Origin of the sequence: Phenylobacterium sp. (genome assembly GCF_004299445.1) — a bacterium.
In the GTDB taxonomy this organism is placed as follows: domain Bacteria; phylum Pseudomonadota; class Alphaproteobacteria; order Caulobacterales; family Caulobacteraceae; genus Phenylobacterium.
The window spans coordinates 112,754-162,709 of record NZ_SCTC01000080.1 but is presented as its reverse complement, the minus strand read 5'-3'; the positions used below and the strand labels follow the sequence as shown (position 1 = coordinate 162,709).

General features: G+C 69.1%; 40 protein-coding genes, 3 tRNA genes and 1 pseudogene (1 of these 44 running past the window's edge). 16 read left to right on the top strand and 28 right to left on the bottom strand.

Annotated elements, in window-relative coordinates:
• Window positions 1–22: 22 nt before the first annotated feature.
• The 3 genes from tuf to EPN98_RS22815 form a co-directional block, all read right to left on the bottom strand.
• Complete coding sequence (tuf, locus tag EPN98_RS22825; protein ID WP_293365235.1) at window positions 23–1,213, bottom strand: elongation factor Tu; 1,191 nt, start codon at window positions 1,211–1,213, stop codon at window positions 23–25.
• Window positions 1,214–1,256: 43 nt separating this feature from the next.
• Window positions 1,257–1,330 (bottom strand) — tRNA-Gly (locus EPN98_RS22820).
• A gap of 49 nt (window positions 1,331–1,379) precedes the next feature.
• Window positions 1,380–1,466: transfer RNA gene (locus EPN98_RS22815), tRNA-Tyr, on the bottom strand.
• Between the two features lie 224 nt (window positions 1,467–1,690).
• Here EPN98_RS22815 and rlmB point away from each other — a divergent pair.
• From rlmB to EPN98_RS22795, 4 genes are all read left to right on the top strand, one after another.
• The gene (rlmB, locus tag EPN98_RS22810; protein ID WP_293365234.1) at window positions 1,691–2,533 is read left to right on the top strand and encodes a 23S rRNA (guanosine(2251)-2'-O)-methyltransferase RlmB; all 843 of its coding nucleotides are present in this window, start codon (window positions 1,691–1,693) and stop codon (window positions 2,531–2,533) included.
• Between the two features lie 66 nt (window positions 2,534–2,599).
• The gene (locus EPN98_RS22805) at window positions 2,600–3,478 is read left to right on the top strand and encodes a helix-turn-helix transcriptional regulator (RefSeq protein WP_293365233.1); all 879 of its coding nucleotides are present in this window, start codon (window positions 2,600–2,602) and stop codon (window positions 3,476–3,478) included.
• Window positions 3,479–3,622: 144 nt separating this feature from the next.
• Window positions 3,623–4,342 (top strand): PEPxxWA-CTERM sorting domain-containing protein, encoded by a 720-nt coding sequence (locus tag EPN98_RS22800; protein WP_293365232.1) that lies wholly within the window; start codon window positions 3,623–3,625, stop codon window positions 4,340–4,342.
• 101 nt (window positions 4,343–4,443) lie between these two features.
• Window positions 4,444–5,157 carry a TerC family protein gene (locus EPN98_RS22795; RefSeq protein ID WP_293365231.1) on the top strand — a complete coding sequence of 238 codons (714 nt, stop codon included), beginning with the start codon at window positions 4,444–4,446 and terminating at the stop codon, window positions 5,155–5,157.
• 89 nt (window positions 5,158–5,246) lie between these two features.
• Here the strand turns inward: EPN98_RS22795 and metG are convergent, their stop codons facing one another.
• The gene (metG, locus tag EPN98_RS22790) at window positions 5,247–7,052 is read right to left on the bottom strand and encodes a methionine--tRNA ligase (protein ID WP_293365230.1); all 1,806 of its coding nucleotides are present in this window, start codon (window positions 7,050–7,052) and stop codon (window positions 5,247–5,249) included.
• A gap of 189 nt (window positions 7,053–7,241) precedes the next feature.
• Here metG and EPN98_RS22785 point away from each other — a divergent pair, with 189 nt between their 5' ends.
• Entirely contained in the window at window positions 7,242–7,706 is a 465-nt protein-coding gene (locus EPN98_RS22785; RefSeq protein ID WP_293365229.1) for a hypothetical protein, read from the top strand.
• 3 nt (window positions 7,707–7,709) lie between these two features.
• Here EPN98_RS22785 and EPN98_RS22780 read toward each other — a convergent pair whose 3' ends face one another.
• Window positions 7,710–8,486, bottom strand: a complete 777-nt coding sequence (locus EPN98_RS22780) for a DeoR/GlpR family DNA-binding transcription regulator (protein WP_293365228.1) — start codon at window positions 8,484–8,486, stop codon at window positions 7,710–7,712.
• A gap of 193 nt (window positions 8,487–8,679) precedes the next feature.
• Between EPN98_RS22780 and EPN98_RS22775 the strand changes: the two genes are divergently transcribed.
• A complete protein-coding gene (locus EPN98_RS22775) occupies window positions 8,680–10,998 on the top strand; it encodes a TonB-dependent receptor (RefSeq protein ID WP_293365227.1) in 2,319 nt (772 codons plus the stop codon).
• Window positions 10,999–11,020: 22 nt separating this feature from the next.
• A complete protein-coding gene (locus EPN98_RS22770; RefSeq protein ID WP_293365226.1) occupies window positions 11,021–12,109 on the top strand; it encodes an alkaline phosphatase family protein in 1,089 nt (362 codons plus the stop codon).
• Window position 12,110: 1 nt separating this feature from the next.
• On the opposite strand, the gene EPN98_RS22765 is transcribed toward EPN98_RS22770, so the two are convergent.
• Window positions 12,111–12,716 (bottom strand): hypothetical protein, encoded by a 606-nt coding sequence (locus EPN98_RS22765; protein WP_293365225.1) that lies wholly within the window; start codon window positions 12,714–12,716, stop codon window positions 12,111–12,113.
• Window positions 12,717–12,741: 25 nt separating this feature from the next.
• A complete protein-coding gene (locus tag EPN98_RS22760) occupies window positions 12,742–13,095 on the bottom strand; it encodes a DMT family protein (RefSeq protein ID WP_293365224.1) in 354 nt (117 codons plus the stop codon).
• A gap of 71 nt (window positions 13,096–13,166) precedes the next feature.
• Between EPN98_RS22760 and EPN98_RS22755 the strand changes: the two genes are divergently transcribed.
• Genes EPN98_RS22755 through EPN98_RS22740 form a run of 4 tightly spaced genes read left to right on the top strand, consistent with a single transcriptional unit; the run spans window position 13,167 to window position 17,099 of the window.
• Complete coding sequence (locus tag EPN98_RS22755; protein WP_293365223.1) at window positions 13,167–14,276, top strand: polyamine ABC transporter substrate-binding protein; 1,110 nt, start codon at window positions 13,167–13,169, stop codon at window positions 14,274–14,276.
• Window positions 14,273–15,427: an ABC transporter ATP-binding protein gene (locus tag EPN98_RS22750; RefSeq protein WP_366558518.1), complete on the top strand. Its 1,155-nt coding sequence runs from the start codon at window positions 14,273–14,275 to the stop codon at window positions 15,425–15,427. Before EPN98_RS22755 ends, EPN98_RS22750 begins: the two co-directional genes overlap by 4 nt.
• Entirely contained in the window at window positions 15,424–16,308 is an 885-nt protein-coding gene (locus EPN98_RS22745; protein ID WP_293365222.1) for an ABC transporter permease subunit, read from the top strand. The genes EPN98_RS22750 and EPN98_RS22745 overlap by 4 nt, the downstream gene beginning before the upstream one ends.
• Entirely contained in the window at window positions 16,305–17,099 is a 795-nt protein-coding gene (locus tag EPN98_RS22740) for an ABC transporter permease subunit (protein WP_293365221.1), read from the top strand. The genes EPN98_RS22745 and EPN98_RS22740 overlap by 4 nt, the downstream gene beginning before the upstream one ends.
• 301 nt (window positions 17,100–17,400) lie before the next feature.
• Here EPN98_RS22740 and cobA read toward each other — a convergent pair whose 3' ends face one another.
• The 13 genes and pseudogenes from cobA to EPN98_RS22675 all read right to left on the bottom strand — a co-directional run bounded on the left by cobA (window position 17,401) and on the right by EPN98_RS22675 (window position 32,434).
• Window positions 17,401–18,204 (bottom strand): uroporphyrinogen-III C-methyltransferase, encoded by an 804-nt coding sequence (gene cobA / locus EPN98_RS22735; RefSeq protein WP_293365220.1) that lies wholly within the window; start codon window positions 18,202–18,204, stop codon window positions 17,401–17,403.
• Entirely contained in the window at window positions 18,194–20,842 is a 2,649-nt protein-coding gene (locus EPN98_RS22730) for a nitrate reductase (RefSeq protein WP_293365219.1), read from the bottom strand. Before EPN98_RS22730 ends, cobA begins: the two co-directional genes overlap by 11 nt.
• A gap of 4 nt (window positions 20,843–20,846) precedes the next feature.
• Window positions 20,847–21,185 carry a nitrite reductase small subunit NirD gene (nirD, locus tag EPN98_RS22725; protein WP_293365218.1) on the bottom strand — a complete coding sequence of 113 codons (339 nt, stop codon included), beginning with the start codon at window positions 21,183–21,185 and terminating at the stop codon, window positions 20,847–20,849.
• On the bottom strand, window positions 21,182–23,638 hold the full coding sequence (nirB, locus tag EPN98_RS22720) for a nitrite reductase large subunit NirB (protein ID WP_293365217.1): 2,457 nt from the start codon (window positions 23,636–23,638) through the stop codon (window positions 21,182–21,184). The genes nirD and nirB overlap by 4 nt, the downstream gene beginning before the upstream one ends.
• Before the next feature lie 10 nt (window positions 23,639–23,648).
• Window positions 23,649–24,863, bottom strand: a complete 1,215-nt coding sequence (locus tag EPN98_RS22715) for a nitrate/nitrite transporter (RefSeq protein ID WP_293365243.1) — start codon at window positions 24,861–24,863, stop codon at window positions 23,649–23,651.
• A 227-nt stretch (window positions 24,864–25,090) separates the two neighbouring features.
• Entirely contained in the window at window positions 25,091–25,894 is an 804-nt protein-coding gene (locus EPN98_RS22710) for an ABC transporter ATP-binding protein (protein ID WP_293365216.1), read from the bottom strand.
• Between the two features lie 9 nt (window positions 25,895–25,903).
• Window positions 25,904–26,659, bottom strand: a pseudogene (gene ntrB, locus EPN98_RS22705) (nitrate ABC transporter permease); the annotation flags it as partial.
• 154 nt (window positions 26,660–26,813) lie between these two features.
• Window positions 26,814–28,091: a CmpA/NrtA family ABC transporter substrate-binding protein gene (locus EPN98_RS22700; protein ID WP_293365215.1), complete on the bottom strand. Its 1,278-nt coding sequence runs from the start codon at window positions 28,089–28,091 to the stop codon at window positions 26,814–26,816.
• A gap of 14 nt (window positions 28,092–28,105) precedes the next feature.
• The gene (locus EPN98_RS22695) at window positions 28,106–29,524 is read right to left on the bottom strand and encodes an alginate export family protein (RefSeq protein WP_293365214.1); all 1,419 of its coding nucleotides are present in this window, start codon (window positions 29,522–29,524) and stop codon (window positions 28,106–28,108) included.
• A 287-nt stretch (window positions 29,525–29,811) separates the two neighbouring features.
• Window positions 29,812–30,921 carry a CmpA/NrtA family ABC transporter substrate-binding protein gene (locus EPN98_RS22690; RefSeq protein WP_293365213.1) on the bottom strand — a complete coding sequence of 370 codons (1,110 nt, stop codon included), beginning with the start codon at window positions 30,919–30,921 and terminating at the stop codon, window positions 29,812–29,814.
• On the bottom strand, window positions 30,918–31,496 hold the full coding sequence (locus EPN98_RS22685) for an ANTAR domain-containing protein (protein ID WP_293365212.1): 579 nt from the start codon (window positions 31,494–31,496) through the stop codon (window positions 30,918–30,920). The genes EPN98_RS22690 and EPN98_RS22685 overlap by 4 nt, the downstream gene beginning before the upstream one ends.
• 88 nt (window positions 31,497–31,584) lie before the next feature.
• Window positions 31,585–32,232, bottom strand: coding sequence for an NTP transferase domain-containing protein (locus EPN98_RS22680; RefSeq protein ID WP_366558517.1), 648 nt, complete (start codon window positions 32,230–32,232; stop codon window positions 31,585–31,587).
• Window positions 32,233–32,358: 126 nt separating this feature from the next.
• Window positions 32,359–32,434: transfer RNA gene (locus EPN98_RS22675), tRNA-Thr, on the bottom strand.
• A 73-nt stretch (window positions 32,435–32,507) separates the two neighbouring features.
• Here EPN98_RS22675 and EPN98_RS22670 point away from each other — a divergent pair.
• From EPN98_RS22670 to EPN98_RS22660, 3 genes are all read left to right on the top strand, one after another.
• Window positions 32,508–33,752 (top strand): FAD-dependent oxidoreductase, encoded by a 1,245-nt coding sequence (locus EPN98_RS22670; protein ID WP_293365211.1) that lies wholly within the window; start codon window positions 32,508–32,510, stop codon window positions 33,750–33,752.
• 6 nt (window positions 33,753–33,758) lie between these two features.
• Window positions 33,759–34,211 carry a YaiI/YqxD family protein gene (locus tag EPN98_RS22665; protein ID WP_293365210.1) on the top strand — a complete coding sequence of 151 codons (453 nt, stop codon included), beginning with the start codon at window positions 33,759–33,761 and terminating at the stop codon, window positions 34,209–34,211.
• A gap of 61 nt (window positions 34,212–34,272) precedes the next feature.
• Window positions 34,273–34,749: a cytochrome c family protein gene (locus tag EPN98_RS22660; RefSeq protein WP_293365209.1), complete on the top strand. Its 477-nt coding sequence runs from the start codon at window positions 34,273–34,275 to the stop codon at window positions 34,747–34,749.
• A 239-nt stretch (window positions 34,750–34,988) separates the two neighbouring features.
• Here EPN98_RS22660 and EPN98_RS22655 read toward each other — a convergent pair whose 3' ends face one another.
• From EPN98_RS22655 to mnmH, 4 genes are all read right to left on the bottom strand, one after another.
• Window positions 34,989–38,231 (bottom strand): efflux RND transporter permease subunit, encoded by a 3,243-nt coding sequence (locus tag EPN98_RS22655; RefSeq protein WP_293365241.1) that lies wholly within the window; start codon window positions 38,229–38,231, stop codon window positions 34,989–34,991.
• Window positions 38,231–39,475, bottom strand: coding sequence for an efflux RND transporter periplasmic adaptor subunit (locus EPN98_RS22650; protein ID WP_293365208.1), 1,245 nt, complete (start codon window positions 39,473–39,475; stop codon window positions 38,231–38,233). The genes EPN98_RS22655 and EPN98_RS22650 overlap by 1 nt, the downstream gene beginning before the upstream one ends.
• Window positions 39,476–39,665: 190 nt before the next feature.
• Entirely contained in the window at window positions 39,666–40,436 is a 771-nt protein-coding gene (locus tag EPN98_RS22645; protein WP_293365207.1) for a class II aldolase/adducin family protein, read from the bottom strand.
• Window positions 40,437–40,468: 32 nt separating this feature from the next.
• Window positions 40,469–41,554, bottom strand: coding sequence for a tRNA 2-selenouridine(34) synthase MnmH (gene mnmH, locus EPN98_RS22640; RefSeq protein ID WP_293365206.1), 1,086 nt, complete (start codon window positions 41,552–41,554; stop codon window positions 40,469–40,471).
• A gap of 40 nt (window positions 41,555–41,594) precedes the next feature.
• Here mnmH and selD point away from each other — a divergent pair, with 40 nt between their 5' ends.
• Window positions 41,595–42,632 carry a selenide, water dikinase SelD gene (selD, locus tag EPN98_RS22635; RefSeq protein ID WP_293365205.1) on the top strand — a complete coding sequence of 346 codons (1,038 nt, stop codon included), beginning with the start codon at window positions 41,595–41,597 and terminating at the stop codon, window positions 42,630–42,632.
• Between the two features lie 236 nt (window positions 42,633–42,868).
• Here the strand turns inward: selD and EPN98_RS22630 are convergent, their stop codons facing one another.
• From EPN98_RS22630 to glpK, 4 genes are all read right to left on the bottom strand, one after another.
• Entirely contained in the window at window positions 42,869–44,266 is a 1,398-nt protein-coding gene (locus tag EPN98_RS22630) for an FAD-binding oxidoreductase (RefSeq protein ID WP_293365204.1), read from the bottom strand.
• Between the two features lie 46 nt (window positions 44,267–44,312).
• On the bottom strand, window positions 44,313–44,675 hold the full coding sequence (locus tag EPN98_RS22625; protein ID WP_293365240.1) for a GFA family protein: 363 nt from the start codon (window positions 44,673–44,675) through the stop codon (window positions 44,313–44,315).
• 568 nt (window positions 44,676–45,243) lie between these two features.
• Window positions 45,244–48,093 (bottom strand): pitrilysin family protein, encoded by a 2,850-nt coding sequence (locus EPN98_RS22620; protein ID WP_293365203.1) that lies wholly within the window; start codon window positions 48,091–48,093, stop codon window positions 45,244–45,246.
• Between the two features lie 59 nt (window positions 48,094–48,152).
• Entirely contained in the window at window positions 48,153–49,649 is a 1,497-nt protein-coding gene (glpK, locus tag EPN98_RS22615) for a glycerol kinase GlpK (RefSeq protein ID WP_293365202.1), read from the bottom strand.
• A 108-nt stretch (window positions 49,650–49,757) separates the two neighbouring features.
• Here glpK and EPN98_RS22610 point away from each other — a divergent pair, with 108 nt between their 5' ends.
• On the top strand, window positions 49,758–49,956 hold the 5' end (the start) of the coding sequence (locus EPN98_RS22610; RefSeq protein ID WP_293365201.1) for a DUF2336 domain-containing protein. Its footprint extends 935 nt past the window's final position; the window shows 199 of its 1,134 coding nt (coding positions 1–199); its start codon is at window positions 49,758–49,760; its stop codon lies off the right edge, out of view.

Genomic DNA, 49,956 nt, shown 5'->3' with positions numbered 1-49,956 from the left:
CGTGTTGTGAGCGCGGGTGCGCTTACTTCACGATCTTGGTGACGACGCCCGAACCCACCGTGCGGCCGCCTTCGCGAATGGCGAAGCGCAGGCCCTGGTCCATGGCGATCGGCGTGATCAGCTCGATGTTCAGCTCGGCGTTGTCGCCGGGCATGATCATCTCCACGCCTTCCTTCAGCTTGATGATCCCCGTCACGTCCGTCGTGCGGAAGTAGAACTGGGGACGATAGTTCGTGAAGAACGGCGTGTGACGGCCACCCTCTTCCTTCGTCAGGATGTAGGCTTCCGCCGTGAACTCCGTGTGCGGCGTGATCGAGCCCGGCTTGCAGAGCACCTGGCCCCGCTCGACGTCCTCACGCTTCGTGCCGCGCAGCAGCACGCCCACGTTGTCGCCCGCCTGGCCCTGGTCCAGCAGCTTGCGGAACATCTCCACGCCCGTGCAGGTCGTCTTCTGCACGTCGCGGATGCCGACGATCTCGACTTCCTCGCCGACCTTCACGATGCCCTTCTCGATACGACCCGTCACCACCGTGCCGCGGCCCGAGATCGAGAACACGTCTTCCACCGGCATCAGGAACGGCTGATCCACCGGACGCTCCGGCTGCGGAATGTACGCATCCACCGAAGCCATCAGCTCCAGGATCTTCGACTCGCCGATCTCCGGGTTACGACCCTCGACCGCCGCCAGCGCCGAACCCTTCGTGATCGGGATGTCGTCGCCCGGAAACTCGTACGAGCTCAGCAGCTCGCGAACTTCCATCTCGACGAGCTCCAGCAGCTCCTCGTCGTCGACCATGTCCACCTTGTTCATGAACACGACCAGCGCCGGCACGCCAACCTGACGGGCCAGCAGGATGTGCTCGCGCGTCTGCGGCATCGGACCATCGGCCGCCGACACCACCAGGATCGCGCCGTCCATCTGCGCCGCGCCCGTGATCATGTTCTTCACGTAGTCGGCGTGGCCAGGGCAGTCCACGTGCGCATAGTGACGGTTCGCCGTCTCATACTCCACGTGCGCCGTGTTGATCGTGATCCCACGCGCCTTCTCTTCCGGCGCCGCGTCGATGTCCGCATACGACATCGCCTTCGCACCACCCGCCTTCGCCAGCGTCATCGTGATCGCCGCCGTCAGCGTCGTCTTCCCATGGTCAACGTGACCAATCGTGCCGATGTTGCAGTGCGGCTTGTTACGTTCGAACTTCTCTTTGGCCATCTGGGTCCTGCCGGCGTTCTCTAAGACTTGCGCTTCAAGGAGCTGGAGCGGGTAGCGGGAATCGAACCCGCATCCTCAGCTTGGAAGGCTGCTGCACTACCATTGTGCTATACCCGCCAAAGCTAGAGCGGGGGCCGCCGCAACTCCTCAGTGAACTTCAAGCGCGTGGTGGGGGAAGTAGGACTCGAACCTACGAAGCCATTACAGCAGGGGATTTACAGTCCCCCCCCTTTGCCACTCGGGACATTCCCCCAGCGCGCTCGGAGCCCCCACGCTTCTGCCTTCGGCAAAAGCGCAAGGTCCAACTTAGGAGCATGACGGCCGCCGAACCGGTATCCACCACTTCGGCTGTCACGCTCCGGCGGGGCCTTCTGAGAAAAGGCTTCCGCCTTGGGACGCGAGGGGCGTAATGCCCGCAACTCTCGTCCTAAAAGCGGCTGCCCACTGAGGGGGCCCCAAATCGGAGCGCGTCTTATAGTGGCCTCGCCTCGCGAACGCAACGACGCCCGAAAGGGCGCGAGTTTCCGACCCAAGTCCGGGGCGAAACCTCAAGGAAATCCGCACGACAAGCCGCATTCGCGGCCCCGCCAGGACCGCCGCGCGGGCCCGCCGGGCGATGATTGGATCTGGGGCTGGCATGCCGTCGAGGCGGCCCTGGCGAATCCCAAGCGCGACAAGCCTCAGCGCCTGGTGGTGACGCCCGACAAGGCCAGGCAGGTCGAAGCGAAGTTCGGCCGCAAGATGAATTTCGAGGTCGCCGACGCCCACCAGATCGGCCTGCTGCTGCCCCAGGGCGCGGTCCACCAGGGCGTCGCCCTGCGCCCGGCCCCGCTGGAGGACGTTGACCTGGAGGCCTTCGAGGCGCGTCCCGGCGCGGTCGTGCTGGTGCTGGACCAGGTGACCGATCCGCAGAACGTGGGGGCGATCCTGCGCTCGGCCGCGGCGTTCGGCGTCGCCGGCATGGTGCTGCAGGACCGCCACGCGCCGAAGCTGACAGGCGCGCTGGCCAAGGCCGCGGCCGGCGCCGTCGAGCGCGTGCCGGTGGCGCGGGTGGTGAACCTGTCTCGCGCGCTGGACGACCTGTCGAAGCTGGGCTGGCGCACCGTGGGCCTGGCCGGCGAGGCCGACCTTGGCCTCGCCCAGGCGCTGAACGGCGAGCCGACCGTCCTCGTCATGGGGTCGGAAGGCGAAGGCCTGCGCCGCCTCGTGGCCGAGCACTGCGACGAGTTGGCGAAGATCCCGATGCCCGGCGGCTTCGAGAGCCTGAACGTCTCGGCCGCGGCGGCGATCGCGCTCTACGAGGCGTCGCGTCCGCGCTGACACAACAGGGCGCTGACAATCGTAGCCGAACCTGCGACCAATCCGCCGTCGTCGGGGAGACGTGCGTTGTCTGGGGATGATTTTCCGTCGCGGCTGCTACTTGCGCTGAAGGCGCTGTCCATCAGCCGCGGCCGGCTCGCCTCCGAGCTGGCCGTGGACAAGTCGGTGGTCAGCCGCTGGCTCTCGGGTCGCCAGGCGCCGACCGGGCAGAACCTCGCCAACCTCACAGCCCTGGTCGCGGGCCACCGGCCCGGCTTCAGCCTGCTCGACTGGGAGAGCGACCTCGAGACGCTCTCGGCCAAGCTGGGTGTCGCCTCCGAGGGCGCGAACAATGCGTGGGGCCCGCTCGCGGCCTGGCTGCCCGAGTCGGTGCTGCGCGAGACCAAGACCCTCACCGACCTGCGCGGGGACGCCTACGAGGGTCACTGGCGCACCACCCGGCCGGCCATGGGCCAGCCGGGCCGGTTCGTCCACGACGCCTGCCTGATCCGCAAGGCCGGGAACGGCTTCCTCACGACCCGTATCGCCGTCGAAGACATGCGCTTCGAGGGCTGGACATTCATGACCCAGACCCAGCTGTTCTCGGTGCTGTCCGAGCCGCGCACGGGCATGTTCACGTTCTCGATCTTCAACGCCGTCCTGCGGCACCGGGCCGAGGTGCTGGACGGGATCTCCATGGGCCTGCAGCGCGTGGGCGGCGGCTCGCCGGCCGCCATGGGCTGCCTGATGGAGCGGGTCGGCTTCCTCAGCGGCGACCCCGCCGCCGACGATGCGGCGTTCGAGGCGGCCGCGCAGGCCGACCCGCTGGCCCCCGAAGGCTCGATCCCGCCCGAGGTCGCCGCCCGGCTCATGCCCGACGTGGGTCCGACCGCCCTGGCGGCGGGCGGCATGGCGATCCTGCACATGCCCTTCGCCACATCCCTGTCGCGTGGTCCGCATCGCTAGCGCCCCAAATTCCCGCGGCAGGCGAAGACGCAACAACTCGCAACGAATCGAAGGCTGGCGCGCCTACCGTTGCGCGAGCGAACGCCGCATCTAGCCCCTCCAACGGCGGCGGACAGGCCGCCCAAGCGAGATGGGGTGCAAACCATGCGTATCGAACTGAAGCTCGCCGCCGGGATGATGGCGGTGATGGCCCTCGCCGGCGCCACCCGCGCCCACGCGGCCTTTCCCGACCTCTACCATGACCAGGGCCAGTTCGAGGCTCAGGGAACCATCAGCCAGACCACCAACTTTGACGGCTACAGCTCGAACGTCTCCATCCTGAACACCAGCGAAGCGTTTGGCGACCTGACCCTGCACGGCGACCCGCTCGTCGTGGTCGGAACCGACACGTCCTACAATCCGGTCCGCAACCTGATCGCCAACAACGACCCGTCCGAGATCCTGGGCGGTCAGATCTTCAAGACCGGCTACAACATGCTGAGCTTCAGGCTCGCGAACCTCGCGGGCTACGGCGACCAGGTGTTCGTCGAGCTGTTCACCAACGTCACCTCATACGGCTACGGCCTCTATCCGCAAGGCGCGCCCGAGGCGTTGAGCTTCTACGGTTTCATCGTCCCTGACGGCGAGTACTTCCTGGGCTTCACGATGAACCGGACGGACTTCGGTTCGAACTTCGAACCCACGCCGGTCGACCAGATCTTCGGCGCCACCGACTTCCAGCTCGGCAAGACCGGCGAAGTCTGCGCGAACCGCGTCTGTGGCGGCGCGGTTCCCGAGCCCTCGACGTGGGCGATGCTGATCCTGGGCTTTGGGCTTTCCGGCGCGATCGTGCGGCGCCGGCGGCCGGTCTTGCGCACGGCCTGACCGGCGGTCCGGGACCGCCCCCCCAGATCTCAGGCGGTCTAGACCCGTTGGGCGGCGGTTCGGCGTTGCAGCCGGCCGCCGCCTGACGCATTGAGAACCGGATGATTGAAGAGCTGCTAAGCCCCGGCGCCCTCTCGGCCCTTTTCCAAGTCCTGATGATCGACCTGGTCCTCGCCGGCGACAACGCCGTCGCCGTGGGCTTGGCGGCTGGCGGCCTGCCGCCCGCGCTGCGGCGCAAGGCGATCTTCTGGGGCCTCGTGGCCGCGGTGATCACCCGCATCGGCTTCGCGCTGGTCACCACCCAGCTACTCGGCATCATCGGCCTGCTGTTCGCGGGCGGCGTGCTGCTGCTCTGGGTCTGCTGGAAGATGTGGCGCGAGCTGCGCGACCAGGCCTCGGCCGAGGAAGTGGCCGCCGAAGCGGCCATGGACGACGACCCCACGACCGAACCCAAGGTCAAGCCCAAGTCCTTCAGGGACGCGCTGATCCAGATCCTGGTCGCCGACGTTTCGATGTCGCTCGACAACGTGCTGGCCGTGGCCGGCGCGGCGCGCGAGCACCCGACGATCCTGATCTTCGGTCTGCTGCTGTCGATCGGGCTGATGGGCGTCGCGGCGCACGGGATCGCCCGCCTGCTGCACAAGTACCGCTGGATCGGCTACATCGGCCTTCTGATCGTGCTGTACGTCGCGCTGCACATGATGTGGCAGGGCGGCCGCGACGTGATCGACGACCTCGGCTGGACGGCGCAGTATAACGCCGCCGTCCCCGATTTCCTGGACATCCAGCCGAAGACGCCGGTTCCGGCGCACTGAGGCCGCACGGAATGATCCTGCGCGTCTGCGCCGGATTCCGTCGTGTGGTTCGTGAACGGCGCCTGCGGAGCGCCCCGAGCTGAGCCAGCTTACGCCGTCTCTGCCCCGCCAAAGCGTTCGCGCCACTCGGCGACCTGGGTGTCCTCGACCTTGCGGAACAGCACGTCCGGCGCGCGGATTGCGCGGCCCGGTTCCAGCGACGTGAGCAGGTCGCCCTCGCCGCTTGGCCAGCCGGCGACCTCGGCATCCCCCAGCGCCTCGGCGATCACCTTGGCGGTCGCCGGGATGAACGGCGCCGACAGGCGGGCGAACAACGCCACCAGGTTCAGGCCCACGCGCACCGACACGCCGGCCCGCACAGGATCGGTCTTGAACGCCGTCCACGGCGCCGCCTCGGTCAGGTACTGGTTCCCCAGCACCCAGATCTGGCGCAGCGTCGTCGCCGACTTGCGGAACTCACGCGTCTCCATGTGGCCGGTCAGCTCAGCCAGCTTGGCCGAGACATCCGCCTGCAGCTTGGTCTCAAGGTCGCCCCACTCGCCGCCGACCGGAACCTTCCCCTCGAACCGGCTCTCGGCGAACTTGCAGATGCGGTTGACGAAGTTGCCCAGTACGTCGGCCAGGTCGGCGTTCACCTGGTCGCGGAACTGCTCCCAGGCAAACGTCGAATCCGAGCTCTCGGGCGCGTTGGCGATCAGCCACCAGCGCCAGTAATCAGCCGGCAGCAGCTCCAGCGCCTGGTCCATGAAGACCCCGCGCTTCTGCGACGTTGAGAACCGCCCGCCGTAGTAGTCCAGCCAGTTGAACCCCTTGAGGTCGTCCACCAGCTTCCACGGCGCGTTGCTGCTGGGCGTCCAGCGGCCGGCGCTGTCGCGGCGCTCGTTGATCCCCATCAGCGTGCAGGGGAAGCCCACGGTGTGGAAGGGCACGTTGTCCTTGCCCATGAACTCCACATAGGTGACGTCGGCCGCGCCGGGCTGGCGCCACCAACGCTCCCAGTCCTCGTCCTTGGGCGCCCTGCCCTCGGCGGCGGCCTGCGCGTCGGCCCATTCCCAGGTCGCGCCGATGTACTCGATCGGCGCATCGAACCAGACGTAGAAGACCTTGCCCTCCAGCCCGGCCACATCTGGCTTCTGGCCGTCCGGGTTCGGCCCCCAGTCGGCGGCGTTGACCGGCACGCCCCACTGCAGGTCGCGGGTGATGCCACGGTCCTGCAGACCCTCGTCCAACCACTTCAGCGCAATGGAGGTGACCAGGTTGGGCCACGTCCCGCGCTTGGCCTCGATCCCCTCGCGCAGGCGATCGGCGAACAGGCTCTGGCGCAGGAACAGGTGCTTGGAATCGCGGATCTCGATCTCGGTCGATCCCGACAGCGCCGAACGCGGTTTGATCAGGTCGGCCGGGTCCAGGACCCGGGTGCAGTTCTCGCACTGATCCCCCCGCGCGGCCTCGTAGCCGCAGTGCGGGCACGTGCCGATCACATAACGGTCGGGCAGGAAGCGCTTGTCGGCCAGCGAATAGACCTGCTGGGTCACCCGCTCCTCGATGAAGCCGGCTTCCCAGAGCTGCTGGGCGAAGCTCTGCGTCAGCTTGCGGTTCTGCGGCGACGACGAGCGGCCGAAGTGGTCCCACGACATGCCGAAGCCGCGGCCCATCGCGTGCAGCTTGTCGTGCGCCAGCGCGCAGAACTCGGCCACCGGCAGACCAGCCTCCACCGCCGCCAGTTCGGCCGGCGTGCCGTGCTCGTCGGTGGCGCAGATGTAGAGCGTCTCGCGGCCGCGGGCCCGCTGGAAGCGCGCGTAGACGTCCGCCGGCAGCATCGAGCCCGCCAGGTTCCCCAGGTGCTTCGCGCCGGCGGCGTACGGCAGGGCCGAGGTGATGAGGATGCGGGACATGACCGACAGTACGTTTCAGAAGGACGTTTCAGGAAGAGCGGGGCTTATAGGCTGCTCAGGTGGTTCGCCAAAGTCCGCCGCGCAAGAAATGCTCGCCAAGGCCCGCAAGTGGCGCAAACCTCGGTTCCATGGGGCGGCCGCGACCGTCTGAGTCGCGCTGGAAAAGAGCCGCCCAACGGGAGGTTCGATATGCCGATACGTACAACGTCGCTGGCGGCTGTGACCGCGTGCCTGCTTCTGGCCGGGTGCAGCGAAAAGGCTGCCGCTCCTGCGCCCGAGGCCCAGGCCGAAGCGCCGAAGAAGTCGCTGGCCCGCCAGGTCCAGTTCTACCAGGGCCAGGACAACGTCCAGGCGATCACGTCGGCGACCGTGAAGGCGGTGGCAGGCGGCGGCTATGACCTGGAGGCCAAGGTCACCACCGACGGCGGCGGCTGGACCAGAGTCGGGTTCCTGCCCCGCGTCTACGCCGCGACGCCCCCCGACGGCATCTATGAGGTCGACGTCGTCGGCGACAAGCCGGCCACGCCGGGCGCCGCCGGCCCCACGCCCGTCGAGGTGAAGAGCGGCTGGGACCGCTACAAGGACGGCCGGGTGAAGGGCGTCAAGTTCATCTCCAAGACCAACGAGGTCGTGGCGATGGTGGGGGGATCCTAGAGCCTACGCCACCCTGACAGCGGTCCCCGCCCGGCCCAGCGCCGCGGCGAGGGCCGGGTCAGGCGCCTGATCGGTGAACAACGCACCCACGTCGGCAAGGGGGCAGATCACCTCCAGCATGCGGACATTGAACTTGCTATGGTCGGCCAGAAGCACCGCGCCGGACGCCCGCTCGATCATCTCCCGCTTCACCCAGGCCATGGCCGATTCCGCTTCCGTGGGCCCGTCGGCGGTCAGGCCGCTGGCGCCCAGATAGGCGCGGTCTGCATTGAAGCGCCGCAGGAAGTTTAGGGTTTCCGGCCCAACCGTCGCCCCCTGGGGCGGATTGAGGTCGCCGGGACACACCAGGACGCGAGTTCTCAATGACTTGCCGAGCGCCTCCGCGACCGGCAATCCGTTGGTGATCGCGACGATCCGCCGGTTCAGGCCCGCGAGCGCCACGGCCAGATGAAGGGTGCTGGAGCCGGCGTCGATCATGATGACTTCGCCGTCCTCCACCTCCGCCGCAGCGGCCGCCGCGATCCGGCTGCGTTCCTCGACCATGCGTCGGTGCCGTTCGCGCATCCCCGGCTCCAGCGACAGGCTGGGCACGCCGCCGCCGTAGGTGCGGTTGATCAGCCCCTTGCGGCTGAGCAGGTCCAGGTCGCGACGGATCGTTTCCGCGGACGTTCCGAACCGGCTGGCAAGGTCGGCGATCCGCACCGACGAATTGACACGAACCTCTGCCAGAATCTGCTCCTGGCGGTCGTGACGCGAAGTCTCTGTCCTGACGCGCACCATCGCGGGCTCCGTCCAGGGCCGCGGCGCGCGCCGGCCATCTGCCGTCCCTTGTGCTGGCGGGAGCTTCGGCTGTCGAGGCCAGTTGTGAAGTTCCACAAAATTTGTGGTGAATCACACAAAACTGTCAAGGACCCGGACTAGTCACCCGACCTCGCGGGGCGCCGAGTGCGATCCCCCGCCGGAGGGGTTGAGAATGAAAAACCGTATGTTCATGGGCGCCGCCGTGGCCGCCCTCACGTTGGCTCAGGCCGGGCTTGCCGTCGCCGCGGACGGCGCGACCGAAGCCGCAGACAGCACCGTCGAGGAACTGGTTGTCCTGGGACGAGGCGAGAGCCGTCAGGTGCAGACCGTGTCCGGCGAAGAGCTCTCGCTGGAAGCGCCCGGCGCCAGCCCGCTGAAGTTGGTCGAGAAGCTGCCCAACGTGAACCTGCAGTCGGCCGACCCGTTCGGCTCGTACGAGTGGTCGACCCGCATCTCGATCCGGAGCTTCAACCAGGGCCAGTTGGGCTTCACGCTCGACGACGTGCCGCTGGGCGACATGACCTATGGCAACCACAACGGCCTGCACGTCAGCCGCGCGATCTCCAGTGAGAACGTGGGCGCGGTCGAACTGGCCCAAGGCGCGGGGTCTCTCGATACCGCCTCCTCCAGCAACCTTGGCGGCGTGCTCAAGTACGTCTCGCGCGATCCCGGCCGCGAGTTCGGCGGCCTGGTCGCGGCCACGGGGGGTTCGGACCAGACGTTCCGCGGCTTCGCGCGCATCGACAGCGGCGACCTCCCGACCGGCGCCCGCGCCTACCTCAGCTACTCGTATGGCACGACCGACAAGTGGAAAGGCGAAGGCGAACAGCGCCATCAGCAGATCAACTTCAAGGCCGTCCAACCCATCGGCGAAGGCTCGCTGACCGGCTGGCTGAACTGGTCCGAGCGGCGCGAGCAGGACTATCAGGACATGTCGCTCGAGATGCTGAGCCGCTTGGGCTACGGCTGGGACAACATCAGCGACGACTGGCCGCTGGCGGTGCGCGTGGCAGAGGTCGGCAACAACCGCGGCGACACTGGCGTCAGCCCCCGCTTCCCCAGCTTCGGCACGACCTACCCCGCGCCGATCATCTCCCCCGACGACGCCTACTACGACGCTTCCGGCCTGCGCGACGACCTGATCGGCGCGGTCACGCTGCGCTTGCCCGTTGGCGAGGCGTTCGACTTCCAAGCCACCGCCTATGGCCATGACGACGAGGGCCAGGGCCTTTGGTTCACGCCCTATGTCGCCTCGCCGAACTATGGCGTGGCGGGCGCGGCGGGAGATGACGCGCCGATCTCGATCCGCACCACCGAATACGACCTGAAGCGCTACGGTGTCGTCGCCTCGGCCACCTGGCGGCTGGGCGCGCACAGCGTGAACGCCGGCCTCTGGTACGAAGACAACGACTTCGTCCAGGCTCGTCGCTTCTACGGCCTGAACCGCGCGACGCCGCAACGCGACCCGCTCAAGATGCAGCGCGGGGCGTTCCGGACTGACTGGGAGTACGACTTCAACACCACGACCTGGAAGTTCTGGGTGCAGGACGACTGGACCGTCACCGACCAGCTCAGCGTCAACTTCGGCTTCGCTTCGCTGAAGGTGGAGAACGAGGGCCGCACCGTCTTTGCCCGCACCCCTTCCCTGGTGAAGAACGGCACGATCGAGGCCGAGGAGAACTTCCTGCCTCAGGCCGGCGCCCGCTACGCGCTGAGCGACGATAGCGAGCTCTTCGCCTCGTACGCCCGAAACATGCGTGCGTTCCCCAGCTCGGGCACATCTGGACCGTTCTCGACCAACAGCGCCGGGTTCAACGCGATCAAGGACAAGCTGAAGCCCGAGATGTCCGACACCTTCGAGGCGGGCTGGCGCTTCCGGGCCGACGATTTCCAGGCGGTGATCGCCGCCTACCACGTCAAGTTCAAGGACCGACTGTTCTCGGTGCCGGTGGGCTCGGGCATCGTCGGCAACCCTTCGGCGCTGTCCAACGTCGGCGGCGTGACCGCCAAGGGCGTCGAAGCCGTTGTCACCTGGGACTTCGCCGACAACTGGTCGGCGTTCGCGTCCTACGCCTTCAACGACTCCGCCTTCGACGACGACACCTTCGACGGGAACCGCGTTCTCGTGGCCCGCACCAAAGGCAAGACCACGCCCGATACACCCGAAAACCTGTTCAAGGCCGATGTCGGCTACGACAACGGCTCGTTCTTCGCCCGCTTCTCGCTGTCGTACATGAGCAAGCGCTACTTCAACTACGAGAACGACCGCAGCGTGCCGTCTCAGACGCTGGCCGACCTGTCGGTCGGCTATCGCTTCTCCGGCTCGCCCTGGCTCGAGGGCCTGGAGGTGCAGGCCAACGTCTCCAACCTGTTCGACGAGGAGTACATCTCCACGATCAACTCGAACGGCTTCTCGCTCCGCGGCGACAATCAGACGCTGCTGGTCGGCTCGCCGCAGCAGGCGTTCGTGACGGTCCGCAAGAAGTTCTGATCTGGAATTGAGGACGACCGCCATGCTCCGTCGTGTTCTGGCGCTCGCGGGCGTCCTCTCCAGCCTGATGGTCGGGGGCGTCGCAACCGCCGCCGACCTCGACCGCCGGCTGCTGCTCGTCACCCTCGACGGGCTCAGCTGGCGGGAGGTGTTCCGCGGCGCCGACCCCGAACGCGCGGTCGATCCCCGATTCAGCCATGAGCCGGCCGACATGAAGGCCGCCTTCGTCGACCCGGCCGATCGTCCGCGGGCGCTGATGCCCTTCCTGCACAACGTCATCGCCAAGGACGGCGTGCTGCTGGGCGACCGCGACCACGGCGACTGCATGGCCGTCGCCAACGACCAATGGTTCTCGTACCCTGGCTATAATGAGCTGCTGACCGGCAGGCAGGATCCCACGATCGCGTCCAACGAGCACGGACCCAACCGCAACGTGACGTTCCTGGAATGGCTGAACCGCCAGCCCGGGTTCGCAGGCCGGGTGCAGGCGGTGACGTCCTGGGACCGCTACGACGATATCCTGAATGTGGCGCGCAGCGGCTTGCCCGTGAACGATGGGTGGAAGGATGCGCCGACGCGCACGCCGGCTGAACGAACCATCGCGCAGTTGCAGGCTGGGGCCCCCAGGATCTGGTCGACCGTACGGCTCGACGTCTTCACCCACGCCTACGCCCTCGAAACGCTGCGCCGCGAAAAGCCACGGGTGCTGTACGTGGCTTACGGCGAGACCGACGACTTCGCTCACGACGGCCGCTACGACCTGACGCTGGACGCTGCGCGGCGAGCCGACGCCTTCATCGCCGAGCTGTGGCGGACCCTGCAGGCCGACCCCGCCTATGCCGGCAAGACCACGCTCATCGTCACGACCGACCACGGCCGCGCCGAGGGAAAGCCCGACGCGTGGAAGAACCACGGCCGCCCGGATCACCCCGGTTCGGACGGCACGTGGATCGCGGTGATGGGCCCGGGCGTGACGAAACCCAAGCCGGTTTCCGGCGCGTCCTGCGGCGTGATCGGCCAGACGGCCGCCACCGCGCTGACAGCGCTGGGCCTTGACTGGAAAGCCTTCGACCCGACCGCCGCGCCGCCGCTGGACGTGCTCGGACACTAGGTCACATCGGCGGGGCTTTACCGTTCTCGCCGATCGACACCGAGCCCGCCATCAGCTGGCCGCCGGCGCCCTTCTGCACGACCATGAACACCGGGATGCCCGGCTTCACCTGGGCGCGCGTACCGCCGGTGATCTGCACGATCGGCACGTTCTTGGGCACGGTGATCGTCCGCTTGCCGTAGGTATAGTTCACCTCGAGCTGGCGGCTGCCCTTCTTGCCGGCGACCACGGTGCCGACGGTGCCGTTGGTCATCATCGAACCCGGCTTCTTGTCCCAGCCGTAGTGACCCTCGCCCATCTTCACGCCGGGCGGGAAGACGTGGACTTCCAGCGACCGGCCGGTCCCGTCCTTCTGCGGCATCTCGGCTGTGCCGATGAAGCTGCCCGGCTTGATGGCGTCCGGCTCGACCGGCTTCATCACCGCGACCGTCCAGTTGGGGGTCAGCGTCACCTTGGTGGAGCCCTTCGGCCCCTTCACGGTCAGCGAGTTGGCGTCCATCGCCGTCACGGTGCCGCGCACCGTGCTGGGCGCGGCCGGGGCCTGAGCCCACGCTGCGCCGGCCGAAAGGGTCACTACGGCCGCGGCCGCCATCGCGTTTCTGAACATGTCTTCGTCTCCCTTGCTGACGCCGTCAGAGCGGTCCCTTGAACACGAAGAAGGCCCCGAGCGCGATGAAGCCGAACCCGATCAGGTGGTTCGCCGTCAAGCGTTCCCCCAAGTAAGTCACCGAGAAAACCGCGAAGACTCCCAGGGTGATGATTTCCTGCATCGTCTTCAGCTCGGCCGGGGAATAGACCGCCCGGCCGATCCGGTTGGCGGGCACGGCCAGCCAGTATTCGAAGAACGCGATACCCCAACTGGCCAGGACGATGATCCAGAGCGGTCCCTTCTCGACCTTCAGGTGCCCGTACCAGGCGAACGTCATGAACACGTTCGAGGCGACCAGCATCAGGATCGGAAGGATCGCGGTCGAGGAGAGGCTCATCGGCAATTCATCCTTAACGCGGGTCCAAACCGACCTATAACCTGCACCGGTTCGCAGGTGGGGATTCCGGTATGGCGGGATGGTGGAAGGCCCTTGGGCTGGGCGTGGTGCTGGCGGTGGCCGCCTGCAGCCCGAAGGCGGAGAAGGCGTCGGCCGAGGGCGGCACGCTCAGGATCTACAACTGGTCCGACTACATCGACCCTGAGCTGCTTACCCAGTTCACCAAGGAGACCGGGATCAAGGTCACCTACGACACCTTCGATTCCAATGAGGTGCTCGAGACCAAGGTGCTGCAGGGCGGCACCGGCTACGACCTCGTGGTTCCGTCCAACCACAACGTGCCCCGCTACATCACGGCCGGGGCGATCCAGCCGCTGGACAAGAGCAAGCTGCCTGGGCTCGACAAGCTGTCGCCCGAGATGCGGGCGCACATGGAACCGTTCGACGCGGGCGGGAAGTACGTCGTCCCCTACATGCAGGGCACCATCGGCATCGGCTACAACGCCGACAAGGTGCGCCAGCGCCTGGGCGACATGAAGGTCGACAGTTGGGCGGTGGTGTTCGATCCCGCCGTGCTGGCCAAGCTGAAGGACTGTGGCGTGTACTTCCTCGATGCGTCCGAGGACATGTACGCCGTCGCCCTCAACTACCTGGGCAAGGACCCGAATTCGACGAAGGTCGAAGACTACAACGCCGCAACGGCGCTGATGCTGAAGGCGCGGCCGTACGTGAAGAAGTTCCACTCGTCCGAGTATATCGACGCGCTCGCCAACGGGGATATCTGCGTCGCTATCGGCTACTCGGGCGATGTGCTGCAGGCCAAGGATCGCGCCGCCGACGCGAAGAACGGCGTGAACATCGCCTACGCCGTGCCCAAGGAGGGCAGCCAGGTGTGGTTCGACGTCTTCGCGATCCCCAAGGACGCGCCGAACGCCCCCGCCGCCCACGCCTTCATGGCCTTCATGCTGCGGCCCGAGATCATCGCCAAGGCGTCGAACGCCACCCGCTATGCCAACCCCAACGCGGCGGCGACGTCGCTGGTGGACGCCGATCTGCGCAACGATCCGAACGTCTACCTGACGCCCGAGGTGTCCAAGCGCCTCTTCGTGACCACCACCAAGGGCCAGGATCTGCTGCGCGACGTGAACCGCCAGTGGACCCGGGTGCTGACGGGACGGTGAGCGGGCGCCCGCAGAGCCCCCGGCCACAGATCGGGGGCATCCGCGAGACGTTCGCGCCCTGGGCCGACCCGCAGGCGCGGCCGCTGGTGCGGTTCGACGGCGTCTCCAAGACGTTCGGCGACACGACGGCGGTCGATGACGTCAGTGTCTCGATCTACGAGCGCGAATTCTTCGCCCTCCTCGGCCCCTCGGGCTGCGGCAAGACCACCTTGATGCGGATGCTGGCCGGGTTCGAACAGCCCGACGCCGGCCGTATTCTGCTGGCCGACCGTGACATCCAGGCTGATCCGCCCCACCGGCGGCCGGTCCACATGATGTTCCAGGCCTATGCGCTCTTCCCGCACCTCTCGGTCGCCCAGAACATCGCCTTCGGCCTGAAGCAGCAGAAGATGGCCCGGGACGAGATCGCGCCGCGCGTCGAGGAGATGCTGTCTCTCGTCCGGCTCGACGGCATGGGCAAGCGCCGCATCGACCAACTCTCGGGCGGCCAGCGGCAGCGGGTGGCCCTGGCCCGCGCCCTGGCGCCGCGCCCGCGCATCCTGCTGCTGGACGAGCCCATGGCGGCGCTCGACAAGAAACTGCGGGAGGAGACCCAGTTCGAACTCATGGCCCTGCAGCAGACCCTGGGCATGACCTTCATGATCGTCACCCACGACCAGGATGAGGCGATGGTCGTCGCCGACCGGATCGCGGTGATGCGCGAGGGCCGGATCGTCCAGGTGGGTCGCCCAGCCGAGGTCTACGAGGCGCCGGCCGACCGTTACGTCGCGGGCTTCATCGGCGACATCAACCTCTTTGAAGGCCGCGTGGCGGCGTCCGAGAATGGCGTCGTGCGCCTCGTCTCCGGGGACGGAACCTTCGAGGCCGAGGGGACGGGACCGGTCGGCGAGACCGCCTGGGTCGCCGTGCGGCCCGAGAAGATCGCGGTCCACGCCGAGCCGCCGCAGCAGGGCGTCAACACGCTGGCCGGCCGCATCCTCGACTACGGCTATCTCGGCGACTGGACCACCTACCTGGTCGAGATCGCGCCCGGCCGCACCCTGCGCGCCGCGCGCGCCAACGCCACACGGGCCACCGACCGGCCGCTGGGCTGCGACGACCCCGTCTGGCTCACCTTCGCCACCTCCAGCGCCGTGGTGCTCACCCGGTGAGACGCGAGCGATCCGCCCTCGCCGCCATCCTTCCCTTTCTATGGCTGGCGATCTTCTTCGCCTTCCCGTTCCTGCTGGTGGCCAAGCTCTCGCTGTCGGACGCCGCGCTGGCGATGCCGCCCTACGCGCCGCGCATCGACTGGAGCCAGGGCCTGGCGGGCGTCCAGGCGTTCCTGGCCGGGCTCGACGGCGAGACCTACGCGCGCCTCACCCAGGATCGCCTCTACCTCGACGCCTACCTGTCCAGCCTGCGGCTGGCGGCCACCGGCACGCTGATCCTGCTGCTGATCGGCTATCCCATCGCCTACGGCATCAGCCGCTGCCCGCCGCGCCTGCGCCAGGCGCTGGTGATGGCCGTCATCCTGCCGTTCTGGACCAGCTTCCTGATCCGCATCTACGCCTGGATCGCCATCCTGAAGCCCGCCGGCCTCCTGAATGTGGTCCTCGCCAAGCTGGGCCTGCCCGCCGTCGACATTCTCAACACCGAGACCGCCGTCCTGCTGGGTCTGGTCTACGCCTACCTGCCCTTCATGGTGCTGCCGCTCTACGCGGTCCTGGACCGCCAGGACGAGACCCTGATCGAGGCGGCGCAGGATCTGGGGGCCACGCCGATCAGCGCCTTCTGGCGCGTGACGTTCCCGATCTCCCTACCGGGCGCGGCGGCCGGCGCCCTGCTCTGCTTCATTCCCATGGCCGGCGAGTTCGTGATCCCCGACCTGCTGGGGGGCTCTGACACCCTCATGCTGGGCAAGGTCATCTGGACCGAGTTCTTCGCCAACCGCGACTGGCCGGCCGCCTCGGCCGTGGCCATCGTGCTGCTGGCGACCCTCACCATCCCGATCCTGCTGTTCGAGCGGCAACAGGCCAAGGTGCTGCGATGAGAAAGGGACCGTCGGCGTTCAACATCGCCTCGGTGGTCGTGGGCCTCGCGTTCCTCTACGCCCCCATCGTCATCCTGGTGGTCTATTCGTTCAACGCGAGCCGGCTGGTCACGGTCTGGGGCGGCTTCTCCACGCGCTGGTACGTCGCCCTCTTCCAGGACGCCCAGATGCTGGACGCCATCTGGGTGACGCTGCGGGTCGGCGCGCTCTCAGCCACGCTGGCCACCGTCGTCGCCGCCTTCGCCGCCGTCGCGCTGGTCCGGGCCGGCCGCTTCCGCGGGCGCACCGTGCTGGCCGGCGGCATCTATGCGACCCTGGTGATGCCCGAGGTGATCCTGGGGCTCTCGCTGCTCCTGCTGTTCGTCTCGGTCGGCCTGCCGCGCGGGTTCTGGACCGTGACCCTCAGCCACGCGACGCTCACGCTGGCCTACGCCACCGTGGTCATCCAGGCCCGCCTCGCCAGCTTCGACCGCAGCCTGGAAGAAGCCGCCCAGGACCTCGGATGCCCGCCATGGAAGGCCTTCGCCCTGGTCACGCTCCCCGGCATCGCCCCGGCCGTGGCCGCGGCCTGGATGCTGGCCTTCACGCTCTCGCTGGACGACCTCGTGATCGCCAGCTTCGCCTCCGGCCCCGGCGCCACCACCCTGCCCATGCGGCTCTACAGCCAGGTGCGGCTGGGGGTGGATCCCAAGATCAATGCGGTGTCGACGCTGCTGATCGGCCTCGTGGCCACCGGCGTCATCGCGGCCTACCTGGCCCAGCAGCATCAGCGGCGGCGCGGCGCCCGCTGAAGACCCGCGCCTCAGGCGGTCCGGTCGGCAGCCTTGTGACCCTTACGCGCCACCGGCCGGACCGCCTGGGCCAACGCCCCCCCGAGCGTCGGACGCCTGGCTTGCACCCCCGCACCCGCCAGGCCGCCGGGAACGCGGCGTCCCGTCCCGGCACGCATCCCCGACTTGCCAGCCACCCGATGCAAAGCCGGCGCCCGCGACGGCGGCCGGGCCGCGGCGAGGCCGACCAAACAGGAATGAGAGTTCAGGGAGGCTCATTTGCGCCCCGCGGCGGGTGTGATGCAGGACTCGCGCAAAGCCCCTAGTGCGCTAGCGGGATGAGTTCGGCGAGTTTTTGCGGTTGCGCGGACGTCGCGGGCCGCGACGCGAAACTTGCTTGGGCGGTGACCTCTCCCACGATCAAGACGACAGGTCCCCTTGGCTGTGCGTCTGCGAGCGCCGGGCCCAGGTCGCCCAGCACGCCCGGGATCGCGCGGGCGTCCGGTCGACCTGCGTTCTCCACCGCCAGGGCCGGCGTCGCCGGCGAGCGACCCTGCCCGATGAGTCTCTGGGCGGCCGCCGCCAGACGGTCGCGGCCCATGTAAAGAGCGAGTGTCGTTTGCGGGTCGGCCGCGGCGGCCCAGCCGCCCTCGGTGAGGCCGCTATCCTCGGTGGTCGCCGTGGCGATCAAGAGCCGCCGTGCCGCGCCGCGATGGGTCAGCGGAAAGCCGAACTGGGCGGCAGCCGCGCTGGCCGCCGTAACCCCCGGAACCACCTCGGTCTCCACGCCGCGGCCATGCAGATAGGCCGCCTCCTCGCCCACCCGTCCGAAGACCGATGGGTCGCCACCCTTGAGCCGCACGACTTCGAGACCCCGACGAGCCAGGCGGAGCATGAGCCGGTTGATGGTGTCCTGGCTCATGCTGGTGCGGCCTGCGCGCTTGCCGGTCTGGATCTTGAGGCAGGCCGTCGGCGCGAGCGCCAACACCTCTTCCGAGACCAGGGCGTCGTAGAGCAATGCCTGGGCGCCCTCGATGGCGCGGAGCGCGCGCACCGTGAGCAGGTCGGCGGCGCCTGGCCCCGCCCCCACCAGGCGGACCCGGCCCAGCTTGACCTCATGCGGCATGACGGACCTCTCCCCTGGCCGCGCCGATCATGCGCGCGATCTCGGGGCGGCAGGAGCCGCAGTTGGCCCCCGCCCCCGTAGCTTCGGCGACAGCGTCGAGCGTGGCGCAACCCTCGCCAATGGCGGTCTCGATGCGTCTTGCGCGCACACCGCGGCAGGCGCAGACGATGGCGCTGGTGTCCGACGGCGTTCCCGGCTGGCGGCCGATCAGGAGGGCCGCACGATCGGCGGCGGCGAGGCTCTCGGCCGCGAACAGCTCGGCCAGCCAGTCGCGCGGCGGCAGGGCCCCGGCGGCGGTGAAGAAGATCACCCGGTCCAGCCGCTCGCCGGCCAGCCAGGCCTCGCGCAGGCTGCCGGCCCCGGGGTCCTCGAAGCGCAAGACATCGCCGCCCGGCTTGCCGGCCAACGCCCTGTGCAGGGCCGCCCGTTCGCGCTCGTCGCCCCGGCCGGCGAACTCGTGGAGCTGGCAGGCTGCGTGCGGGATGCGGCGCCAGACGAGGTCCAGGCCACTCGGCGCCCGCCAGGCGTCGCGGGCCAGGAAGAACCCCCGCCAGGTCTCGCGATAGGCCCGCACCCGCGCCGGGGTGTGCTTGAACTCGGGCTGGCCCGAGCGTGGATCGACCTCGGCCGCCACCAGGGGGTTCGACCGGCCGGCCGGAGCGAGAGCTTCCGTCCAGTGCATAGGCATGAAGATCGAGCCGCGCCGCTGGCGGTCGCTGATCCTGGCAAGAGCCACCGCTTCGCCCTGGGCGGTCTGTACGCGAGCAAGCGCACCGTCGGCGATGCCCAGCGGACCGGCGTCGGCTGGGTGCATCTCGACGTAGGGCTCCGGCGCGTGGCGGCAGAGCTCCGGGGCCAGGGCGGTCCGGGTCATGGTGTGCCAGTGGTCACGGACCCGGCCGGTGTTGAGCGACAGGGGGAAGGCCGCGGTGGCGGGCTGAGCTGGACCTCGCGCGGCGACTGGGACCATGCGGGCGCGGCCGTCAGCGGTCTGGAAGCGCCCGTCGGTGAAGAGGCGCGGGGTCCCGCCCGCGGCGGTCACCGGCCATTGGACCGGCTCAAGCGCCTCATAGGCCTCGGGCGACATCCCGGCCATCGGGCCCAGATTCAGGACCCGGCCCGTGTTCTCGTAGGCCGAAAGGCGGGCCCACTCGCGGAACACCTGGCCCGGGTTGCGCCAACCGAAGCCGTCGCCGAAGCCCATGGCCGTGGCGACATCGGCGATGATCCGCCAGTCGGCGCGGGCTTCGCCCGGCGGTGCGAACAGCGGCCGTTGGCGGCTGATCCTTCGCTCGGAATTGGTGACCGTGCCGTCCTTCTCGCCCCAGGCCAGAGCCGGCAGCTTCACATGAGCGAAGGCCAGGGTGTCCGTGTCGGCCACGCAGTCGGACACCACCACGAAAGGACAGGCCTCCAGGGCCGCGCGCACCCGCGAGGCGTCGGGCAGGCTCACCGCCGGGTTGGTGGCCATGATCCAGATCGCCTTGATCCGCCCGTCGGCCACGGCGTCGAACATGTCGACCGCCTTCAGGCCCGGTGCTGGAGCCACACGCGGCGCGCCCCAGAAGCGGCCGACCCGGGCCCGGGCCGCTTCGTCGAAATCCATGTGGCCGGCGAGGGTCGTCGCCATGCCGCCGGTCTCGCGCCCGCCCATAGCGTTGGGCTGGCCGGTGATCGAGAACGGGCAGGCGCCGGGCTTGCCGATCCGGCCGGTGGCGAGGTGGACGTTGAGGATCGCCGAGCCCTTGGCCACGCCCTGGGCCGACTGGTTCGCGCCCATTGAGAACAGGCTGACCGTCCGGGGCGTCTCGGCGAACATGCGGAAGAAGGTTTCCAGGTCGGCCAGAGGCACGCCGCAGTCGGCGGCGACGGCCTGGGGCGACTGGTCGGCGCGGGCCAGTTCGGCCTCCACGTCCGCGAAGCCCGCCACGTGGGCGGCGATGTAGGCGCGATCAACGGCGCCTCGGCGCATCAGGTCCGCCAGCAGGCCGTTCCAGAGCCGCAGGTCGGTCTGCGGCGCCAGCGCCAGATGCAGGTCCGCGGCCTCGGCGGTGTCGGTGCGCCGGGGATCGATCACCACGTGACGCTGGCCACGGGCGCGGGCCGCCTCCATCCGCCGGAACAGCACGGGATGGGTCCAGGCGGCGTTGTGGCCCGAAAAGACCACCAGGTCTGCGAGTTCCAGGTCCTCGTAACAGCCGGGCACCAGGTCGGCGCCGAAGGCCAGCTTGTGAGCGATTACCGCCGAGGCCATGCAGAGCCGCGAATTGGTGTCGATGTTCCCCGAGCCGATGAAGCCTTTCATCAGCTTGTTGGCCGCGTAGTAGTCCTCGGTCAGCAGCTGGCCCGAGACGTAGAACGCGACCGAGTCCGGGCCGTGGCGCGCGATGGTCTCGGAGAACCGGCCCGCGACCCGGGCGATGGCCTCGTTCCATGACGCCCGCCGTGCGCCGATCATCGGGTGCAGCAGCCGGCCTTCTAGCCCCACCGTAGACCCCAGGGCGCTGCCCTTGGAACAGAGTCGGCCGAGGTTGGCGGGGTGGTCGGCGTCGCCCTCGACCGTCAGCGACCGGCCATCGGGCGTGGCCCGCACGCCGCAACCCACGCCGCAGTACGGGCATGCGGTGCGGATGCTCATCGGCTCAGATCCGCCCGAGGAACAAGCGGCCCTCGCGGACCTCTAGCGGCACGACCGGCGCACAGCCCTTTCCCCGATCGGCGCCCATGGCCTCCCCGGTTGCCAGCTCGATCGACCAGTTGTGCAGCGGACAAGTCACGGCGTGGCCGTGGACGATACCCTCGCTGAGCGGTCCGCCCTTGTGCGGGCAGCGGTCGCGCAGCGCGAAGACCTTGCCATCGCCGGTGCGGAAGATCGCGATGTCGCCGTCCGCCGTCGGCACGCGCCGCGACCCGCGCAGCGGCACGTCGGTGACCGCCCCCACGTCGGTCCAGAGGATGGGATCCTTCACCAGCGCGTTCATGCGGGTTCGAACTCCATGCGACGGCTGAGCGGGTTGAATTCGTGGGAGTCGCGGCCGGCCACACGCTCGGCCCACGGGTCGATGCGGAAGAAGCGCTGCGAATAGGAGAAGCGGTCGTAGAGCGCGCGGCGGGCCTCGGGATCCTCCACCTGGGCCTTGATGGCGGCCAGGCCGACGCGGTCCATCCACTTGTAGATCCGCTCGAGGTACCAGGCGTTCTCGCGGTAGAACTGCATGACCGCGCAGATCGTCCAGACCGCCTCGTCCTCGGTGGCGACCTTGGTGAGAATCTCGGTCCCCTTGATGTGCAGGCCGGCGGCGCCGCCCACGTGGATCTCGTAGCCGCTGTCGACGCAGATCACGCCGATGTCCTTGCAGGTGGCCTCGGCGCAGTTGCGGGGACAGCCGGACACCGCCAGCTTCACCTTGGCCGGCGCCCATGAGCCCCACATGAACTTCTCGAGCCGGACGCCGAGCCCCGTCGAGTCCTGGGTCCCGAACCGGCACCAGTCCGTACCGACGCAGGTCTTCACCGTGCGCAGGCCCTTGGCGTAGGCGTGGCCCGAGACCATGCCGGCCTTGTTGAGGTCGGCCCACACGGCGGGCAGGTCGTCCTTCTTCACACCCAGCAGGTCGATGCGCTGGCCGCCGGTCACCTTCACGGTCGGGATGTCGAACTTGTCCACGACGTCGGCGATGGCGCGCAGTTCGTCGGAAGAGGTCAGCCCGCCCCACATGCGCGGGACGACGGAATAGGTGCCGTCCTTCTGGATGTTGGCGTGCACCCGCTCGTTGATGAACCGTGACTGCTTGTCGTCGCGATAGTCGCCGGGCCAGGCGCAGACCAGATAGTAGTTCAGCGCCGGGCGGCAGGCGGAGCAGCCGTCGGGGGTGGTCCATTCCAGGGCCTGCATGATCGCCGGGATCGACTTCAGCTCCTCGGAGACGATCCGGCGCCGCACCTCGTCGTGCCCCCGGTGGGTGCAGCCGCAGACCGGCTTCGGCCCCGTCTGCGCCTGGAAGGCGTCGCCCAGGCTCAGCTTCAGCAGCTTCTCCACCAGGGGCGTGCAGGTCCCGCACGATGCGGAGGCCTTGGTGACCGCTCGGACAGCCTCCAGCGTGTCGAGGCCCTCGTCTGTGATGGCCCGGACGATCTCGCCCTTGCAGACGCCGTTGCAGCCGCACACCTCGGTGGTGTCCGTCATCGCCGCAACGGCCGCGCTAGGGTCCAGCCCCCGAAGGCCCTCCGTGGCGGCCTGGCCGAACACAAGGGTTTCGCGGAAGGCGCCGACGTCCTCGCCGGATTTCATCAGGTCGAAGTACCAACCACCGTCCGAGGCGTCGCCAAACAGCACCGCGCCGGCGACCTTGCCGCCCTCCAGCACGATGCGCTTGTAGACCCCGCGGCCCGCGTCCCGGAACACGATGTCCTCGCACCCCTCCCCGCCGCCGAACTTGCCCGCCGAGAAGACGTCCACGCCGGACACCTTGAGACGCGTCGACAGCACTGAGCCCTGGTAGGTTCCCGAGCCGGCTGTGAGGGTCTCGCCCAAGGTGCGGCACATATCCCAGATCGGCGCGACCAGACCGTAGCACTGGCCCCGATGCTCCACGCACTCGCCGACCGCGAAGATGTGAGGGTCGGAGGTGCGCATCTGGTCGTCAACGACTACGCCCCGCTCGACAGCGAGGCCAGCAGCCTTGGCGAGCGCCGTGCTCGGCCGAATGCCGACCGACATGACCAGTAGGTCGCAGGGCAGCACCCGACCATCCTTCAACCTCAGACCGGTGACGCGACCGTCTTTGCCAAGGATCTCATCGGACTGTGCTTCCAGCACGGTTTCGACGCCGCGCGCGCGCATCGCTTCGGTCAGCAAGAAGCCGGCCGAGGCGTCGAGCTGGCGCTCCATCAGCACATCCATCAGATGGACAACCGTGGCGGCCATGCCGCGGCGGGCGAGCCCGTAGGCCGCCTCGATCCCGAGGAGCCCGCCGCCGATCACCACAGCCCGTCGGCCGGGTTGCGCCGACGCCGCCATCATGGCCTCGACGTCGTCCAGGTCGCGGAAGGTGACCACGCCAGCCAGATCCAAGCCCGGGAGCGGCAGGCGGATGGGATCCGAGCCCGTGGCCAGGATCAGCCGGTCGTAGGGGACGTCGCGGCCGTCATCCACACGGACGACCTGCGCGATCCGATCGATCGCCTCGACCTTGCAGCCGGCGTTGAGGGCGATGCCGTTGTCGGCGTACCAGGCCTCGTCGTTGATGACGATGTCGGCGAAGGACTTCTCGCCCGCCAGCACCGGCGACAGCATGATCCGGTCGTAGTTCACCCGCGGCTCGGCGCCGAAGATGGTGATCTCGTAGCGGCCCGGGTCGCGCTTCAGCACTTCCTGCACCGCCCGACAGCCGGCCATGCCGTTGCCGATGACGACAAGTCTTTCCCTGGTCATGGCGTCCCCCTCAGAGCCGAAGGGCCGCGCCGGCCAACTCGGGCCAGGTTCTCCGCCACCGCGCCTTGACCCCGGCGAGGCCCGCGAGCGCCAACAGGGCCAGGGCGGCGAAGGCCAGCAAGCCGATCTGGTACGAACCGGTGACCTGCTTGGCCCAGCCGAGACTGGAGGCCAGATAGAAGCCGCCGATGCCGCCGGTCATGCCCACCAAACCGGTGACCACGCCGATCTCCTTGCCGAACCGCTGGGGCGCCAGCTGGAACACCGCCCCGTTCCCGGCTCCGAGGGCCATCATGGCGAACATGATCAGGGCCAGGGCCAGCCAAGGGCTGGACTGCTGGAAGCTGGCCAGCGCCAGGCCCAGGGCGGCCAGGACATAGACCACCGAGAGGGTGCGCACGCCGCCGAAGCGGTCGGCCAGCCCGCCGCCCACCGGCCGCAGGAACGAGCCGGCGAAGACGCAGGCGGCGGTGAAGAAGCCCGCCTGCACCGCGGGCATGCCGTACTCGGAATTGAAGTAGATGGTCAGCGAGGACGAGAGGCCGACGAAGCCGCCGAACGTCACGCTGTAGAGGCCCATCAGCCACCAGGCGTCGCGGGTCTTGAGCACGCTCATGTACTCGGCGAACGACTTAGGCGGCGGCCGGTTCGGCGCGTCCTTCGCGAACACGAGATAGACGACGAAGGCGATGGCCAGCGGCAGGGCGGCCAGGCCGATCACGTTCTGCCAGCCGAAGACCTGCGCCAGGCCCGGCGCGAACAGGGCGGCCAGCGCCGTCCCCGAGTTGCCCGCGCCTGCGATGCCCAGCGCCAGGCCCTGGTGCTCGGGCGGATACCAGCGCGAGGCCAGTGGCAGGGCGACGGCGAAGGAGGCGCCGGCCACGCCCAACACCACGCCCAGCGCCAGCACCTGATGATAGCTGTGCACGCCCAGGAACCAGGCCACCGCCAGCCCCAGCAATACGATGAGCTGACCGATCAGGCCGGTCTTCTTGGGCCCGATGTGGTCGACCAGGAGGCCCGCGCCAAGCCGCAGGATGGCGCCCGACAGGACGGGCACCGCGACCATGAAGCCCTTCTGCGCCGGCGTCAGGCCGAAGTCCTTGGCGATCGCCACGCCCAATGGGCCGAGGAGCACCCAGGTCATGAAGCTGAGGTCGAAATAGAGGAACGCCGACAACAGCGTGGGCGTGTGCCCGGACTTGAAGAATGAACGGCTGACCATCGGGAATGGGCCCTGGATATGGATTGGACAGGCGGCGTCGCCGGGACGGGTGGGAAGGCTCGTCATCGAGCCGATCCGGTAGCCGCGAACGCCGTTGTCCTGGGCCTTGGGAACATCTGGGGGCGCCCGCCCCCGGGCGTCACGCTCCCACAGCTCGGGTGGGTGACGCATTTCGCGGCAGTGCAAAATCCAGGCGCCTGCGATGGGGCCGGCGCCTGGAAATTAGGCTAGGCCGCCGCCCGCAGGCTGGCGTGACGGGCGTATAGGAACTCGATCACGGCGTGGCGGGCGGCGATGTAGGCGGGCGAAGTGTCCACCTCGATCCGCCGCCGTGGGCGTGACAGGCCCACCTGGGCGATTTCCCCGATCTCTGCCGAAGGTCCGTTGGTCATCATCACGATCCGATCGGACAGCAGCACGGCCTCGTCCACGTCGTGGGTGATCATCAGCACCGTGTTGCCCAGCTTGGCGTGGATCTCCATGACGCTGTCCTGCAAGTTGGCGCGGGTCAGCGCGTCCAGGGCCCCGAACGGCTCGTCCAGGAGCAGCACCTTTGGCTCCATGGCCAGGGCCCGGGCCAGACCTACACGCTGCTTCATGCCGCCCGAAATCTCATGGGGCTTCTTGTCCTTGGCGTGGATCATCTGAACCAGGGCCAGATTGTGCAGGGTCAAGTCGTGGCGCTCGGCGCGGGTGCGCTTGCCGCGGAACACCTTGTCGACGGCCAGGCGGACGTTCTCGTAGACCGTCAGCCACGGCAGCAGGGAATGGTTCTGGAACACCACCGCCCGGTCGGGGCCCGGGCCATCCACCGCCTGCTTGTCCAGGATCACCGCCCCGCGCGTGACCGGCAGCAGGCCGGCCACCACGTTCAGGAGCGTAGACTTGCCGCAGCCGGAGTGGCCGATGATCGAGATGAACTCGCCCTGGTCGACGGCGAGGTCCACCCCCTTCAGCACTTCGGTCTCGCGCTCGCCGGCGTTGAAGGTCACGCCGACATTCTCGATGGAGAGATAGGCTCTGCTGCTCATGACGGACCCCTAGCTCGCGGACGCGCCGCGGGAGACGATGCGGCCCGCCAGCGCGACCAGCCGGTCCAGGCCGAAGCCCACCAGGCCGAGCCACACCAGGGCCACGACGATGTCGGAGATGCGGGACGCGTTGTACTGGTCCCAGATGAAGAAGCCGACGCCCACCCCGCCCAGGAGCATCTCCGAGGCGACGATGGCCAGCCAGCTCATCCCCACCCCGATGCGCAGGCCGGTGAAGATGTAGGGCGTGGCCGCTGGCAGCAGGATGGTGAGGAAGTACTCCGGCGGCGACAGGCGGAGCACCCGGCCCACATTGACGTAGTCCTGCGGGATATTGCGCACGCCCACCGCCGTGTTGATCACGATCGGCCAGATGGCGGTGATGAAGATCACGAAAAGCGCCGACGGATTGGCCTCGTGCAGGGCCGCCAGCGAGATCGGCAACCAGGCCAGCGGCGGCACCGTCCGGAGCACCTGGAAGATGGGGTCCAGGCTGCGATGCGCGAGACGGCTGGAGCCAACCAGCACGCCCAGCGCGACGCCCACGATCGCCGAGAGACTGAACCCGACGGCGACCCGCTGCAGGCTGGTGAGGGCGTGCCAGAACAGCCCCTTGTCCACTCCGCCGCGGTCGAAGAACGGATCGACGATCAGCTCACGCGACTCCAGCCAGATCGTCGCCGGCGCCGGCAGCCCACCCGCCGCGTCGCCGGACAGGCCCTGCCAGAGCAGCAGGATCACCGCCAGGGTGACGACGGGCGGCAGCACCTGGCCGGCGACGCCGCGCAGGAGGGCAAGCGACCGGGTCGCAAACCGGCCCGGTCTCCGAGGCATGGGCAGCACCTCGGCGGGCTTCGGAACCGGCGCGGACGCCGGACCGGCGTCTTCGGAAAAGGCGGGCAGGCTCACGGGCGTCCTCCTAGGCGAGCTTCTTGATGGGCTGGCTGGCGAGGTAGGCGGCGGGATTGGCCGGATCGAACACCTTGCCGTCGAAGAACCGTTCCGGGCCGCGGCTGTCGGAAGCCGGCGCGGCGACGCCCAGCGCCTTGGCCGACGCGCGCCAGATGTCCGACCGGTTCACCTTGTTCACCAGGGCCATCTTGTTGGTCGACTGGGGCAGCACCCCCCACCGGACGTTCTCGGTGACGAACCAGAGGTCATGGGACTTGAACGGGAAGGAGGCGTTGTCCGCCCAGAACTTCATGATATGCGGCGAGCCCTTCACGGCGCGGCCGTCGCCGAAGTCCACCGTGCCCTGCAGCCGGGGCAGGATGTCGCCCATGGGCACGTTGATGTACTGCCGGCCCGACACCACCGAGCACATGGCCGGACGGTTGGCCTGCTTGTCGCACCACATCTGGGCTTCCATGACCGCCATGGTCAGGGCCTGGGCCGCACGCGGATACTTCGCCACCCAGTCGGCGCGGACGCCGAGGCACTTCTCGGGGTGGTTCATCCAGATCTCGGAGGTGAGGCACGCCGTGTAGCCGACCTTCTGGTTGATCAGCTGGGCGTTCCACGGCTCCCCGACGCAGAACGCGTCCTGGGTCCCGGCCTTCATGTTGGCCACCATCTGGGGCGGCGGGATTACGATGGTGGAGACGTCCGTATCCGGGTTGATGCCCCCCGCCGCCAGCCAGTAGCGGACCCACAGGTCGTGCGTGCCGCCCCGGAAGGTCATCGCGACCTTCGCGGTGTTCCCCGCCGCCTTCAGCTGGGCGAACTTCGCCTTCGCCCCGGCGCTGTTCAGCCCGACTTTCACGGCCTTGAGGTCGTTGCCGACGCTGATCCCCTGACCGTTGGTGTTGAGCCGCGCCAGGATGTTCATCGGCACCAGCTTGCCGCCGGTGTTGACCCCTGCGGTGAACTGGTAGGGCATCGGCGACAGGATGTGGGCGCCGTCGATACCGCCTCCGCCCGACCCCAGCACCAGGTTGTCGCGCGTTCCGCCCCAGGAGGCCTGCTTCAGCACCTCGACGTCGGGCATGCCGTATTTGGCGAAGAACCCGCGCTCCTTGGCGATGATGAGCGGCGAGGCGTCGGTGAGCGCGATGAAGCCCAGCCGCGCCTTGGCGACCTCCGGGCCTGGCCCCGCGGCAAAGGCGCCCGAAGGCAAGAGGGCCTTGGCGGCCGCGAGGGTGGCCGCCGCGCCTGCAAGCGCCTGGCGACGGGTCGGAGAGAGAGTCTTGGAGGTCATGGAGAGGCCTTCCGTCAGAGCTTGTATTCGAGGGTGAACCAGACCTTGGTCCGGGACGGCGGCGGCGGGGCGACGCCTATCGGCACGCGCGCTTTGCGTTCGAAGTCGGCGTACTTGATCGCCGCTGAGAGCTTGGGATTGATCGTCGCCTGGACCTGGGCGTTCCACTCGCGGCCGAGGTCCGCTCCGGTTCGCTCGCTATCGAAGTCGTGGTAGCGGACCAGGACGTCGACGTTGAACAAATAGGTCCACTTCCAGCGGGGCTTCACGTTCAGCGCGAAGTTCAGGTCACGCAGGCCATCGACGAAGCCCTTGTTGCCGCCCAGCGGCTGGACAAAGGCGTCCGACCACCCCTGGAAGGCGTGGACTGTGGCGAGAGGGGTCGTGAAGCCACGGGTTCCGTCGCCCTCCAGAGACTCGTACGAGACCTTCGCTGTGTAGATGTCGAAGGTTCCGGCGAGGTCCGCGCCCCAGTAGTCGAGGCTGTAGTCGGGCGTGTTGCCGTTGTAGTCCGCCTGGTGGGCGTAGGTGGCGTTGTAGGCCAGCTGGTAGAGGCCAACCCAGGTCTTCCCGGACGCCTTCACCCCCTTGGTGATCGAAGAGTTCGCCGCCGAATTTCCGAAGTCCAGCGCATAGACGAAGCCCTGCAACCGGAGTTGCTCGGCCGGCGACCAGGTAAGCTGGGCCAGGTGGCTGTCGCTGTCCCAGTCGCGCAGCTCGCCCAGGATGCGGTTCACGTGGCTGACGTAGGCATAGAAGAGCTTGAAGCGCCCCTGCGTCAGATCCAGGCGGACCGCGTCGAAAGTCTGCTCGTCCTGCCGCCAGCCCACGTTGCCGATGAAGCGCTGGTCATCCACCAGGATGCGCTGCCGGCCCACGGTCGCGGACACCGCCGCATTGGGCGTCCAGGAGAGTTGCAGTCGGTTGAGCTCGGTGACGTCAGGATCGTTGATGATCGGGTAGCGGGTCTTGGCCGCGCCGTTCAGGGGCGGCGTCGCTGCGCCAGGGACCTGGACCTGGAAATGCTCCGGCCCGACCTGGCGGACGTCCTCGAACTCGACGAGACCACGCAGGCCATGCCAATCGCCGGTCTCCCACCCGAGGTTGGTCCGCACGGTCGCCGACCTGCCTGTCTCGGTAAGCACCCCAGTGCGCTTCTGGTCCACGAACTCGTAGCGTCCTCGGACCCCGAACAGCAGTTTGCCGGCGGCGATCGTGTCGCTGATCGTGGCGGGCGGGGTCGGCGGCGCAGGCGGCTCGACAGCTTCGGGCTCGGGCACGGCCGCTTCAGCGGCCGGCGTGTCACCCAGGCCATCGTCCGCCGGCGCCGTGACCTGTGGCGCCTCCAGCGGCGCCTGAGCGGCCGCCCCCGTCGTCCAGGCCAACGCCGCGCTCGCCGCGCCGGCCGCCAGCGCCCGTCTAATTGTCGTCATGGCTCATCCCCCGAGGCCAAAAAAAAAAGCGCCCGCCGGGGCTGTGAGCCCCAGGCGGACGCCGGTGTCCGTGCAAGTCGGCGCAGTCGCTGCGCCGTCGGCCTGTCAGTGGCCGTCGCGGAACTTCGTTGTCCCGCGATGTCGTCCCCAGGTCGACACGGCCCGCGCCGCGCCGCAACACGCCAAGTGCGGGAAAGGACTGGAAAGCATTGCTAGCTTGGCGAAATGCTCAGCGCCTGGGCGCCCAAACGTGCTGCAACGCACAATATGTGGACGATCTGGAGCGCTCAGCCCTCGGGATTCCGGCTCAACCGGGCGTTCACCGCGTGGTCCTGCGCGGTCGGCAGCCGGAACGAAGCCTTCTCGGCAAAGCCTTCGAGCACCTCCAGCAGAGGTGTCGTCGGCAGCCCGAGGGCCTCGGCCGCAATCGCGTGCAGGTCCGGCCGGTAGACGCGACGCGCCACCGCCTCGATATCCACTTCGGCGGGGATGTGGGCCCAGCGCATCATCTGGCTGAGCAACCAGCCCGCATGTGTAGGCTGCGGGGCGCTGGCGCCATCGGCGTGAAAGACCATGTCCTCCAGCGAGGTCTCGATCACCGCGGCGTCGGCCCCGACATAGTGCGGCTGCGCCAAGAGGGCCGCCAGTTCGGCGCGGTTCGCCGCCTCGTCGGCCCACGCGCCCGCCCGCAGCATCGCGCGCAGCAGGGCCTGCAACTCGTCGGGGCGCTTCGCGGCCCAGCTCTCGGTGACTGCGAACACCTTGTCGGGCGTCCGGGGCCAGAACTGCGAGCCACGGACGGCGATCACCCCCGCTCCGGCCGCCACGGCGGCGGTGTCCCATGGCTCGGTGACGCAGAAGCCCTCGACGATCCCGCCCACCAACAACTCGGTCATGCGCGACGGCGGGGCGATCGTCAGGCGCACGTCGCGATCGGGATCGATGCCGGCCCGGGCCAGCCAGTCGCGCAGCAGATAGTTGTGGACCGAAAACGGGAAGACCACGGCCAGTGTGATCGGGCTGGCCCCCTCCTCGCGACGCCGCGCCACCAGCCGGGCGAGGCCATCGGCGGTGCTCCCGGGCCCGATCGCCGCGGCGATGCGCGAGGCCACGGTGATGGCGGGACCGTTGAGATTGAGGGCAAGAGGCGCCACCAGCGGCGTCGGCTCGGCGCCCGCCGCGCCCAGGCTGATCGCCAGCGCTGTCGGGGCCAGCATGTGGGCGCCGTCCAGCGCGCCGACGCTCATCTTGTCGCGCACGGTCGCCCAGGAGACCTGGCGGCTAAGCTCTACGTCCAGCCCTTCGTCGGCAAAGAAACCCTTCTCCTTCGCCGCGATCACGACGGCGGCGTCGTTCAGCGCGATGAAGCCCAGGCGCAGAGGCCGTTCGCCGCTCATGACGCGTTCCCTTTCAACACGCCAGCGAAGGCGACGAGGTCGGCGGCCACCGCCCCCAGCGGCCGGCCGGTGTCCATAGAAAGCTTCCGGAGCACGCGATACGCCGCCTCCTCCTCCAGCCCGCGCTCCTTCATCAGGAGCGCCTTCGCCCGCTCGATGGTCTTGCGCGACGCCAGGTCCGCCTTGGCTTTCTCCAGATCCTGGCGCAGCCCGTTCATAAGCTGAAAGCGGCTCATGGCCACCTCCAGCACCGAGCGGACCCGAGCCTTGGAGAGCCCGTCCACCACATAGGCCGAGACGCCCGCCAGCACCGCCTGCTCGGCGAGGCCCGGCTCCGAGCGGTCGACGAACATCACCACCGGGCGGGGATTGGCGGCGGTGGCCTCCCGCAGGCTCTCGATGGTGTCGCGATCCGGGCTGTCGGAGGCGACGACGATGACATCAGGCGCGAAAAGGGCGGCCTCGTCCTCGCGGAACAGAAGCGCATGGCGGACTTCGAGCGGCTCGACTCCCGAGAGTCCCTCCGCGACCAAGGCCGCCCGGGCCGGGTCAGGATCCACGACAAGGACGCGCATCCCCGCTGCCCTACGGGAGAACTTCCCTGCGGACGCCCATCATTCAGGCGCCGTACCCCGCCTCACCCGTCCATCGCCGCAAAATCGATCACGCCCTGCCGCCTTCTTCATCAGACTCGGACTCGATCAGCGCGGCCAGCAACCCGTCGCGCTCTTCGGGTGTGTTCGCGCCTCGCAGGCGGGCTGCGGCGTCCGGCGGACAGACAAGGCGCGACAGCCCCGCGGCCTGGATGAACCGGGCGACGGCCCAGCCCGGGCCCGCGTCCTGCGGCGCCGAGGCGACGTCGATGACGAGGGGCAAGTTCAGGTCTTCATACGCCGCGCCCGGGCTCGACGATGCGACCAGCGGCCGAAGATCTTCCGCGCTCGCTGTCGGCGCGTCGACGGCCAGGATGAGCACACGGTCGCTCCCCAGGGCCCGCGCCGCGGCGACCCCCGCGACGATCCCCGCCACGGGCCCGCCGTCCGGCCCTGGATCGTCGATCCGGCCGAAACCGTAGTCACCGGCCCCAGCCGTCAGCACCCGCTCCGCGCCGGCCCGCCGGGCAACCTCGGCGATCCGGTCCACGGCGCGCCTCCCGTTCCAGACCAGCGCGGCCTTGTCGGCGCCCATGCGCGTCGAGCCCCCGCCCACAAGAATGATCGCCGTCAGATGCATCAGGTCTCGTCGGGCGCCCGAAGCGCCGACGCAAGAGGCATCGCACGGCGCTTCCGGCGAACGCAGGATCGCGGCCACCACGTTCGCGAGGCTGTCCGCTTGCGAGATCCCGCGAGGCGCGCCCCGCCTTCATGGAACACCGCTCCAGACCGCCGCTCCGCGAGCGCGCCGAGCGCCGCTGACGCACGTTGGCGAACGGGGCGATGGTGCCGGATGCAGGACTCGAACCCGCGACCTTCGGTTTACAAAACCGCTGCTCTACCAGCTGAGCTAATCCGGCGCGCCTTCTGGCCCCTCCTTAGACGGTGGACGCGGCGCGCCGCAACAGGCCATCGTGCTTGCGGGAGGACGTCATGGTGACACGGCGCGGGGCGCTGACAGGGATGGCGGGCGCGGGTCTGGCGCAGGCGGGCGCGGCCTCGGCGGCCGGGCCGCAGGCGCGGCGGCGGGGCGCGGGGACGGCGGGCATCTACGACGTCGCGGTGATCGGGGCGGGCGTTTTCGGGGTCTGGACGGCCTGGCATCTGGCGAAGCGCGGGGCCGCGGTCGCCATCGTGGACGCCTACGGCGCGGGGCACGCGCGGGCCTCGTCGGGCGGCGAGAGCCGGGTGATCCGGCTGAGCTATGGCGCCGATCCGATCTACTCGCCGATGGCGCGGGACTCGCTGACCGCCTGGGCCCAGCTGTCGGCGCGCGGACGCGAGCCGATCCTGCACCGCACCGGCGTCCTGTGGTTCTCGCCGGCCACCGACGACTACATGGCCAAGAGCGTGGACTGGCTGACGATCAACAAGGTCCAGCACACCCGGTTCGACCTGGCCGGCCTGCACGCCGCTTATCCGCAGGTGGTCTTCCGCGACGGCGAGTCCGGCTTTCTGGAGGCGCAATCGGGCGCGCTGATCGCCGGGCGCGGGGTGCGCGCGGTGCTGGCGGACGCGGGCCTCGAGGCGCGCGTGCTGAAGGCCAGCCCGCCCGAGCGGGACGCCGGCGGGGCCTATGCCGTCGGGCCGGGCCTGAGGGCCAACGCCCTCGTCTACGCGTGCGGCCCCTGGCTGCCCAAGCTGTTCCCGCAGGTGCTGGGCGGACGCATCACGCCCACGCGGCAGGAGGTCTATCACTTCGGCGCCCAGCCGGGGGACACGCGCTTTGCGCCCCCCGCCCTGCCCGTCTGGGCCGACTTCAATGGCGGCGAGTTGGTCTACGGGATGCCCGACCTGGAGGGCCAGGGTTTCAAGCTCGCCTTCGACCCGCATGGTCCCGTCGTCGATCCCGACACCCAGTCGCGACAGGTGACGGCCTCTGGCGTCGAGCGGGCGCAGGCCTACCTGGCGCGCCGGTTCCCGGGGCTGGCGGATGCGCCGCTGATCCACGCGCGGGTCTGCCAGTATGAAAACAGCTCGAACGGCGACTTCCTGCTGGACCGCCTGCCCGGCCACGACCGCGTCTGGCTGGTGGGCGCCGGCTCCGGACACGGCTTCAAGCACGGCCCGGCGGTCGGCCTGCGCGTGGCCGCTCATGTGCTGGAGCCGAAGACGCCCATCGAACCGCGCTTCAGCCTGGCGACGAAGGCGACGCGGGCCGAGCGGTCGGTGTACTAGGCGCGCATGCGAATCTTCATCGACGCCGACGCCTGCCCGGTGAAGGACGAGACCTACAAGGTGGCGGGCCGCTACGGCCTGAAGGTGTTCGTGGTCTCGAACAGCTTCATCCAGATCCCGACCTCTCCGCTGATCGAACGCCGTATCGTCGACGCCGGCCCTGACGTGGCCGACGACTGGATCGCCGAACAGACCGAGCCCGGCGACATTTGCGTGACCAACGACATCCCCCTGGCCGACCGGGTGCTGAAGGCCGGCGGCGCCGCCATCGCGCCCAACGGGAGGCCGTTCACCGCCGACAGCATCGGCTCGGCCCTGGCCCAGCGCTCGATCATGGAGCACATCCGCTCGACCGGCGAGATCACCGGCGGGCCTAAGCCGTTCGCCGGCGCCGACCGTTCGCGCTTCCTGCAGGCCCTGGACGAAGCGGTGCAGCGGGAACGACGGCGCAAACGCTAGAGCCGGCTTGCATCGACGAAGCTTCCGGCTAGCTTGCGGCCGACTTCAGCCGGAGACGACTATGCGCCTGGGACCGATCCTCGCCGCCACTGCCCTCGCCACCCTGGTCGCCGCCTGCGGCCAGCCCGCGGACAAGGGCGCCGCCTCTGGCGCGGCCCCCGCCAGCGACGCGGAAAAGGCCGCCTTGCTCGCCACCTACCCGGCGCCCTACAACACCGCCGACCTCGCCAACGGCAAGGCCAAGTTCGCCCTCTGCCAGTCGTGCCACACCATCACGCCCGGCGGCGCCAACATGACCGGCCCCAACCTGCACGGGGTGTTCGGCAAGAAGGCCGCGGCCAACAGCGAGTTCAACTATTCGGATGCGCTGAAGAACGCCGGCATCGTCTGGGACGCCGATCATCTCAGCCAGTGGCTCGAGAAGCCCCAGACGTACCTGCCCGGCACCAAGATGTCGTTCGCCGGCCTGAAGGACGCCAAGGATCGCACCGATCTGATCGCGTTCCTGATGGTCGAGACCGGGCACAAGGGCAAGTAGGCGGCTCGCGCAAGAGGCGCAACAGATTGTCGCGCGACAACCTTGACGCGCACCCCGACTGAGCCCATTGTCGGGATGTCGACGAAGAGCATCTGTCTGGATCGGCACCCTAATCCGAAGGGCGGCGCCCCCCGCCGCCTGCCGGGCCCAGGGACCTGACACCCCCCTTTACTCCAGGCTCCCTGGCGCCCGTCGGATGGGGCGCCTTCGCGTCACAATGGCCCCGGCGAAGCGGCGCGCTATTCGGCGGCGTTGGCGACGCGAGCCTTCTCGGCGTCCTCGAACGCCTCGATGCGGCGCGCCGTGGCCATCGGCGATTTCGTGAACTTCGCCAGCATGTTGTAGAACACTGGCACCACGAACAGCGTCACCAGCGTCGCGAAGATCGCCCCGAAGAAGATGGTCACGCCGATCGTCTTGCGGGACTCGCCGCCGGCGCCGCCCCACACGATCAGCGGGATCGCGCCCGCGGCCGCCGAGATCGACGTCATGATGATGGGACGCAGGCGCAGGCTCGCGCTCTCGATCACGGCCTCGCGGATGCTGAGCCCTTCGTCGCGAAGCTGATTCGCGAATTCCACGATCAGGATGCCGTTCTTGGCCGCGATACCGATCAGGATGATCAGGCCGATCTGGCTATAGGTGTTGATCGAGGAGTCGGCGATCAGCAGGCCGAACAGCCCGCCGACGGCGGCCACCGGCACGGTCAGCATGATCACGGCCGGGTGGATCCAGCTCTCGAACTGCGCGGCCAGGACCAGGAACACCAGCAGCAGCGCCATAGCGAAGGCCAGCCCGATCGAGCCGGACGCCTCGAGATAGTCGCGCGCGCCCCCGCCCCACTTGAGCTGGATGGCCCCGGGCTGCTTGGCCGCCTCGTCGCGGAAGAACTGGATCGCCTCGCCCATGGAGTAGCCGGGGTTGAGCTGCGCGTTCAGCGAGATCGACCGCAGTCGGTCCACCCGCGCCCGGTCGGGCGTGTCGCCGCGGATCTGCGTGGTCACCACCGACGAGAGCGGGACGGTCTCGCCCGATGACGTCCGGACGTAGAGCCGCGACAGGTCGGCCTCGGTCTGGCGATTGTCGCGGTCGGTCTGCAGAAGCACGTCGTACTCCTGGCCGTTCTTGATGTAGGTCGTGGCCCGCCGTGAGCCGAACATGGTCTCGAGCGCCCGGCCCACCTGCTGCGAGGAGACGCCGAGCGAGGCGGCCTTCTCGCGGTCGATATTGACCACCACCCGCGGGCTGGTCGGCTCGTAGTCCAGGCGGGGACGCGCCAGGCCCGGATTGCGGCCGGCGGCCTCCAGGATCGGCGCCATGAACCGGGCGATCTCGGGATAGTCGGTGCCGGTGGCGATGACCGACAGGCTGGTGCCGCCGCCCCCGCCCCCGCCGCCGCCCGGGCCGCCGCGCTGCAGGCCGCCCTCGGCCGCGACGATCGCGCGCACAGAGGTGATCGACGAGAGTTCACGGTTCAGACGGGCCGCGACCTCCGGGGCCGTGGTCTTGGCCTCGTCCGAGAGGATGGCGTTGCCGCCGCCGCTGTTGAACGAGTTGTTCCCGAACCGCGGCATCGAGAATACGTAGCGCTCGAGCGTGCCCTCCTTCACATAGCGGTTCAGCACGGCCTCGACCTGCTTGGCGGCCGACAGCGTGTAGTCGAAGCCCGCGCCCTCCGGCCCCATGATCATCACCATGGCGCGACGGCGATCTTCCTCGGGCGTGAGTTCGCGCGGCAGCACGCTGAACACGCCGAAGGCGGCGACCGCCAGGAGCGCCACGAGAGCCGAGGCGCCGATCGAGACCCCGCGCCGACCCAGCAGGGCCTCGAGCGAGGCGTGGTACGACGCCTTGAGCTTGTGCATCGCCGCGTCGACGTTTCGCGCGACGAAGCCCTCGCCCTTCGCGGGCCGCAGCAGCTTCGACGCCAGCATCGGCGACAGCGACAGGGCCAGCAGCGCCGAGAACGCCACCGCCGCGGCCACGGCGACCGCCAGCTCCACGAACAGCCGGCCGATGAAGCCGGGCAGGAACATCAGCGGGGCGAAGACCGACAGCAGAACGATGGTCGTCGCCACCACCGCGAAGAACACCTGCCGCGCCCCGCGTTGGGCCGCCACGATGGGCGGTTCGCCCTCGTCGATGCGTCGCTGGATATTCTCGACCACCACGATGGCGTCGTCGACGACCAGGCCGATCGCGAGCACCAGCGCCAGCAGGGTCAGCAGGTTGATGGAGAATCCGAGCGGCGCCAGGACGATGAAGGTCGACAGGATGCAGATCGGCGCGACGATTGTGGGAATGATCGCGGCCCGCGCCGTGCCCAGGAATACGAAGTTCACCAGGGCCACCAGGGCCAGCGAGATGCCCATGGTGATCCACACCTCGTCGATCGCGTGGCGCGTGAACTCGGTATAGTCCACCGAGACGTCCAGCTTCGTGCCCTTGGGCAGGGTCGTGTTGATCTCCGTGATCGCCGCGCGGATCCCTTCTGAAATCTCCAGATCGTTGGCCAGGCTCTGCCGGAAGACCGCAATGCCCACCATGTCGCGGCCGTTCATGCGGAACAGCCGGCGCAGCTCGTCGGGTCCCTCCTCCACCCGGGCGATGTCGCCCAGGCGGGTGATGTAGCCTTGCGCCGCGGTCGCGCCGGTCACGTCGCGGGTCACGCCCTGCGCCGCGCCGGCCCCGGCCGCCGCGCCGCCAAGGGCGGCTGAGCCCTGCGCCTGGCTTGCCGAGCGCGCCGGCACGATGGGCATGCGGGCGAACTGCTCGGGCGTCGCGTAGCTCCGGGCCACACGGATCGTGAAGTCCTTCGCGGGCGCCTCCAGAGAGCCGGCGGGCAGCTCGGCGTTCTGGCTGTTGAGGGCCGTCTCGACATCCTCGACGGTGATCCCGCGCGCCGCCATGGCGTCGGGATTGAGCCAGATGCGCATCGAATAGTACTGGGCGCCGCCCACGCCGACATTGGCCACGCCGGGAACCGTCGACAGCCGCTCGACGAGGTAGCGCTGCGCGTAGTCCGACAGCGCCAGACGGTCCATCGTCGCCGACGTCAGGTTCAGGAACATGATCGGCGACGAGTCCGCCGTCGCCTTTTGGATCTGTGGCGGATCGGCCTGTTCGGGAAGCTGGGCCGAGACGCGGCTGACCGCGTCGCGCACGTCGTTGGCGGCGGCGTCCAGGTTGCGGTCCAGCTTGAACGAGATGCTGATGCGTGACGAGCCGTCGCGCGACGCGGAGTTGATCCGGTCGATGCCTTCGATGCCGGCGATCTGGCGCTCGATCACCTCGGTGATCCGCTCCTCGATCACTTCGGCCGAGGCGCCGCGATAGCTGGTCGAAATGCTGACGACCGGCGGGTCGACGCTGGGCAGCTCGCGCACCGTCAGCGACGTAAACGAGGCGAAACCCACGACGCACAGGATGATCGCCGCGACCGCGGCGAAGACCGGCCGCCGGACCGAGATGTCGGAGAGCATCATGCGGCGGGCCTCGCGGCCGGACGCGGTCCCTGCGGCGCGGCGCCGGGGGCGGCGCCCGCTGGCCTCGGTCCGGCCTTGCCGGGCACGGCGTCCATTCCGGGGCCCCGCGCCACGCGCACGGGCTGGCCCGGCTGGATCTTGTTCAGGCCATCCGCCACCAGTCGCTCGCCGGGCCGCACGCCATCGACGATCTCGACGAAGCCCTGCTGGCGCACGCCGGTCACGATGGGGCGCTGCATGGCCATGGTGCGGCCTTCACGCGCGGTCAGCACATAGACGAACGCGTTGTCGGCCTGCACGGAGACGGCCGACTCCGGCGCGCTGGGGCTGCTACGCTGGCCGCGCGAGACGCCCACGCGCATCAGCATGCCGGGCTTGAGCTTGCCCGAGCCGTTGGCGAACTCAGCGCGCGCGGTGATGGCGCGGGTGCGCTCGTCGATCCGGGTGTCCAGCTTGGCGATGCGGCCGGTGATGGTCTCACCGGGATAGGCGTCGGCGGTGGCGAGGACCGTCTGCCCCTCGCGGAGTTGGCCCAGGTAGCGCTCGGGCACCTGGAAATCGACCCGCATCACCGAGGTGTCATCCAGGGTCACAATCGGCGCGCCGGGATTGACCAGCGCGCCCGGCGCCACGTCCGACAGGCCGACCACACCGGCGAAGGGGGCGCGGATGACCCGGTCGTTCTGACGGGCCTTGGCGGCGGCCACGTCCGCCTGGGCCGCCCGCCAGGTCGCCTCGCGCTGGTCCACCAGCGCCTTCGAGGTCCAGCCCTGGTCGCCCAGGGTCTTGTAGCGGTCGTAGGCCCGCTTGGCCTCGACCAGCCGGGCTTCGGCCTGGGCCACGCCGGCGTTCTGTTCGGTGTCCCTGAGCTCGACCAGTACGGCGCCGCGGGCCACCCGCTGGCCGTCGGCGAACCGCACCCGGTCCACGAGCTGCGTCGCCGCAGCGGTCAGGGTGACCGACTGGCGCCCCTTGGCGACGCCCAGCACTTCGATGGTGTCTTCGAAGACCCGCGGCTGGACCACGGCGACGGAAACCATCGTCATCGGGCCGCCACGGCGCCCCCCGGGGCCGCCCATCCCGCCAGGCCCGCCGCCGCCCTTGCCCTGGGCCATGGCTCCCCCGCCGGGCGGTCCGCCCTCGCCGCCGGGCTTCTTGGAAAGCACCTTGAACCCGCCCGCCACCACCATGACGGCCAGGACCAGGACGGCCGCGATGAGGAAGAAATGGCGTCTGATCAACCGACTGGGCTCCGTCGCCCGCAACCTGCGGGCGCTTTACTGGCAAACGAGCGCGCTCTTAGGACGCTCCTTACACGTGGTCCAGTGACAGGAGGATGGCTCAAGGTTGCGGTCCTGAAACGTGGACCTCAAACGCAAACGGGCGCCCAGTCGCGAGGCGCCCGCTCGATCCTGTGACTGTCTGAGGGCGTCAGGCGTCGTAGCCGGGCAGTTCCCGGTCGAGCTTGCGCAGGCAGCCCGGCCAGGCCAGGGCCCCGCCGATGCCGCGCGCCACCTGCGACCGCACCTCGGCCTGCGAGGCCTCGGGCGCGATCAACACCTTGTCGCGACCGCCGCTCATGGCCTTGATCTGCATCGTGCAGGCGCGCTCGAGATAGTACATCGACACCCAGCAGTTCGCCGCCGTGTCACCCACCGCCAGCGTGCCGTGGTTCTTCAGCAACATCATGGTCTTGTCGCCGATATCGGCCACCAGGCGCTCGCGCTCGTCGTGGTTCAGCGCGATCCCCTCGTAGTCGTGGTAGGCGAGGCGCGGCAGGCAGATCAGCGCGTGCTGCGACAGCGGCAGCAGGCCCTCGGCCTGAGCGGCGACCGCCACCCCGTCGTCCGAGTGCAGGTGCATCACATACCGGGCGTCCTCGCGCGCGGCGTGGATGGCCGAGTGGATCGTGAAGCCCGCCGGATTGATGAAGTAGGGCGTGTCCTGAAGGATGTTGCCGTCCAGGTCGATCTTCACCAGCGAAGACGCGGTGATCTCCTCGAACAGCAGGCCGTACGGATTGATCAGAAAATGGTGCTCGGGCCCGGGGATCCGCGCCGAGATGTGCGTGTAGATCAGGTCGTCCCACCCATAGAGGGCGACCAGGCGATAGAGCGCCGCCAGGTCCACGCGGGCCTGCCACTCCTCGGCGCTGACCTTGCCCTGCAGCGAAGCGACGCCGGTGACGGATCCGTCGGCCATGGACGTTCTCCCAGTTGGTTTCCGTTGTTCACTTAAGGGTCGCGCCCCAGCGCCGAGGCGTCAAGCTCGCCGACCATCTGGGCCACCCGATCCACGGCTTCCACCAGGCTGGCAGGGTGGTCCGGAACCAGGCTGACGGCGCCCAGCAGCGCCCGGTCGTGGCGCTTGCGCGAGCGATCGTAGGCCGGATCGTAGTGCAGGACCATGATCGCCTGGGCCAGCTCGGCCAGCGCCCCCTGCTCCGCCATCGCCTGCCAGCTCGCCAGGCGCTCGGCGCTGATCCGGATCGGCAGCCGCGCGAAAATGTCGTCCAGCGCCTTCCGGTCGGCGACCACGTCGGCGTAGGCGGTGGCCAGGTAGCGCGCCCGGTCGGCCGCCTCGGCGACCAGTTCGATCCGCGGCGCCTCGGCCAGGCGGGTCCATAGCGCCGGCGGGATCATGCGCTGGCCGATCTTGCTGGACTCGGCCTCGGCGACGACGACGCGGGCGGGATCGAGGGCGTCCAGAACGCCCAACAGGCGGCTTTCGAACAGCTTCTGGCTGGGCTGCGGTCGGCCGGGCAGCGCCCCGAACAGCGACCCGCGATGCGCCGCCAGACCTTCCAGGTCGAGGATCTGAAAGCCCGCCTCGCCCAGCCGGCCCAGCACCTCGGTCTTGGCCGAGCCGGTGTGGCCGTCCAGCAGGACGAAGCGATGGTCCAGGGTCTGGTCGTAGAGCCGCCGCACCACCTCGCGACGATAGGTGCGATAGCCGCCGGTCAGCACCGTCGTGCGCCAACCCACCTGGCTCAGGATCGTCGCCATGGCGCCCGAGCGCATGCCGCCCCGCCAGCAATAGACCAGCGGCCGGAACCCGCCCGGCTTGTCCGCCAGCGCGGTCTGCAGATGGTGCGCGACGTTCCGGGCCACATAGGCCCCGCCGACCCGGCGCGCCTTGAAGCGGTCGTCCTGGACGTAGATCGTCCCCACCTCGGCCCGCTCTTCGTCAGAGAGGACCGGCAGGTTCACCGCGCCCGGCAGGTGATCCTCGGCGAACTCGCCCGGACTGCGGGTGTCGATCAGCATGTCGTACCGCGTCAACGCCGCGGCGGAGATATCCTCGGTGACCTCCAGGCTCATGACGGTGCTATAGCCCGGTTTCCGCCGCTGGAGAGCCCGCATGTCCGAAGTCGTCCGCCTGACCTCGCTCGCCCACGGCGGCGGTTGCGGCTGCAAGTTGGCGCCCGCGGTGCTGCAGGACATCATCAGCCGCGTCCCCGCTGCCGCGGCCTTTCCGAACCTGCTGGTCGGGACCGAGACCTCGGACGACGCCGCCGTCTGGCGGCTGAACGACACCCAGGCGCTGGTGGCCACCACCGATTTCTTCATGCCGGTCGTCGACGACCCGTTCGACTTCGGCCGCATCGCCGCGACCAACGCGCTGTCCGACGTCTACGCCATGGGGGGCACGCCGATCTTCACCCTGGCCATCGTGGGCATGCCGGTGAACGTCCTCGACCCCGACACTATCGGGCGGATTCTGGCCGGCGGCGCGTCCGTCTGCGCCGCCGCGGGCGTGCCGGTGGCGGGCGGCCACTCCATCGACAGCGTCGAGCCGATCTACGGCCTCGTCGCCCTGGGCCTGGTGCATCCCGACAAGGTGCTGACCAACAAGGGCGGCCGCGCGGGCGACGTCCTGATCCTCACCAAGCCGCTGGGCGTGGGCGTGCTCAGCGCCGCCTTCAAGCAGGAGAAGCTGGACGCCGCCGGCTACGCCGCCCTGATCGGCAGCACCACCAAGCTGAACGTCCTGGGCGCGCGCCTGCCGGACGTGGCGGGCGTCCACGCGGTCACCGACGTCACCGGCTTTGGCCTCATCGGGCACGCTCTGGAGATGGCCAACGGCGCCGGCCTGACGGCGGTCATCGACGCGCAGGCCGCCCCGCTCCTCCCCGGTGTCGAGACGCTGGTTCAGGCGGGCGTCCGCACCGGCGCCTCCACCCGCAACTGGGCCAGCTATGGCCACCGCGTCGAAGGCGCCGGCGAGGGCTGGCGGCGCGACCTGCTCACCGATCCCCAGACCAGCGGCGGTCTCCTGATCGCCGTGTCGCCCGACGCAGCCGACGAGGTCCTGGCCCTCGCCCGCGCCGACGGCTTCGACCGGGCGGCCGTGGTGGGCCGTCTGGAAGCTGGGTCGGCCGGCGTCCGCGTGGCCTAACCCTCACGACCGCTCATCCCGGCAAATGCCGCGCCCCCGACGAGGCTCACTGCGAAAGCGAGCGGATTCAGCGTCCGACAAGCAGACGCGCCGAATGTCCGCGATGGGTGGGTTGGGGTCGTCGAGTTCTGGCTCCGAAGCAGACCTTCACGCTCGGCGCGCGATGCGGAGACCCGTTTTGCGCGACGAGCCCACGGCGGGTCTGGTCATGGCTGATGCACCCTCTCGCCCGCCGCCTAGGCCGCGTCCGCGGGCGTTATGTTCGAGTTGATGCGGAACAGATTTCCGGGGTCGTAGGCGGCCTTGACGCGGCGCAGGCGCGCATGGTTCTCGCCGAACGAAGCGCGCACCTTTTCGGGTGAATCGTCCCCGGTGATGTGGTTGGCGTAGACCCGCCCCAGGAGGTGCGGTTCGAACCTGCTCCACATGGCGCGGACCCACGCGATGTGGGTCTCACTTTCCGCCGGATCGGTCCAACAGCCGATCGCGTCGATGTCCCATTGAGGGCTCCGTGCAGCGAAGGCCGTGGCCGATGGCGGTCGCCGGCAGATGGAACCGTGAACGTAGAACATCAGAAGCGCGTTCATCGGCGAAGAGAAGCTGCGAGCGGCGGCGATGAATTCGTCGATCAGCGCGTCCGAGAGCGTCTCGGTAAACGCCGAACGCCAATAGCGCTGCAGCCCATGCACGGCGTTCGGCTCGTCGAGCATTACCTGGCGCTCCCCGTACGACATCGATCGAACGAGGTCGGCGCTCGGCGTTCCAAACTGGCGCAGTGGGGCGAAGACCCGCTCGCCTTCCTCGATCGGCCCGTTGTAGCCCATGAGCAAGGCCAGCATGGGCGTTCCCTCTGGCGCGAGGAGGCCCGCATGGGCCTCGGCCGCGTCCGGGAGGGTCGGAACGAAGTCGCGATAAAACCGCAGCGCGTCGCGCGCCTGATCCAACGGATGGAGCACCATGCCGCCCAGCACTTGGCCGACGGGATGGAGCTGGAACTCGAACTCGGTGACGACGCCGAAATTGCCGCCGCCGCCGCGCAGGGCCCAGAACAGGTCGGGCTCCTGTCTTTCACTCACCCGACGCAACTTGCCGTCGGCGGTGACCACCTCCGCCGAAATCAGGTTGTCGACAGTGGCGCCGTGCAGGCCGCCCAGCCAGCCGATGCCACCCCCTAGCGTAAGGCCGCCGACGCCGGTGTTGGATACCGTTCCGCCTGTGACCGCCAGACCGTGCGCCTGGGTGGCGGCGTCCAAGTCGAGCCAAAGGGCGCCGCCGTGGACGCGGGCGATTTGGCGAGCGGGATCGACCGTGATCTGCCGCATCAGCGAGAGGTCGAGCACCATTCCGCCGTCGTTGACGCCATAGCCCGGTGCGCTGTGGCCGCCGCCACGCACTGAGAGCAGGAGGGCATGGGTGCGGGCGAAATCGATCGCCTGCGCCGCGTCGTGGGCGTCGGCGCTCCGGACAATCAGGGCCGGCCGGCGATCGACGTTGCCGTTCCAGACCCGTCGCGCCGCGTCATAGTCGCCGTCCGAGGCGAGGATCACGCTGCCTCGCAGCCGCCCGCGAAGCCCCGCGATCGCCGCGTCATCCAGACCAACGCGACCGCCATCCAGAGTCAGGCTGTACAGCATTTTTCCAAGTCCCCTTTTGGCGAAGCGGCGTCGCGGCCGTCAGTGGCTACTCATCGACAAGCTCGCCGGTCCCTCCGAACTCGACAGGAAAATCCCTGTACTTCGGCAGGCCATCGCGAATTGGAAGGACCGTCTCGGCGTAGTTGACGTGACCGATCGGCTCGAACTTCAGGCTAGGAAGGGTCGCGGCGAAGACGTCGAACATGCCGAAGTCGGGATGATGGATCATGAGGTGGCCTGCGCACAGGCGGCAGTATTGACGATGGCTGATACTGTCGGGAGTCTTGTGAAACGTTCTCACATGCTCCGACCCTGCGACGATCCGCACGGTCTCAGCCTTCCACATCGTCGAGGCGTGAACCGGGCTGCCGGACCAAGACCGACAGGAATTGCAGTGGCAGTAGGCCATGGTTTCCGGAGCCCCTGACACCTCGATCCGAACAGCCCCGCAAAAGCACTGACCGCGATGCAAGTTCATGTCCTGCTCCCCCAAACGCCTCACCTCACCAATCCAGTTTGGAAAGCTAGAGGATCAGGAAAGACGACGGCGGACAATATGTAAGATATTACAAATATACTAGGGCGCAACCTATGGTATTAATTCTTGACCATTATTCGAATGCCTCTCGGTGGCTCTCGGTCAGTCGAGGGGTCGCTTCACACGCTACGGCATTGACGTCAGATCACGGTCGCCAGGTCGAACGTCACGTTTCAGCACCGAGGTGAACGTCTCCCATTGGCGCCTCTAGAGCGCAGGAACAGCACCGGATGAATGTCTCAGATGGGTCGAGGCTGTATAAAAACTCGCGGCGGGCGGGGCTATCGGCGGCTGCATAGCGCAAGAGGCGCCGATCCGGTCAGTCCCGGATGGCGGCGATGAGCGGCCAGGCGCGAGTTCTTACACAGCCTCGGTCGAGAGCCGTCATTGCCTTTTGACCCAAATGACGACGCAAACACCCGGATTGCTGATCTCAACCCTACCTGTCCGCCACCTCGTCCTTGATCATCACCGGCGCCCCGTAGCCCAGGCCGGTCATCCGCGCCGCCTGGGTCCGGGCGTCGCCCACCACCACGAACGTCATGGCGTCGGTGCGCAGCTGTTTGGCCGCGATGGCCTGGACCTTCTCCACCGTCATCCCCGACACCACCCGCGCTTCGGCGCGCAGGTAGTCGCGCGGCAGGCCGTAGTCGCCGACGTTGGCCAGGATCTTCAGCTTGGCGGCCGGCGTCTCGAACGCGCGGGCGTTGCTCTTGCTGATGAAGGCCTTCGTCACCTCCAGGTCCTGCGGCGTGAAGGTCCGCCCATAGTCGCGCACGATGTCGCGGATCAGCGTGGCGGCCTCCAGGGTCACATTGGCGCGCACCGGGCTCGTCACCTGGAACGCGCCGTCATAGGCCCCGCCGCGGAACGTCGAGCGGACGCCGTAGGTATAGCCCTTGTCCTCGCGCACCTGCTGGATCAGGCGCGAGGCGAAACCCCCGCCGCCCAGGACATAGTTGGCCACCCACGCCGGATAGTAGTCCGGATCGTCCCGGCGCAGCGCCGGATAGCCGAACTGCAGCATCGACTGCTTGGCGTCGGGCAGGTCGTAGAACACCACCCGCGACGCCGACGGCGGATCGGGCGCGGGCGGCTTGGGAACCTTGGCGCCGCCCGCCTTCCAGCGCCGCCCCAGATCGCGCAGGGCCGCGACCGTCGCGTTGCGGTCGACCGCCCCGACCACCCGGAAGCGGGCCAGGTTGGGCGCGATGGCCCGGGCGTGGAGCGCCTTGAGCTCGGCCAGGGTGAGGGCCTGGACCGACGCCTCCGCGCCCAGCGGGTTCAGGCCCAGCGGATGGTCGGGGCCGTAGGTCACATGGCTCATCACCCGCTCGGCCAGGGCGGGCGCTTCCGCGCGGCGGCTCTGGATGGATGCGACCGTCGCGGCCTTGGCCAGGCGCAGCTCGGTCTCGTCCCACCGCGGCTCGAGGATCATCTCCCTGAGCAGATCCATGGTGGGGGCGAAGTTGCGGGCCAGGGTGCGGCCACTGATCAGGAACCGCTCCTCGCCCGCCGAGACCGTCACATCGGCGCCCAGCCCCTGCAGCGCCTGCTCGAACTCCGCGCGGGTGCGCCGGACCGTGCCCTTGGTCAGCATCTGGGCCAGCAGGTTCGCCGCGCCGGGTTTCTTCGGGTCGTCGAACAGTCGCCCGCCGTCGATCGAAAGCTCGAAGGTGGCCAACGGAAGTTCGCGATCCTGCATCCCCATAAGCCGCAGGCCGTTCGGCAGGCGCGCCTCCCAGATCGGAGGCGTCTTCACCTGCGGCGGCGGCCCGTACGGCGGCTCCACCGTGCGGTCGAAGCTTGAGGCGGTGCGCTTGTAGACGGCCTGCCCGGCGTCGGGATCGACCGGCTTCTCGGCGCCCTGCACGATCCGCTCCTCCACCACCCGCGCAAGGGTCGCGCCCTGCACCGCCAGCTGCGGCTGGTCGCGGGGCACGAAGCTCGCCGCCACGTGCGGACGGCCCTTGATGTAGGCGCGGTAGACCCGCTGCAGGTCGGCGGCGGTCACGGCGCGCAGCATCGCCAGGTCCCGGTCGGCGAAGTCCGGCGTCCCGGCATAGACGTCGTAGCGGGCCAGGTTCCGCGCCTTGCCCAGCACGCTCTCGAAGTTGCGGTAGAACTCGACCTCGCGCCGGATCTTCGCCCGCGCCAGGTGCTCGGCCGCGACGCCGTCACGCTCGAAGCGCGCGAACCCCTGGTTCACGCCGGCCCGCACGCGATCCAGGTCGACGTCCTTGAAGGCCGTGATGACCAGGTCGTGCTCCCCGGCCAGCACGCCGTCCGAGACCTGCGCCTTCAGCTCGGCCGTCAGCCGCTGCTCCTCCACCAGCACCTTGCTGAGCGGCGCGTCCTTGCCCTGCGTCAGCAGGTCGAACAGCAGGGTGAGCGCCCAGGAGTCTCTGTGGTGCCGGGGCACGGTGGGCCAGGCCAGCGTCAGCTGCGGCAGTTCGGCGAAGGCGTCCGGGTAGTAGACGTTGCGATTGGCGCTCAGCGTCGCCTTGCGCGGCTGCAGCCGGGGCGCGGCCGTCCCCTTGGGGATCTCGGCGAAATACTTCTCCACCCAGCCCCTCGCCTGCACGGGATCGAAGTCGCCGGCGATCACCAGCGTCACGTTCCCCGGGCCATACCAGCGCCGATAGAACGCCTTCACATCGCCCAGCGTCGCGGCCTCCAGGTCGGCCATCGAGCCGATCAGCGGCCAGCTGTAAGGATGGTCACGCGGATAGAGCTGGGCCGCCACCACGTGCTGGGCGAAGCCGTAGGGCTGGTTGTCGTAGAGCTCGCGCTTCTCGTTCTTGACGACCTGCTTCTCCTTGGCCAGCACCGGGTCGGTGACGGTGTTGATGAAGAAGCCCAGCTTGTCGGCCTCGGCCCAGATCATCTTCTCCAGGGCGTCGTTCGGCACGGTCTGCAGATAGTCGGTGATGTCGCGGTCGGTGGAGCCGTCGGCCCCCGATCCACCCACCCGCGCCGACAGCTTGTCCAGCCCGCCCTTCCCCAGGTTCTCGCTCTCCAGGAAGAACAGATGCTCGAACAGGTGGGCGAACCCGGTCCGGCCGGGCGTCTCGCGCGACGAGCCCACCCGCGGCGCCAGGACGACGGCGGTCACCGGGTCGGACCGGTCGATGTGGAAGACCACGTGGAGGCCGTTCGCCAGGGTGAACTGCTGGACGGGCGCCAGCTGGCCGGTGGGCGGCGGCAGACGCGCCGGCTGGGCCGCGGCCGAGGTCGCAAGCAGCAGCGCCGCCGCCACCCCCGCCGTCCACGATCCGCCCAGCGCCATGCCGTCTCCCTACGCGACGTGACCGGACGTTAGAGGTCGGCGGCCCCGACTGCCAAGCTCTAGCCCGCGCGGACCCGGTTCACCGCATCCAGCCAGCGGGCGTAGGCCCGCTCGCGCGGGTCAGCGGCCATGGCGGGCCGGTAGCTTTCGGTCTTCGGCCGCGCGCTCGCCGCCTCCTCGACGTCGCGATAGACGCCGGCGCCCACGCCCGCGAACAGCGCCGCCCCCAGCGCGGTGGTCTCCTCGAACGTGGCGCGGCAGACGCCCACGCCGGTCAGGTCCGACAGCCGCTGGCTGAACCAGGCCGACCGTGCCATGCCGCCGTCCATCCGCAGCTCCACCTCGCCCTTGAACGCATGCGGCGCATCAGCGCGCATCGCCTCGATCAGATCGCGGGTCTGCAGCGCCGCGGCGTCGAAGGCGGCCCGCGCGATCTCGGGCAGGCCCGCGTCTCGGGTCAGGCCGAAGATGCCGCCCCGGGCGTTGGCGTCCCACCAGGGCGCGCCCAGGCCGGTGAACGCCGGAACCAGCACCACGCCCAGGTCGTCGCGCGCCCCGGCCGCCAGCGCCTCGGCCGCCCTGGGTCCGCCCTGGACGCCCAGGCCCTCGCCCAGCCACTGGATCGCCGCGCCGGCGATGAAGATCGCGCCCTCCAGCGCATAGGTCGTCCGCCCGTTCACCTGCGCCGCCACCGTCGTCAGGAGGCGCGCCTGCGAGATCGGCGCCGCCTCGCCGGTGTTCAGCAGCATGAAGCAGCCGGTGCCGTAGGTGGCCTTCATCTCGCCCGGGCGGATGCAGCCCTGCCCCATCAGCGCCGCCTGCTGGTCGCCGGCCACGCCGCGGATCCGGATCGCCCGGCCCAGGATCGAGGCTTCCGTCTCGCCGAAGTCCCCGGTGCAGTCGCGCACCTGCGGCAGGATGTTCAGCGGCACGCCCAGCATCTCGCCCATCTCGGTCGACCACTCGCCGGCGCGGATGTCGTACAGCAGGGTGCGCGAGGCGTTGGTGGCGTCGGTGGCGTGCACCCGGCCGCCCGTCAGCTTCCAGATGACCCAGCTGTCGATGGTCCCGGCCAGCAGTTCGCCCCGCTCCGCCGCCGCCCGCGCGCCGTGAACATGGTCCAGCAGCCAGCCCAGCTTGGTGCCCGAGAAGTACGGGTCGAGCAGCAGGCCCGTCAGCTCGGTGACCCGGGCCTCGTGGCCGGCGTTGCGCAGCGCCAGGCAGGCCGGCTCGGTGCGGCGGTCCTGCCAAACGATCGCCCGGTGCACGGGCTTACCGGTGGTCCGATCCCACAAAACGATGGTCTCGCGCTGATTTGTCACGCCGATCGCCGCGACGTCGGAAAGCGACCGTCCGGCCTTGTCCAGCACCGCCCTGAGCGCCTTCACGGACTCAGCGAAGATCTCCTCGGCGTCGTGCTCCACCCACCCATCCTGAGGGTAATGCTGCTCGAGAGGGCTGCCCGCCTCGGCCAGGGCGCGCCCGTCGGCGGCGAACAGAATGGCCCGTGTGGAGGTGGTGCCCTGGTCCAGCGCCAGGATCAGCGGATCGCCCATGATTTACGATTCCCTAACCGCGAAGTGACCCGGCTTAAGCATGTCTTCACCGCCCCGCGCCAGAGTCCGCATAGCCTGGATCGAACTGTAGAACATAGGAGACCCGGCGTGAGCTTCGCGATGAGCAGCGAAAGTCTGCTCGACCTCGCCAAAAGCCGCCAACCGGCGGATCGAGAACGCCTGCTGCTGGCGATTGCGGACCTGTGCGACACGCCCCACGCCGGTGAGGCGATGAAGTCGGGCGCGATTCAGGTCCTGCTGTCCTCGATCTTCATGAGCCTGGTCGTCGAGGCCGAGCGCGACATCC

Excerpts from the sequence above, each read along its gene's own strand:
- tuf (WP_293365235.1), bottom strand. The coding sequence starts at position 1,213 with ATGGCCAAAGAGAAGTTCGAACGTAACAAGCCGCACTGCAACATCGGC.
- EPN98_RS22800 (WP_293365232.1), top strand. The coding sequence starts at position 3,623 with ATGCGTATCGAACTGAAGCTCGCCGCCGGGATGATGGCGGTGATGGCC.
- EPN98_RS22795 (WP_293365231.1), top strand. The coding sequence starts at position 4,444 with ATGATTGAAGAGCTGCTAAGCCCCGGCGCCCTCTCGGCCCTTTTCCAA.
- metG (WP_293365230.1), bottom strand. The coding sequence starts at position 7,052 with ATGTCCCGCATCCTCATCACCTCGGCCCTGCCGTACGCCGCCGGCGCG.
- EPN98_RS22785 (WP_293365229.1), top strand. The coding sequence starts at position 7,242 with ATGCCGATACGTACAACGTCGCTGGCGGCTGTGACCGCGTGCCTGCTT.
- EPN98_RS22780 (WP_293365228.1), bottom strand. The coding sequence starts at position 8,486 with ATGGTGCGCGTCAGGACAGAGACTTCGCGTCACGACCGCCAGGAGCAG.
- EPN98_RS22775 (WP_293365227.1), top strand. The coding sequence starts at position 8,680 with ATGAAAAACCGTATGTTCATGGGCGCCGCCGTGGCCGCCCTCACGTTG.
- EPN98_RS22770 (WP_293365226.1), top strand. The coding sequence starts at position 11,021 with ATGCTCCGTCGTGTTCTGGCGCTCGCGGGCGTCCTCTCCAGCCTGATG.
- EPN98_RS22765 (WP_293365225.1), bottom strand. The coding sequence starts at position 12,716 with ATGTTCAGAAACGCGATGGCGGCCGCGGCCGTAGTGACCCTTTCGGCC.
- EPN98_RS22760 (WP_293365224.1), bottom strand. The coding sequence starts at position 13,095 with ATGAGCCTCTCCTCGACCGCGATCCTTCCGATCCTGATGCTGGTCGCC.
- EPN98_RS22755 (WP_293365223.1), top strand. The coding sequence starts at position 13,167 with ATGGCGGGATGGTGGAAGGCCCTTGGGCTGGGCGTGGTGCTGGCGGTG.
- EPN98_RS22740 (WP_293365221.1), top strand. The coding sequence starts at position 16,305 with ATGAGAAAGGGACCGTCGGCGTTCAACATCGCCTCGGTGGTCGTGGGC.
- cobA (WP_293365220.1), bottom strand. The coding sequence starts at position 18,204 with ATGCCGCATGAGGTCAAGCTGGGCCGGGTCCGCCTGGTGGGGGCGGGG.
- EPN98_RS22730 (WP_293365219.1), bottom strand. The coding sequence starts at position 20,842 with ATGAGCATCCGCACCGCATGCCCGTACTGCGGCGTGGGTTGCGGCGTG.
- nirD (WP_293365218.1), bottom strand. The coding sequence starts at position 21,185 with ATGAACGCGCTGGTGAAGGATCCCATCCTCTGGACCGACGTGGGGGCG.
- nirB (WP_293365217.1), bottom strand. The coding sequence starts at position 23,638 with ATGACCAGGGAAAGACTTGTCGTCATCGGCAACGGCATGGCCGGCTGT.
- EPN98_RS22715 (WP_293365243.1), bottom strand. The coding sequence starts at position 24,863 with ATGGTCAGCCGTTCATTCTTCAAGTCCGGGCACACGCCCACGCTGTTG.
- EPN98_RS22710 (WP_293365216.1), bottom strand. The coding sequence starts at position 25,894 with ATGAGCAGCAGAGCCTATCTCTCCATCGAGAATGTCGGCGTGACCTTC.
- EPN98_RS22700 (WP_293365215.1), bottom strand. The coding sequence starts at position 28,091 with ATGACCTCCAAGACTCTCTCTCCGACCCGTCGCCAGGCGCTTGCAGGC.
- EPN98_RS22695 (WP_293365214.1), bottom strand. The coding sequence starts at position 29,524 with ATGACGACAATTAGACGGGCGCTGGCGGCCGGCGCGGCGAGCGCGGCG.
- EPN98_RS22690 (WP_293365213.1), bottom strand. The coding sequence starts at position 30,921 with ATGAGCGGCGAACGGCCTCTGCGCCTGGGCTTCATCGCGCTGAACGAC.
- EPN98_RS22685 (WP_293365212.1), bottom strand. The coding sequence starts at position 31,496 with ATGCGCGTCCTTGTCGTGGATCCTGACCCGGCCCGGGCGGCCTTGGTC.
- EPN98_RS22670 (WP_293365211.1), top strand. The coding sequence starts at position 32,508 with ATGGTGACACGGCGCGGGGCGCTGACAGGGATGGCGGGCGCGGGTCTG.
- EPN98_RS22665 (WP_293365210.1), top strand. The coding sequence starts at position 33,759 with ATGCGAATCTTCATCGACGCCGACGCCTGCCCGGTGAAGGACGAGACC.
- EPN98_RS22660 (WP_293365209.1), top strand. The coding sequence starts at position 34,273 with ATGCGCCTGGGACCGATCCTCGCCGCCACTGCCCTCGCCACCCTGGTC.
- EPN98_RS22655 (WP_293365241.1), bottom strand. The coding sequence starts at position 38,231 with ATGCTCTCCGACATCTCGGTCCGGCGGCCGGTCTTCGCCGCGGTCGCG.
- EPN98_RS22645 (WP_293365207.1), bottom strand. The coding sequence starts at position 40,436 with ATGGCCGACGGATCCGTCACCGGCGTCGCTTCGCTGCAGGGCAAGGTC.
- mnmH (WP_293365206.1), bottom strand. The coding sequence starts at position 41,554 with ATGAGCCTGGAGGTCACCGAGGATATCTCCGCCGCGGCGTTGACGCGG.
- selD (WP_293365205.1), top strand. The coding sequence starts at position 41,595 with ATGTCCGAAGTCGTCCGCCTGACCTCGCTCGCCCACGGCGGCGGTTGC.
- EPN98_RS22630 (WP_293365204.1), bottom strand. The coding sequence starts at position 44,266 with ATGCTGTACAGCCTGACTCTGGATGGCGGTCGCGTTGGTCTGGATGAC.
- EPN98_RS22625 (WP_293365240.1), bottom strand. The coding sequence starts at position 44,675 with ATGGCCTACTGCCACTGCAATTCCTGTCGGTCTTGGTCCGGCAGCCCG.
- EPN98_RS22620 (WP_293365203.1), bottom strand. The coding sequence starts at position 48,093 with ATGGCGCTGGGCGGATCGTGGACGGCGGGGGTGGCGGCGGCGCTGCTG.
- glpK (WP_293365202.1), bottom strand. The coding sequence starts at position 49,649 with ATGGGCGATCCGCTGATCCTGGCGCTGGACCAGGGCACCACCTCCACA.